The organism is Paenibacillus sp. 01T47 (genome assembly GCF_056398245.1).
This window is the reverse complement of sequence record NZ_JBFTPA010000003.1, coordinates 115,344-173,014: the sequence shown is the minus strand read 5'-3', so window position 1 is coordinate 173,014 and position 57,671 is coordinate 115,344. Positions and strand designations below refer to the sequence as shown.

Here is a 57,671-nt window from a genome sequence, read left to right as displayed (position 1 = left end):
ATTGTACCATTAGTAATCAGCTCTCTAGCCTTCGTATGATGCGGCGCATACCGATAGTTGAACGTCACACGCACATTGCGACCCGTCCGTTCAACCGCATCCAAAATTTGCTGGCATTTCTTCTCGTCCACCGTCATGGGCTTCTCGGTTACAACATCACAGCCAAGCTCCAGCGCACGAATAATGTACGTATGATGCGTCCGATCCATGCTCGTAACGATGACCGCATCCGGCTTCTCCTGCTCAATCATTTGTTCAAATTCATTTGATTTGTACGTTTTTACAGCCTCATGGTTATATTTATCAACTAATATGCGATTCGCATAGTCCATCCGAGTTTGGTTAATATCACAAAAAGCGAGCAGCTGCGACGTTTCTCTGAAATCGGTTGCAAGCGCACCGTAGAAAAATTCTGCCCTGCCGCCGCTGCCTACCAATACATACCGTTTTTTTGCCATACTCATTATTCCTCCTCGATTCCAATTACCTTCATATTACTGCATGATAGTGATATAATTCTCTGCATATCCTGCTCTATTTCAATCAAACACCGCTTATTTTGCGATAAAATCAAAAGGAGTACATCCCTAATGAGCATCCAGCCCGACATCTATAGCTTTGGCTCTATATCCGACCTATACATTGAGTATACGAAGCGAACAGCACCCTACACGATGGAATACAATCACTACCACGACTATTATGAAATTTACTATATGCTGTCAGGGCAGCGGATTTATTTTATACGTGACCGTTCCTATTCAGTTGAGCAAGGCGACCTCGTCTTTATTTCGAAGCATGAGCTGCACAAAACGATGCAATCCGGCGATGCCGCTCATGAACGAATTATCATACACTTTGATGATGCCATGTTGAGTAAATTGGTAGGAGCACATGCCAGCTTCTTATTGACGCCATTTGAACAGCAATCCCATATTATTCGTATGCCTATGCAAGAGCAGCTGGCGACAGCACAATTAATGAGTAGAACGCTCTCAGAGATCAGACAGCAGCCTGCTGGCTTCGAGCTGTTTCCTGCGTTTGCCGTAACAGAGCTTCTGCTGACTGCAGCTAGACATATTCAGCAGCATGAGCCAGTGCCTCTGCACCACGCCACTCCCATGCATGCCAAAATTTCAGAGGTTATCCGCTACATTAACGCTCACTTTGGGGAGACGCTTCGGCTTGACGAGGTCGCAAAACATTTTTTCATCAGTCCTTATTATTTAAGCCGCATGTTCAAGGAGCTGACAGGTTTTACCTTCTCCGATTACATCATTCTGACGCGCATGAAAGAAGCGCAGCGTCTGCTTCGCGAGTCCGATAGGAGCATTACCGATATTGCCGCTGCGGTTGGCTTTGATAACTTCTCCCACTTCGGTAAAACCTTTAAAAAGATTACCCGCATATCCCCGCGTCAATATCGGAAGCAATATATGTAAGAGAATTTAAGCGAAACAAGTTTTTGTCGTAATTTCATACAAATTTGGTCATTAAATTACACTAAAAATAAGCATAAAACTATGTTAAATTATAGCTGTTGTCATAAATTTATATATGCAATGCAAATTCGCTAATAGATGCCCAGGGAGAGATGAACCTATGATTCGAATCGGTAAAATCAGTTATTGGCATGTACACGCATGGGATTATACGAAACAAGCTCAGGAGCACCCTGGTACGGAAATCGTTGCTGTATGGGACGAAATCGCGGAACGCGGTCAAGCAGCTGCCGAGAAGCTTGGCGTTACTTTTCATTCCGATCTTAATGAAATGTTGAGTCGCGATGATATTGACGCAGTTATTGTTGACGCTCCAACCTTCAGACACCAAGAGGTTATCGTAGCAGCGGCTAAAGCAGGCAAGCATATTTTCACAGAGAAAGTTATTGCCCCAACTCTTAAAGAAGTAAATGTTATACTAGATGAAGTAGCTAAAAATAATGTAAAATTAACTGTATCGTTGCCTCGTCTAAATGACGGCTATACACTGGCGATTCGCGATATTTTGTCACAAGGCGTACTTGGAAAAATCACACTCGTTCGTGCTCGTCTCTCACATAACGGAGCAACAGCGAACTGGCTGCCTGAACACTTCTACAACCTAGAGCAATGCGGCGGCGGTGCGTTAATCGATTTGGGCTGTCACCCTATGTATTTGACTAGACTTTTCTTGAATGAAATGCCAAAAGAGGTTTCTGCTCACTTTGGTTATGTGACTGGCAAAGAAGTAGAAGATAACGCAGTTGCGATATTGAACGCGCCATCTGGAGCAATCGGAATCGTAGAAGCCGGCTTCGTTAACAATCATTCACCATTTACGCTTGAGGTGCATGGAACTGAAGGAACGCTATTGTATGGCAATCCTGAGAGCCAGCTGCTGCTTCGCACTTCTACACCAGGAGCACAATCATCTGAGCAATGGACGGCACAAGTGATTCCGCCGAACAGAGAAAGTGCGTTTGACCAATGGGTACAGCACATCGAGAACAACACGTCCGCTGACGAAAATGTAAGCCTTGCCATTGACTTAACAAAGCTGATGGAAGCTTCAAACCGTTCTGCTAATGAGCACCGTGCAATCCGCATCGATGAGCTGAGCGAGTAATACGACACACATAATTTGAACGACTCCAAGGAGTGATCGGCATGCCTAACTTCCCGTATGAGGTCATGCATGAACGCCAGGATGCGCTTGAACGCCTGGAGCTGTGCATCAGATGGGGACCCTACGACATCCATGTACTGCGCTTCCATCTGACGCAATTTCCTCCCGGCAGAATGATTGGATTTCATAAGCACGCGGAATATGAATTTCACTTCATACCGCAGGGCAAAGGAAAGGTCATTATTAGCGACCAGGAGTATGCATTAAAACCTGGCATGCTTTATTTAACCGGACCTGAGATCATGCATTATCAAGAAGCAGACCCGCTTGAAGCGATGGATGAGCTTTGTCTGCATGTCGATATCATTGATCGCACCGAGCAGAATAACGGCGAGGATGTTCATTCCTATGACGACTGGGAAGCTGCTGAAGCGCGAAATTGTATCGAGAAGCTCAAGGCGCTTCCATTGTATCCAACAATGGATCTTCATCAAGCGATGCCTCGCTTTCTTGAAGCGTATCAAGCTTGCAACGATAATTTTGTCGGCAGCTATACTACCATTAAGCAGACAGTTATCCAGATTTTAATGCGAGCGGTTCGCGCTTATGAAACAGCAAGTGAACAGAAGCATTTTCCAACGCGGGATATGAAGGCTTATCGTTATCGACTCGCCTTGGAGTATATTTACGCTAACTATGACGGCTTCATCACGCTTGAGGACGTTGCGGACAAGCTTAATTTAAGCTCACGGCAAATTCAGCGATTATTCAAGGAGCTTCATCATGGACATACATTCAGCCGTATTCTTGAAGACATCAGGCTAGCTGTCGTATGCCGTGAGCTGCTCGAGAGTTCGCATTCGGTGGAGAAAATAGCTAAGTTATCCGGTTTTGCCGGCGGCAACTATTTACACGCTGTATTTCGCAAGAAGTTCGGCGTAACTCCTTCCGAATATCGCAGGAATGCTCGTCAAACCGTTTCTCAATAAAAAAATTCATTATACTACTAGGAGGCTTTATAACATGTCTAAAGTATACAAACTTGCTATTATTGGCTGTGGCGGAATTGCAAACGGTAAACATCTACCAAGCTTGAAGAAACTTAAAAACGTTGAAATCGTTGCATTTTGCGATATCGTTGAACAACGTGCAATTGACGCAGCCGCTCAATACGGTGCAGAAGACGCGAAAGTATACACGGATTACACGGAGCTGTTGAACGATTCTTCCATTGAAGTTGTTCATGTATGTACGCCAAACGATTCACATGCGAACATTGCCATTGCTGCGCTTGAAGCTGGCAAACATGTTATGACTGAAAAACCTATGGCCAAAACAGCTCACGATGCACAACGTATGGTTGACGCTGCTCGCCGTACTGGCAAGAAACTTACTGTTGGCTACAACAACCGTTTCCGTCCAGACAGCCAACACTTGAAAAAATTGTGTGAAGCTGGCGAGCTTGGTGATATCTACTACGCGAAAGCGCATGCTGTACGTCGCCGCGCAGTTCCAACTTGGGGCGTATTCCTTGACGAAGAAAAACAAGGCGGCGGACCGCTTATCGATATCGGTACTCACGCACTTGATTTGACGCTTTGGATGCTTGACAACTACAAGCCAAAAGTAGTGCTTGGTACTTCTTACCACAAGCTTTCGCAACGTGAGAACGCTGCTAATGCATGGGGCCCTTGGGATCCTGCGAAGTTCACGGTTGAGGATTCCGCATTTGGTATGATCGTTATGGAAAACGGCGCTACAATCGTGCTTGAATCCAGCTGGGCACTTAATACACTTGAAGTTGACGAAGCAAAATGTACGTTGTCTGGTACTGAAGGCGGCGCGGACATGAAGGATGGCCTTCGCATTAATGGCGAGAAGCATAGCCGTCTATTTGCAACTAAGGTTGATCTGAATGCAGGCGGAGTTGCTTTCTACGATGGCAAAACAGAAAGCGATGCTGATCTCGAAATGAGAATGTGGCTGAAAGCTATTGAAGAGGGCACTGAGCCTGTTGTTACACCAGAGCAAGCTTTTGTCGTTTCTCAAATTCTTGAAGCAATTTATGAATCATCCAAAACCGGCAAAGCCGTATATCTATAAGCTATACAAAAGGAACTGCCTCGCTTGGTCTATAAAGACCTTGCAGGCAGTTCCTTTTTTTATACCCCTATTGAATTACTCATTAGCGAAAAAAGAGGCCAATAAAATGACAGGAGCATTATAATCAATCGCGTATTCATTGCTCGAATAAGAACCTCTTACATCCAAATAAGCCATGGCAGGTGCGAGACTATCCTTGACCGCATCCAAATCAGGATCTCCGCCGTAACGATTCGGACCTCCAACGACCAAGCCTGGAATCAATACTCCAGTAGCTGCATTAATGCGGTGATGAGGCTCCAGCGGGTATTGACTGCCTATTCCCGTCACATAACTAAACCCCGTTGCACTGCGGCCAAATACATGATGCAGCTGCTCAAGCGCAGTAGCTCTGAAGCTAGCTTCTTCAGGCTTCATTAGGTTTGCAATCAGAAGGATACAGCCATAAGCAGCTCCGGATTTCACCGATGCCCACGTGTATTCCTCTGCGTTCAATAGGTTGAAATAGCCGTCTGCTTCGGATCTTGCAACAAGCTCCTTCGCTCGATCAATTACTGCTGTACGAATAAGCTCCTTCCACTGCTCATCCGCTTTCTCCGCACCATAGTACGCCCATTGACCAAGCAGCTGGGCATTCGCCCAGTTGACCGCCTGTGGAGAGCTCTTCAACAAATAATCAAACCGACTAGTAAGCACGTCGCTATAGCTGCTATTTCCCGTAGTGCGAAACAGCTCAGCAAGTGCCCACATCCTCTCTTCTGCATCGGTTTGCTTGCCATATCCGCCAGAGCCGTTATCCTGCATCGGATCCTGCCGGAAAGCAGCGGCTTCGTTTGCGCTCAAGTAGCTCTGTGCTTTCTCAGCCGCAGCTAACAAACGATTAGAAAATTTCTCGTCGAAGGGTTTATATATTCGAGCCGCCAGCGCTGTTGCACCCGCAAATTGAGCGGTGCCATACGTCGACAAACCATATACATAACGAGTTTGTGTATCCGTATCTGGCGTAACAAATCCAGTCCAAGCGGAGCCGCTCACTTTATGATAAACCGCACCGTCTGCACGCTGCATGCGCAGCATCCATTCCAGCTCATAACGCACCTCTTCCAAAATATCAGGAAGCGAGGAATTCGCAGTCTTTAACCCTTCAGGAAGCTTAAGCTGTCCCGCAGGAAATGCTTCTGGATTGAGGTCATAGGCGAGCAGCAGCTGAGCAACTGTAACAGCTGCAGGAGGTATGTACTTTCCATAGTCGCCAGCATCGTACCAACCACCGGATACATCAATGAGATCACCTTTATGCGATACTCCATCATCAAAGAAGATCTCCGCTTGCGCATCTTGTAAATGTCCCGCTGTCTGCTTCAGCTTCGTAATCGGATCGTCGATCGTTACGCCCGAACGCTGCAATGTATAAGATCTGAGCAGCGTAGCGAGCGCATCATGATATGGAGCATCTCCAATGACAAAAGGATAAGAACTGCCCGCCCCAGCGACCAGCAGCTTATATTCTCCAGCCGTTTGGAAGCTGGAGAAATCCGCTCTTCTTATTGTCTTTTGTGATGCTGCATCCGCAAGCGGCTCAGATAAGCTGCCCGTAAACATCGTGTTGCCATTGCTGTCGACTAACGAGAATTCCGCTCCGCTTGGCAACTCACCCTCTACGATGGCAAACTTCGCATGCGCTGTTTCATAGCCAACCTGATCCACCTTGACTTGCGTTCCTTGCTTAATTTCTGGCTGCGAGTCAGGTTCCGTTGCAATTGGCAATTCAGCATTGTTTATTGGAGCATTTCCTTGTTCCTGCTGCTTATTCAATGTATTCCCGCCTTCTGACCCTGATAACAGTCGAAATGATATCGTCACGACTAACAAAAGAGTAATGATTCCGCCTATGACATACAAAGTACGTCTGCGTATACGCATCAGCCACCGCCAATTTTAATTTTGCTGCCTTATAGTTTCATAGGAGCACCATTATGATCAATAAATAGTGCATCTGCTTCCATTTTCCGTTCGACGATGTTCAAGATGCCAGCTGCAGATACTGTCGCATCTCCAGGCGCTTGCTCGCCTCCCATATCTGTTCTGATCCAGCCGGGATGAAGCGCATGAACAACAAATCCTTGCGGTGCAAGCTCGTTCCGCAGCTGAGCTGAGAACATGTTCAGAGCAGACTTAGACAACGCATACGAATAGTCGCCGCCATAAGCGCCTGTAAAGCTTCCTGCTTCCGAGCTAATATTAATGATGCTTTGCCGCTCTCCTTGACGAAGCATAGGCAAAAAATGCTTGAGCACGACGATCGGCCCAAAAAGATTAGTCTGGAACGATTGCTCTACTTGCTCCAAGTCGAGCTGCTCCAGCTTCTGATCCCGTCCCAGCAATATCGCTGCACTGTTTATAACCGCATCCAAACTGCGAACTCGGTTTTCCGCTTGCTCGGAAGCGTAGCGAACCGAATTCTCATCCGTAACATCAAGCGGCAGGATCGTTACTTGATCCGGAAATTTTGTGAGCAACTCTTGCAAGCCCTCTGCGGAGGATCCCGGGCTGCGAACACCAGCTAACACATAATGCCCTCGTTCGCACGCTTCACTAGCAATCGCTAAGCCAAGACCTCGATTGGCGCCTGTAATTAATATGTTCATACTGCTCATTCCTCCTGTTCATTCATCACCTATATTGGGAAGCTCGTTATCGCATTATTTACTTTTTATCGTTTTCCAGCAGCTCCAGCATGATCTTCAAATTTTTAAAAGTATCCATATAAGCGTATCGTCCGCCGGTATACTCTCCCTTTTGAACCAATGCCATTCCGTTTTTCTCCATGGATGCTACAATTTCTTTCATGCCGTCAACGACGAACGCGATGTGATGCGGGCCTTCACCATGCTTGTCGAGATGCTCTCTCCACGTACTAGGATGTTCATCCGGCTCGATAAGCTCAAGCTGCAAGGAACCCATATCAAAAAAAGCAAGCTTGGCGCGAGCCACTGACGATTCACCATTGTATTCCGTTTGTGCTTTATCTACCGTGTCAGTCCAAAACCAATTCGGCTTTTCAATTCCAAAAAAATCGGCATACGCCTGCGACGTTGTATCAATATCATGAACTAATAATCCAATTTGAGTTACTGTACGTGTTCCAATCAAGTTTTTATCCATGCCCTTTTCCCCCTGTAGGTTGATTTTATCGTTATAAGTGCTGTAAAAGCCGTGTAATCACTATTCAATATCCGGATACTCCAATTCATTGAAATTCCTTCACCTACATCCGCATTCCCCCTCTCACAAAGCTACAACATGTGAACGCGCGTTCATTTGAAAGTAAAAAATAATGAGCAGTTCAAACCTAACTTTAGAAGCCATTATGCAAATCATAACGACCTCTAACTGTATAGTGCTTGCGCTTAATTACGAATCTTCTCTTGCCCTTTGGCAGGAATCACGGACAACAAGCTCCGTGCTTGCCGCAACCGGCTGATATTCGCCAGAACCATTCTCAATGCTGGAGATCAAGGTTTTCGTTAATTTGTCCATCATGTCTGCAAAATCAACCCGAATCGTCGTTAATGCCGGACTGGAATGTGCACTCAATATATGGTCATCAAAACCTACGATCGATACATCCTGCGGCACACGAATACCGGATTCCTTCAATGCTCGAATAGCTCCGAATGCAACGCTGTCGTTTGCCGCAAATATCGCTGTCGGCAGCTCCATCTTGGATTTCATAAATTCCTTAATGGCCATGTAGCCGCTTGATTCGTTAAAATCTCCCGGCAGCATCCACTGCTGCACGAGCGGTAATTGATGCCTTGCCATTGCTGCTTGAAAGCCGCGCCACTTGGATGGTCCGGAGTATCTATTCATATCTCCGTTAATCATGCCAATTCGCTCATGGCCCAAGCTGACTAAATAATCAATCGCTTGCCCTACACCCGTTTCGTTGTCAAAGTTGAACACAATACGATTGGATTCGGTCCGTCCTGGCAAGTGCTGATCTACGATTGCCACCATAAATCCTTCGGCTATAAGCTCTTCAATAAGCGGTTCATGATTAGCTGCTCCAATGAACACGCCTCCATCGATTCTGCGCTGATAGAAGCTCTCCTTAATCGTACGAGCCTCATTCTGATCTTTCATATCGTGAACGATATGAGTCAGCACATAATAGCCATGCGAAGAAGCGTTTTCAATAACCCGGGCAAGCAGCAAGCTTGAAATGCTGTCGCCGGATACTCGCCCGGAATCGGCCATAAACAAACCAATCGTTCGCGTGCGTTTGCCTGCCAGCACCTGCGCGGATAGATTAGGGTAATAATTGTATTGCTGAATGACCTTCAATACCTTTTGCTTCGTCTTCTCAGGAACATTCGCATAATTGTTAATAACACGGCTGACCGTGCTTCTGGAAACACCTGCTAGCTTAGCAATTTCCGTACTATTAATTTCCTTGCTCAATCCTAGTCCCTCTTTCCGTAAACACGCGTTTATGAAAATATGGTACCAATGTTCCGAAGCGCTGTCAATTCATAATTGCAAGCTGCTTTAAAGATATTAAAATAGAAGCAGCCTCAAAGGTTTCCCTGAGGCTGCTTCTTATATAAAAACAACACTGACAGCCGAAATATCAGTACATCTGATCATTCATCGCATTCGGAAATTCATCAAGAAACACATTCCAGTCAAGCGGCAGCTCCTCGTCTCTCAGCAAGCAGTGGTCGAGCGAATCGGTCAGCTGCTTACGGTTCATCGCAATGCCGATAAGTACAAACTTATTAACACGATCACCATATTCCTCGTGCCATACGTTTGCGAGCTCTGGGTCTTCGAGCAGTAATTCTTCTCGTTCCGCATCCGGCAATGCAGCAGCCCATAAACCAGCCGGTCCAAACTGTATGGAAGGCCCTGCTTGGCTCAAGCTTTGTGCATACGCGCTACGAGTCGCAAGCCATACAATACCTTTGGCTCGAACGACTTCCTCTGGCCAGCGCTCCATCCAAGCTTTAAGACGCTGCGGATGAAATGGCTTCGCACGTTCGTATACGAAGGAGGATATGCCGTACTCTTCCGTTTCCGGTGTATGTGATGGAGCTTCCAATTCCTTAATCCACCCTGCTGAACGACTAGCTTCGTCAAAATTAAACAACGACGTATTTAAAATTTCTTTCGGATTAACTTCGCCTTTGGAAGTACGAATAAACTTGGCGCGTGGCTGCATGGTCCGGAGAACCCCTTCTAGTTCCGCCAATTCCTCATCATCAACAAGATCACATTTGTTCAAAATAAGCACATCGCAAAACTCGATCTGATCAATCAACAAATCAACTACCTCGCGTGTATCGTCTTCGCCAACGGCTTGACTGCGATCAAGCAATGTTTCACCTGATGCGTAATCATGCCAGAAGCGATAAGCATCAACGACCGTTACCATACAATCCAGCCTGCAATATTGTGTTAAATCAATCCCTTGCTCTTCATCGATATAGGAGAAGGTCTGAGCTACGGGAACAGGCTCACCAACACCCGTTGATTCAATCAGAATATAATCAAAGCGATTTTCTTTCGCTAAGCTCTCTACTTCCTTAAGCAAATCTTCCCTAAGCGTGCAGCAAATACAGCCATTGGACATTTCGACAAGCTTTTCTTCTGTCCGTGACAAGCCGCCCCCATCTTTAATAAGACTAGCGTCTATATTCAATTCACTCAAATCATTTACGATAACAGCGACTTTCAAGCCATCGCGATTATGTAGGATATGATTCATAATCGTCGTCTTGCCAGCGCCCAAATATCCGCTCAATACAGTTACAGGCAGTTTTTTAACAGTCATCATTGGCACCTCCAATTAATTTAAGCTTTCGATTAAACGTAATAATTACGATTATATAACAAATAAAAAAAGAAAATTCAATTAATAGTAATCATTACGCTTAATGAGTATAACGATATCTTGCTAACTCGTCAAGATCGTATTTATTACAATTAAACAACCATGCTTTTTGTCCCATTTATCGTTTTTCCATAAAAACCAAACTTAATTGAGCATTGATTAATTTTGTTCGGAATATCTCATATCCTGCTATTTTAAAAAGTTGAATGTATTATTTCCCCCATCCGAATACCATCTATATCCGTATTATCATTTAACACGACTAGTTTATTTCTGTTCGGCTCCAATAGCTTGAAAATTTGCATCTTTTCCTTCTTTTTATGATTATGGTTCCACACGTACATTCTCATAAAGATTTGTTTGTAATTCTCTTTTTCAAATCCAAGCTTCTGTACAATAAATCTTTTTGCACGAATGCACACAAGAGAGTCTCCCTACTTTATTCAAGTTCATTCTCTCTAATCTTCAGTCATATCCGCCTTCTGCTTCTGGCAGTTTCTGATAGGCTTCCTTCCCTGCAACGATTTGATGAATGAACTGTCGCAGTTCCAGCAACTGTTTCGCATCCTTTGTTAACTCGCAATATTTCTCGGTCCAAGTAAATGTCTTGGATTCCCCGTTTATACTAACTTCCCAGCTGTCTTCCCCGTAAGGAGTCCGTTCACACCCTATAGCAGCAGGCTTTAAGTTTTTTGTTCCCATTATATTTATTTCTCTCATTTTCTCATAAATGCTGCGCATCTCTTCTGTCGTAAACGCAATTTTTGCAGATGCAGTCCCGTTCATCACTAAATCCTTTGTAGCCGTATCTAGGAAAGTATTAATTTCGTTTTTGTTCACTTCGCTGTATCCGTAACGCACCATGAAATCAAAATCACTCGGCATTTCTTTAGGCATATTGTTTGATTCTATAACGATATCATTTGTTGGTTGATGCTGATCAACCGTGTTTATCTCTGCACTCGTCCCCTTGCTGCAACCACTTGCGATAACTGCAAATAGGAGTAAAACTGAGCATAAACGTTTCATTTTAATGCCCCCCAATTGAATTTATGCAATGTTAAAGACGTAATTGGGAGATATTAGTTGCATCTATCCCTCTCGTTTCTTTGTGAAATTATTCATATCCTCGCACCTCGCTAAGTGTATGATCATTATACAAAAAAAGCCGATGACCCCTTTGCTTTGGATTCATCGACCTATTATCATTTGTCTATTCAAACAGTCGTTTGCCGATCTCCCAATGATAGCCAAACGGATCCGCTACACGACCAATACGCCAGCCATGTTCTTCATTTATAGGTGCAATTTCTGTTGCTCCCGCAGCGATAGCCAATTCGAATAAGGCATCGGGGTCGTTGACCGTGATAACCATCCGGAAGAAGCCACGACCTACCATTGCGGGTATAGAGGCAGCCTCTTCTTGAATCCAAAAATTCGCTCCTCTAACGGAAAGCTCAGCAATAGCTATATTCCCGTCTCCGTCCTCTAACCGATAAAGCTCGACTGCACTAAATGCCGCTTTATAAAACTTTATTGCCTCGGCCGCATTGTTGACCGACAGCCACGGTGCAATACTAGCCTCAGAAGAATCTAATCTGCGCGCGCTACACATTAACATTATAGGAGAGCTGCAGTTCATCCCCTGGCAGGCCGCGAATGCCCCAGTTATATTTTGGAGTTTCAAAAATTGTTATTTCGATATCTTCAGGAGAAATATGCAATTGTGCTTGAATGTGATCAAAGAGCGAACGAATAAGCTGTTTTTTGGAATCGATGGAACGACCTTCAAATACGCTTATTTCGATAATCGTATACGCCTCGGTTCGTCCAGGAGCGTAATAAAAATCTTCTTTCTCCATTGCGAAAAAACGATGAAACTTCTTATCAAGCGGCATTTTAAATACATCCACTACACAGGAATGAATAACTTCTGATAATTGCTGTTTTATCGGATTTAATTGATCCTTAAGTCCAAAAACTTTCACCTGAGCCATTCTACTAATCTCACCTTTCTAATTCTAATGGTTGTTAGTGTAATCTTGTATTTTTAGTAAAATTATAACACATGCAATTAGAATAAATCTCCTATGCTGAGCCAAACCAAGCATGGCTTAGCAGGCGAATGCCTTCTTCAATATCATCCTCACTCATTCCGCCAAATCCGAGCCATACAAATGATGCCGGACAGCGCTCACTATCCATCCAATGTACATTCGGAGAATACACTTTTACCCCATTTTCTGCTGCCCGTTCGATCAGCTGGCCGCTTTCTCTATCCTTAACATCAAGCAGCAAATGCAGTCCTGATTTGCTCCCAATGATACTTACACGATCACCCATATACAGTGATATCGCAGTAACTAAAGCTTTATGCTTCGCTTGATACAGTCTTCTCATTTTGCGTATATGCCCAGCAAAATGTCCGCGATTCATAAACAAAAACACGGCCTGCTGAATGATAGGTGATGCAGGCTGACTGTAAACGGAAAACATCTCATCCCGCTTTTCTAGCATGTTTGTTGGCAAGACGATATAGCTTAATCGGGCCGCAGGCAAAAACGATTTCGAAAATGTCCCCAAATAAACGACACGTTCTCCTGAGTCTAATGCTTTAAGAGAGGGAATCGGCTGGCCAACATAACGAAACTCACTATCGTAATCATCCTCAATAATGACAGCGTCTTTTTGGTTTGCCCACTGGAGCAGCTTCATTCGTTTCTGTACTGACATCACCATGCCTAATGGAAATTGATGTGATGGTGTCACATACACTGCGTTGACATTGCTTGATTGCAGCTCTTCTATGTTCAAGCCATCAGAATCGACCGAAATGGGCGTAATTTCGCAGCCATGATTTTTAAAAATCGTTCGAACGCCATTATAGCCGGGTTCTTCCATAGCTATGTTTTGCCCCCCTAGAGACAAAAACTGCAATAACATGCTTACGGCATGTTGTGTTCCTGAACAAATGATAATTTGATTGGAGCTGCACGATACTCCGCGAGATTGAAAGACGTATTTTGCAATTTCTTCCCTAAGCTCCTCTTCTCCTTGTGGATGTCCATAACCCAATATTCGATAAGGGTCACCATTTAAACCATCCGACAAACATTTTTTCCATATCTTCATCGGGAAACGATGCCATTCAATATCACCATAGTTAAAATCATACCGATACCTTTTCCAATTAATATCCTTAGTGGAGCCCACTTGAACTGAATCTCGATTGGTATTCACATCCTCTAGCGGCAGCACTCTTATCCCATTACGACTTTTACTATCCACATACCCTTCTGCAAGCAGCTGCTGATAAGCAGCTTCTACAGTGTTTTTGCTAATCTTCAAATAGTGCGCCAACTCACGAATCGATGGAAGCTTAGTATCTTCAGCCATTGATCCAGATTCAATTTGATCCTTAATATACGTATACAGCTGCGAGTATAAAGGATGTTTTCCCTTCTTATCGAGTAAAGGAGTAATCTCAATCATATGCAGCACCTGACCCCATGAAATATTCGGAATCTGCCCCTTTTCACAGGGACAATTGTTCATTACTATTACATTATCATAAAGACAAAGGGTGTGCCTAAATATGTTTCCTGTAAGATTACAGAAAAGAGAGTGTACTGATCAGGGCAAGATTCAAACCTTTTTGTTAAACGCAAAAACAGGATTCCTTGGCCAATCTGCCGCTGGAATCCCTTACGTTGTTCCGTTAAATTTCACTTGGCTGAACGACACGGTTTATTTTCATGGTGCTGCTGAAGGGCGGAAAATCTCCTATATCGAGCAAAATCCAGAAGCTTGTTTTACCGTAAGTGAAGAATATGGAACATTAACTGACCCCGTACCTGCTCATACCGATACTTCTTATATGAGCGTTATGATTTCTGGGAAAATACAGTTTGTTAATGAAATAGACGAGGCTGCAAAAGCTATGCAAAGCATGCTGGACAAATATGTGCCTGGCTACTATAAACAACCGTTGTCCAAATCGCATTTGGAAAAATATGAATCATCCTTGGGGAGTAAAACTATAGTATTTAAATTAATAGCTGCTTCCATCTCTGCGAAAGAAAACGAGAAAGTAGAGAGCGCTATGTTTTATCCAGGTAAAACGGTACACAACGATTTGTAATAACGATTAGACAACTAAACTTGTAATCATCATTACCGATGAGCAATCGTCAATTGGAACTTTTGCCTTGAACCGCCTTCGGGACCGTTTGGAATCGATTTCTCCAAGGGAATGAAACCAAATTTCTCATAAAGGCGCCTTGCAGGCATCCCGTCTGGAATATCATCGCCAAATGTTGTGACTGCTATTTCTGAAGGAACATCTACAAGCGTTAGAACATGATTCAGCAATGCCGATGCCACGCCTTTATTTCTTGCTTTAGCGGAGACAGACAACCAGCCGATTTTGTAGCTTGGGGCGTTTGATGTAGAAAGCAATAGTCCCCCTAACAGGCTGCACCCTGGCGAACCATCATATTCCCGCACGCAGAACGCGCGATTTTGATGTATATTTCTCTCTAGTGCCAGAACAAAGTTTGGATCATCTACCATTGGGCCAAAGAGGTACTCCACCTCAGCAGCCAGCTCTAACCATCCATTTAGATCTTCTAATGTTGCGTTTACGACATTCATTTATTATGTCTCCCTTTAACTGCTTCCTGAACAAAAAACCGAAAGATAGACACTTTATAAAAAAGCGTCTTGTCTCTCGGATTTTTGCTTATCTATCTATTTCATTTTAAAGCATTCTGCTTAATAACGATATAAGTGACGATCTTCTTTTTCACGAATCCATACCTGCATGAAGCCCGCATCTCGGTTATCCCATGCATAATAAGGAATAAATAAACAAGCGCTGCCTTCAGCCACTTTTCCTTTCAGAACAGTCACGCCGCCAAGCCATTCTGCTCGGTGCTCAATGAATAGCGGGTCATGTGCTGCAAGAGAAAATTCATCGTAGGATAGCTCCATATTATCAGTCTGCTCCATGCAGTACACCACAGGTCCGCGCTGCAGAGCTATTCTTCCAATGTTAGCCTCCACCTCCGGCCGTGACCGAATAACTTCAACCGGCATATCCAGCTCTAATACAATGGAGTCTCCCGGTGTCCAGCAGCGATTCAATACGAGATAACCATTTTCGATCTTTCCTTCCGATGGCTGCGGCTGCTCCCCTAGAAGCGATAGCTTATATCCTCTGCACCAGCCAGGAACACGAAGCCGGATCTCGAACGTTTCCGCTTGATCCAAGCTTACCGCTACTTCGATTTTTCCATCCCAAGGGTACGCGGTTGTCTGCTTAAGTTTGACGGTTGTCCCACTTTTTATTTCCAAAGCAGTTTCCCCGTTCATGTATTGATTGACGACTACTCCAGCATCCGTAGCAGCATAAGCATATTGTCCAATGGATGGTAAAAATCTAACTAGGTTAGTCGGGCAGCAAGAAGTGCCAAACCAATCCACGCGGTGATGCTCGCCCTTTGATGCAAGCGGATTGACGTAGAAAAATTTGTCGCCAGACAACGAGATTCCGGCTAAAGCGCCATTGTACATTTCCCGCTCTACAACATCGGCATATTTGGCATCGCCAAACAACAAGTTCATCCGGTGATTCCAAAAAACCATAGCGATCGCCGCACAGGTCTCGCAATAAGCCGAATCATTCGGCAAATCGTAATCATGTGTAAAGCCTTCATTATGCTGAGACGGCCCGATGCCGCCTGTCACATACATATTCCTTTCAACCGTATGCGACCAAACGCGGTGCAGCGCATCAATATACGTCGGATCACCGGAAGCATGCACGACATCAGCCATCGCGGTGTACAAATACATCGCTCGTACAGCATGTCCTGTTACCTTCTCGATATCTCGAACAGGTACATCATCCTGGCAGTACGCAGGGCCCCATTCCACTTTGTCCCAAATGGCACCTTTACCATGACCATGGCCACGTTCTTCAAGCAGCCAAAGCGCCAGCTTCCAATAACGATCCTCGCTGGTCGTGCGGTAAAGCTTCACAAGCGCAAGCTCAATCTCCTCATGCCCCTCCACCCAGTGCCGCTTGCCAGGGCCAAATACGCGATCATAATGATCAGCCATTTTGCATGCTACATCCAGCAGCTTCCGCTTGCCTGTCGCTTCGAAATAAGCAACCGCTGCTTCAATCAGATGGCCGCCATTATACATCTCGTGTTTTTCCATATCCGACCATTTGAGATCAGGCGCTTCAAGCGTGTAATAAGTACTTAAATATCCATCCGCTTCCTGCGCCGCAGCTATGAGATCAATAATGCGATCGATCTCTGCTTCCAGTACTGGATCACGATCCGTCATAAGTGCATAAGCGGCACCTTCAAGCACCTTATACACATCGGAGTCGTTATAATACATCCCTTCAAATTTGCCTTCCAGCAGTCCGCCTGCTATTGCAAAATTGTCAATTCGGCCTGTCTCCTCGCATTTGACTAAACATGCCTTCATCGTAATATTTTTGATAACTTCCAGCCGCGGCCTCCAGAAAGCATCATCGATCTCAACTTTCGTAAAGGGCACGTTTTGCCAGCCTTTTATCGCCTTCGTTTCCGTTAATGTCATGTCTAACCATCCTTTCATCGCTAATTGTTATCCTTTCAATCCCGTTAACGTAATGCCTTCCAGAAAATAACGCTGGCCGATTAAAAATACGAGCACGCAGGGCATAACGACAGTTGCTGAAGCCGCCATGAGCAAATCCCATTGCGCTGTATAGCTACCTTGAAACATTTGCAAGCCAAGTGCTAGCGTAAAGCGGCTGTCACTCTTCAAATAGATAAGCGGCCCCATAAAGTCATTCCATGAACCTAAGAAGGTAAATAGCGCAACGACGATAACAGCCGAACGGCTAAGCGGCATAAGAATACGCCAGTAAATTTGAAAATAATTAGCCCCGTCCACAAAAGCAGCCTCGTCAAAGTCACGCGGAATCGTCATGTAGAATTGGCGCAGCAGGAAGATATTAAAGATACCTCCGCCAAAGAACGCCGGTACGATAAGGGGATAGAACGTATCATAGAAGCCCAGCGTTTTCCATCCGAGAAAGCTCGGAATTAACGTAACCGCAGCAGGCAGCATCATGCTGGTCATGAGGATTGCAAAAATGGTGTCTCTGCCTTTCCACTGAATACGAGAGAAACCAAAGGCTGCGATCGTACTCGTCAGCACAGTTCCGATAATAACGCTGAACACAATAATAAGCGTATTTTTGAAAAATTGTCCGAAAGGCAGCACAGTAAGTGCTCTCTCGTAGTTATCCCATTTAAAAGGATTTGGAATCCATTCCGGCGGCATAACGAAAATTTGCGACAAATCCATCACTGAGCTTCGAATCAGCCAAACGAACGGAATGATAAACATAACTGAAATAATAATAAGGGCCGCATAACCTGCTGTCAGCTTGAGTTTGGACTCTCTCATGATTTTTCCCCCTCGTAGTAAACCCAAGATTTCGAGGTTTTGAATACGATAAACGTAAAGAACAAAATAATGATAAAAAGAATCCATGCCAGGGCAGATGCATAACCCATCTCTGTATCACGGAATGCTGTACTCCACAAATAAAACACGAAAAATAAACTTTTATTATTGGGCCCGCCCTGTGTCAAAATGTAGGCTTCGCTAAACACCTGGAAAGAACCGATAATCGTCATGATTGTATTAAAGAAGATTGTTGGCGTTACCATCGGGATCGTAATATGGCGCAGCTTATGCATCCAACCTCCGCCATCGACATCAATGGCTTCATAATACTGCTTTGGAATACCCGAAAGCCCCGCTAGAAAAATAATGACCGTGCCGCCTATTCCCCAAAGCGTCGTTAAGACAACAGATGGAATAACACTGCTCTCGCCAAACAACCAGTTGCTTGTCGGCAAATGAAGCCATGCGAGCACGGTATTGACTAACCCAAGGTCTGGATTAAGCAGCCACAGCCATATCATGGACGATGCAACCGCTGGAACGATACTTGGCAAATAAATAATGGTGCGGAACAACGATCTACCCTTTACATTCATATTAAGGAGCAGCGCCAGCAGAAAAGAGATGATGATGACGGCAGGTACCCGCAGAATAACAAAATAGAAGGTAACGCCTAGTGATTTATAAAATAAATCATCTTCACCTGAGAACAGCTTGGCGTAATTATCGAAACCAATAAATGAGGTTGTATCTTTGAACACGCTATAATCGGTTAAACTGAGCACCAAACTAGCAATCATAGGTCCGAGCGTAAATATGATGAAGCCTAGTATGGCAGGAGCTGTAAACAATAACCCGTAGAATAACGCCTTACGCTCTCTTATGCGACTTTTTTTACTGACTGCTGGAATGGTTTGCGCAGGAATATCCATGCCCATACTTGCCTCCTATCCTAAGAAGACGGCGGTCTTCAGGAAGAACGCCGTCAATCTGACTAAAGTTCTTTCTTTAATTGGTTATTGTACGTCACGACGTCCTTGAACCTGTGCTTGTGCTTTCGCAGCGATAGAATCCATTGCCTCTTGAGCGGTTTGCTGGCCTAACCAAACTTTATCGAGTGCTGGATTAACGATATCCATAATTTTATTAAAGTTTTTCACATAAGCGGTTGGTGTTGCATGGCTGTTGCTCAATACCATCTCAACGACCGCATCCTTGTAGCCCGATGGGCGAGAAGGCAGGTTTTCAGTCCATCTGGTTAGGTAAGATTCATCCGTGTACCACTCTTTATGAGATGGCATCCAAGTGCCGGCAGTTAGCAGCTCGATTGAAGCTTCTGGATCAATCAGCGCCTTCAAGAGCTCCCATGCTTCCTCCGGATGTTTCGTTGATTTAAACATCGAAAACATGCCAGAAACGACAGTCGTCATCGGCTGTTTCATCACGGGAAGCACGCCAACGTTAAAATTGAATTTGGATTGTGCCAAGCTTGTGCTTGCCCATTGACCATCAAATGCCATCGCTACTTTTTTGGTTTGCAGCGCAACGTTGGTGCCTGGTATATTTTTCGCTTGAACAGGTGACGGCGCTACATGATGAACATTAATAAGATCGGAAATCTTCTGAATAGCTTCTACAGCTTCTGGCTGGTTCAGAGCAAAGGTTTTGCCGTCCTCAGACAAGAAGTCTCCGCCATTTGAATAGATGAAGTTGCTGTATGCGCCCCACCAAGTTGGTACGTTGACTCCGAATTGTTTAATGTTTTTAGGATCAAAGCCTTCTTCTGTCGCATTCTTGCCTTTGTTGTCCATCGTAAGTTTCTTAGAAACCTCTACGAACTGATCCCATGTCCACGCTTCAGAAGCTTTGGCTGGCGGAGGTGTTAAGCCTGCATCCTTAAATACATCTTCGTTATAAAATAAAGCAAAAGATTCTGGGCCAGGCGCAATACCGACTACATTGCCAGGCTCCGAGGAATACATAATGTTAGGAACGAGCCTATCCACAGTCAACTCCGTATCCTTATCAAGGAAATCCTGAAGGTTGACGAACTTGCCTTCTTCCGCTAAAGGAAAAGCGATCGTGCTGGACTCCATCATGGCAATGTCCGGCTCATCGTTGCCAGCTACCATGGTCGTTAATTTCGTATCGTAATCCGCTGAAATGGCTTGGAAATCAACCTTAATATTGGTATGCTTAGCCTCAAAACTAGCGACTGCTTTCTTAAATGCTGCGATCTCATCAGGTGCGCCCCAAGCGGTAAGACGCAGTTTGATCGGATCTTTGGATACATTTTCACCGCTGCCCGTATTTTCGGTGTTGCTTGAGCCATTCGTTGCCCCAGCCTGAGAATTTTTGTTACCCGAATCAGACTTCGTGCAAGCCGATAATACGCTGATTGCCATAAGCAGCACAACTAAGAGAACGGAAACCGATTTCCATTGTCTTCTCATATTCGTAACGAGCCCCTTTCATTTATCCATCTCATTGGCTCATAGCTGCAGTCTATGATGGTTTTATTGTAATCGATAGATAACGCTTTCAAAACCCGAGTATTATTGGAATGGTGGACTATTATTAGGTATCAAGCGGCAGTCTTATCAGAATGCTGGTACCTGATCCTGGCACGGACCGAATCTCGATGCCGTATTCATCACCGTATGCCATCTGTAAACGGGAGATCGTATTTTTAATGCCGACCGACGAAGATTGTTTGTACAAAATCACCTTGATCATCTCTTCGCTTATTCCTCGTCCATTATCCTTAATCTCAAAAAAACGTTTTCCCTCCTCTGCCCAGCCGCGAATGAGGATAACGCCTCCCTCTTCCATCTGATTAAACCCGTGCAAAATAGCATTCTCAACAAACGGCTGAAACAGCAGCCTAGGCAGCTTATGATCATAAAGGATCGGATCAATTTCATAGTTAACGGTAAACTTGCCTTCGAACCGTGCAGACATAATATAAAAGTAGTTTTTCATCCATTCGATTTCCTCTGACAGATGAACGGCGCCCCATTCCTTCCGAGAAGTATAATGCAGCATATTGGACAAACAGACGAGCATCTTGCTTAGCTCCTTCTGATTATTTTCAATCGCTGTCCAATTCATAATATTGAGCGTGTTATACAGAAAATGAGGATTCATCTGCATATTGAGCGCGTGAATTTCTGCTTCCTTTTCCTTTAGCTTAATCTCATAGTTTTCTTTGACGAGCAGGTGAATCCGATCATTCATCCGGTTAAATCGCTGCATCAAGATGCCGAATTCGTCATTCGTGCTGACTTCCACGCGGGTTTGAAAATCGCCTTCGCCAACGGATCTCATCGCTCCGAGCAGCTTCTTAATCGGACCTGTGATGCGGCTTAATATAAAATAGGCAAATAAAAATGCGATTCCGCTCAATATAGCAGCTAACACAATCGTTGAGGTTCGAATAACAGGCACAAGGTTGCTTACCAATGCAGACTCCGGCGTTATTACGATCGACAACCATCCGGTTACGGTTGAGCGGTCAAAGCATATGATCATATTCTCGCCGTTCAGCTTCATTCGCTGAGTACCGCTTCCCGTCATGCGGAATGAATCCACCCAATTCTCGTTGAAGCTTTTTGTCACTTGTGACACATCACTGCCGGCAACTACCATGTCGTTCGAATCTAATACCATATAGCGGGAACCGACTGGTATGCTCTTCTCAAACAGGGCATCCAGTACAGTCGATTTGAAGCTTATCGTAAGCACTGGACGCTCCACATTCGGATTCAGCTTAATTAATGTACTGTCTTCCATATGTGAGAAATTGAGCAAACGCGTGGCTGAATATAAATAGCGATAATCGATCATGCTCTTGGAAAGATAAGACTGATCAAACATCTCCGTAAAATCATAGGTAGGATACCAAATCATTTTTCCACCCTCATGCACAGCTTGCTTGTAAATATTTGAAAGTGTAGGATCTCCTTGCGGCATGTTTTGCGAATTGCCGAAGGTGAAGTAAGAAGTCCAAAGCTGATAGGCGTAAACATCGTCGTTTTGTGAAAAATATTTGCTGAGAATAGTAGATACGCGTCGATCAGCTGCCAGCAGCTCCTCAGCCTTTGCTGGATTCAGCTGACTGAAAATTTGAAATAGATCCTTGTCTACGAACAAGGCCAAACTGTTCTGATCGACAACTTTGAGCTTCGTATCGATGACTTCATTATTTTTTTTGACGATCTCATAAACATTTTTTTGCGCTTGCTCCGTCACAACCTTAAGGCTTGTACGATAAAATAAAGCGCTTAACACAAGGAACGGCAAAGCAATTAGAATGATATAGCTGATGAACAACCGTGATCGAAATGTCATATTCATATCTCGTCTCTATTCGTTGTAAGGGATTTGTGCTTATAAGCTTCCGGCGATAGTCCATTCTGCTTCTTGAACACTCGGCAAAAATACTTCGTATCGCGATAGCCGCATTGCGCAGCTATATCATAAATTTTCAAATGGCCATCTCTGAGCAATTGTTTTGCCCGTCGCATCCGAGCCTCGGTGATATGGTCAGAAAAAGACTTTCCGGTACGGCTTTTAATCAATGTGCTGAAATAAGACGGATTAAAGGCAAACTGTTCAGCTGCCATCTCTAGTGTCAAATCCTCCATATAATTCTCTTGTATCCAGCTCAAGCACTGTTCCATAATAATCTCGTTTTTCCCTTGCTTCATGTTCCGTAACGCTTGGTGCAGATCACGAATTTGAGACTCCAAGAGCGCCAGCAGCTCACCATAACTATCGCATGCAGGTATTTCCGTTACGACCGTATTCGTGAGGACGCTTCCAAAGTTTCTTTCGACAACATCTCTTGTTCGGCTTTTAAGCTTCATAAGTGTGAGTGAGGCACACTCTTTAATAAGCTGCGGTTCCGTGTGGCCCTCGCCTGCCAGTTCTTGAAAGGCAGATCGGCACAGCAGGATGGCAGCCATTGGATCATTATCCTGCAACGCTTCAAAAAGCCGCTCCCCATCTAAGTGAAAGGACTTGCTGGAGTGGTTCAGCTCATCATGAAATAGGACCCCTTGCCAGCAATCATGAAAATTATACTCACAGGCAGTTTGAGCTGTTCGGTAAGAATGCGGCAGCTGCTCTACTAAAGATAAACAGCTCGTCCCCATGCCATGAACAAGCCGGCCATACGGCAGCCACTCCTTGTATAGTTCGCTAAATGCCAATCGAATCTCATCGCGTCTAAGGAATGGGCTCGGCGTACGCACAATGGTAATCGCTTGGAATACATCTTCTCGAAGTGAATTAATAGAGAAGGTACTGGCGTGACCGAAGCAGCACCCTAAATGCTCCAGCTGCTGCAGCAATGCAGGTGTGTAGAGGCTCTTATCCTCCTCAAGACGAATGGTGAGTTCAGAAAAGATAACTGTACCGCTTCCTTGCACAATATCGAGTGCTTCAAGCTCCACTTGCTCCGCTGCTGATAGATTGCCGCTTAACCATGACAAAAGCAGATTGTTCCGGTAGGCAGAGGAGGTGAGCTTAAGCCGATGCTGCAGTTTTTCGGAAGCCTCACTTTGCATAGACTCCGCCGCTAATTGTGCATCAAGCCGCCCCAAGATATCCTCCACTTTGTCTATATCAATCGGCTTCAATAAGTAGTCATAAGCGCCATGGCGCAGAGCGGTTTGCGCATATTCAAATAAATTATAAGCCGATACCATAACTACCTTCGGTCGATGTTCCTTATCCTCAAGCCATTTCAATAATGTCAATCCATCCATATTAGGCATCTGGATATCCGTCAGTACAATTTGCGGTTGATCCTGTTGAATGATAGCGATAGCAGCTGCCCCATCCTTCGCTACTAATATTTCAGCTTTTGGCCGCATCGCACTAACTAATTTAGCCATTCCTCTGAGATGCCTTGGCTCATCGTCTACAATTAGTATTTTCAATCCGCTCACGCTCCATCTTCATGCGGTCGCTTTCACTCATTTACTGATGAATTTCCGCATAAGTTGTTAATTTAATAGCGAGTATAACACTAAATATCTGGTCTGTTGCAAAAAAATAATACATGATCCTATATATGTAATGAACGATCTCGTTGGAATGATAGCATACAAAAAGGCCATCCTTTACAGGATGACCACTGGTTTCAATGGATTCTCGTCGCCTTACTTAAGTCCATATCCTTTCCACATGCTCAAGCTTATTCAAATTAAATGTTAATTTATAAATATCCGGCTTCGAGGTCGTATTCCAAAAATCAAATCCAAACTTATTATCATAATGGTTCATAATGATCGTCATAATATTGCCATGGGTACCCAAAACAATGTTTTTACCTCGGTGCTCCTCCAGTATTCTCTCTATGACGGGTATCGCTCTTTGTTGTGCGCTTCGAGTCGTTTCGCCGCCCTCCAAAGCAAAATCGATATCGATAAAAGAATTCCTTATCGCTTCATATAGAACGTCCCAAGTAGCCTTATAATCCAAACCCTTTATCGCTCTTTCCACCAGTTCTTCATACACTACAATCGTCATCGCTTTCCGCTTTGCTAAATGCTCAATCGTCTGCACCGCTCTCGTGTAAGAGCTGGATGCCATAAAATGAATATCGACATCGCCCAGCACCTCTGCAACACGTTTTGCTTCTGAGAAACCCTCCTCCGAAAGCCCGCGTGTTCGTTCTTGTCCAAATTCAAAAGGCGATTCTGCGTGTCTAACCATATAAATGACCGTATTCATAGGTTTATCCTCCGTTAACGTTCAGATTATAAGCAGCTTTTATTTAATCGCTTGGCTAAGAAACAAGTCATGAATATCCGGATACGATTTACTCGATGGTGTGGGGGTCGCTTGTATGACGGATACAAATTGATGCTCAGGAATGACATTCACCTCTTGTCCGCCAAATCCGCGACATCCATATCCAGCTTGAGACAGCCACCACAAAAAACCATAGGACGGATAGGATGGGGTTATCGCTTGCTTCACAAACGCTGGAGAAACAATCTGTTTGCCATTAATACTGCCATCTCCTAAAAATAGCAAACCTACCTTAGCCATATCTCTAGCAGACAAATCCGATTGTTCTTCACCCTTCATTACCGTATAGGAGAAGCCGCATGGACTGCTCGGCCAAATTCCACTGGCGATATCGAGCGGTTTATACATTTCATGATAAATGAGGTCGTAGGATGTGCTTCCATATGCTTTGCCTATGACCGCTGATAACAACATGACATCCCATTCCTTATACTGAAAATTCATGCCAGGAACACTGTGCATGTCAATATCAGCGATATGCGATAGCCAGTCATTCGTACGCATCATTTGCTGCATCATCGGACAATGGTAATGAACTCCGCCATTCCAGTAAATGCCTGATGACATCGTTAGCAAATGCCGAATCGTAATCAGCTTATGATAATGATGGTTATGACCAGCAAAGGCGGGCAAATAATTGCCTATCGGTTCATCCAGATTATTAATCAAGCCTTTGTCCAAACAGATGCCTACAGCGATGGCTAAAATACTCTTCCATACTGATTTAATGGAATGCCTCGTATTTTCATTACACTTATTGAAGTAACGTTCATAAACCAGTTTCCCATTTTTCACAATGATCACGCTGTTTATGAGTCTATATCGCTTTTGCTTCACATAATCATCTATCTGCTCTAGAAGTTTAGCATCCATTCCCTCCGCCTCGGGAGTGGACAACTGCCATTCAAAGCTCATTTCAACACCTGCTTTATATATTTCCCGATGATGGAATGACTGTTCGACATTAGTTCAAGCGGCATGCCCTCCGCGATAATAGCTCCTCCGTCATTTCCGCCACCAGGTCCCATTTCGATAATATAATCACAATTGGCAAGCACAGCTGGATCATGCTCGGTAATGATAATCGTATTGCCAGCATCTGTGAGCTGCTGCAGCAATGTCATCAGCCGCTCCGTATCTGAGAAAGAAAGGCCTGTCGTCGGTTCATCCAAAATATATACATTATTTTTCCCGCTTTGCCTGCACAGCTCCTTGGCAAGCTTAATCCGCTGCGCTTCACCGCCTGAAATAGATGGCGTCTTTTGGCCGAGCGTAATATAACTCATCCCTACACTTTCTAGCGTACTGAGCGTGGCCGATATCATTTTGTCATAAGCCATAGATTGTTCATTTCCAAAAAAAATGCTGGCCTCCGCGACACTCATCATCATAATTTCCTTTATGTTCTTTCCCTCAAGCCTTACACTTAGAGCCTCTTCAACAAATCCTGTTGCCCCGCACATATCGCACTCTACCTCTATGAAGTTGCCGAAGCCAACATAATGGTTTTTAAAACCTTCGCCCTTGCAGCCTCTACAGCCTCCTTCAGAATTAACGGTAAACAGACCAGCTGTATATCCTTTTTCCACCGCATCAGGTGTTTTGCTGAACAAAGTTCTGATTCGATCAAATATACCTGTATAGGTTGCTGGACAAGAGGTTTTGCTCCTTCCAATGGGCTTCTGGTCCACCACTATACATTTTTTAATCTGCTCGAATCCAAGTAACGTCACCTCGTCTTGCAGCACAAGCTCTGTATCATCGTTGTCATATATGAACTTGCTTTGGAGTGATTGCTTAAGCTTTGGTACTAGTGTGTGCTGGATTAGGCTGGATTTGCCGCTGCCTGATACTCCCGCTATTCCTACCATCAGTCCAAGAGGTATCGTCACGGAGACATCCCGAAGATTATGTAGGCTCGCATGCTCCAGCCTAAGTACTTTGCTTGGATCGGCTAACTTATATTGTGTTTTGACATGCAAGGTTTTGGTGCCATTCAGATAGGGGGCTGTTCGCGATCGTTCACAAGCCATAAAATCAAGGTAGCTGCCTTGGAAAATGAGCTCTCCGCCTTGAACTCCCGCTTCGGGTCCAAGATCGACAATGTAATCGGCTGCTTGCATAAATTTATGATCATGCTCTACGGCAACGACTGTGTTACCTCGCTCCACTAAGCCTTGAATGATGCTTATCAGCATCTCCTTCTCTACTTCATGCAATCCGATTGTAGGCTCGTCGAATATAAAAATAATAGAATCCATATCCGCAATAATAAAAGACGCCAGAAACAGACGCTGGATTTCACCGCCTGAGAGCGTAGGAACTGGACGCGATAAAGAAAGATGATGCAGCCCTACATCGACCATACACTGAAGTTTCATGACCATTTCATCCAGCAAATTTTTGCTTGATACATTGGCGTGCTGCTTTTGCAAAAACGCAAGCAATTCGTTGATATACATATCCTCGAGCTCTTTAATCGTTTTCTCACCAATTGTGGTATGAATCGCCTGAAGGCCAAGACCTGTGCCTTTACATTTGGGGCATGGGATGGAATCCGCATTAATCCCCCATAAATTCACTTCTTTGTCTTTGCTCCCATGTCTCTTCACTTTGCTGGCCATATGTTTCATCATATCTGTAAAAACAACAACGGCGCCTACAAATCCACTCTTGCGGCAGCCATACTTGAAGGAATGAAAAACATCATCCGGCAAAACACCGATTTTGTCATTTATATCAATCTTGTATATTTCACAAAACTTTTTGAAGTTTCCTCTATGAAAACGATGCTTGACCAAAAAACCATCAAACACGTTTTTGATTTGTGTTTCCGGATTAAGAATCGCTTCTTCTTGAATCATCTGATGGCTTCCCGTACCAAGACACTTCACACACATTCCCTTAGGTGAGTTCCTCTGAAACAACTCCATGGAGAGCGGCAGCCCGTCATTGTAGGCAGGATCACGTTTGCCATACGTTGCAAACAAAATGGCAAGTAAATTTCCGATTTTTGTCCGCGTGCCTACTGTACTTCTAGGATTGGATTGCCGGACGATACGCTGCTCAATTGCTACCGCAGGGGACAAACCCGTTATTTTATCAAAAGAAGACACTGCATCAACCATATACTGCGTACCTGAGAACAATAGATAGCGCCGCTTTCCTTCTTCATATAGCGTATCGAAAGCAAGACTCGATTTGCCGCTTCCCGATACGCCTGTTATGACTGTAAGCTTATTTTTCGGTATACGAACATTGATATCCTTGAGGTTATGCAGCCTTGCTCCTTCTATCTCTATGAACGCTTTCATGCATGCACTCCATTCTGGCATAGATCTCATACCCATAATTTACCGCACATACGTTCTTATGTAAATAGTTTACTAAAAAGGCTGCCTAATGGAAGCCTTCTCCTTTTAAAATAATGAATATCAGCTCGCCGATTCCACCTGAATAGTAATACTGCTAAATAACTTATCTTGAATGTATACGTTTAGCCGCCACATGCCGGCTTCGGGCAGTACCATCGATGATGGAATAACCGCGTCTGCCCCATTCAGCGGAGAGCCCACACTGCGCGCAGAGAAAACTTCAATCTCCTGCGTAGTGCCTTCTTTTACGCCCATAACGTTAAAGCTGCCCGTGAGTTCCTTCTTGCTCCCCCAGAAATACCACATGTACTTATTTCCTTTCCCCGCAACAATCGGCTGCTCGTCTAGGATCAATCCTTGCTCATTTTGATAAGGGCCTACAAGAAATCCAACCTTGTCTTTCTCGCCAGCAAGCACATAGTTGTGAGGCATTCCATCGTTGCCTGTATACGGCAATTTGAACGTAGATGTGCTTATCCATGGCGAAGGCTCCTGCACTGCCAAAATAAAGTCACCGTAAAATTGTTCATTCAGCTTGACCTCGAATGTCCATGTTCCGCCCAGCGGCAGGCTAAAGCTGGTTGTAAAACGTTCCAACGTCTCATACCCTGAGCTCGGCTCTGTAATGGTCACAGGGGACATAACGGTCAACCGTTTTCCCGATTGCGCATGATAACCTTCAATAGAAATGTTTTTGCCAAGAAAAACATCAATGGACTGCGTGAAATGGAGAACATAGCCTTGCATGACACTCGCTACCACATTCTCTTCAGGAAATACTTGAAATATCATTTCGCCGTTCTTCCTGTATTCCGTTCGAATTTCCTCTACCCTGCCGCTTCCATTTGTTCCGACGATTTGTGAAGGGCTTGTAAACAGCTTGCTCAAATCTGTGGCAAACAGTATATAGACAAGAACGGCTGCGATTGCACTAAGTGCTCCCAGACGAGCAATATAAGACTTTTTCTTCGGTTTATCATTGGCCCTATAAACAATTTTCTCCCTCAATTGCTCAGTGAAGCGAGGATTCACAAACGGGGAACGGCTAAGCGCTTCTTCCCACTGTTTTGGCTCCTTCATATGATGTTTCCTCCTTTTGAATCACTTTGCAGTAAACTTGTCATTTTTTTGCGTGCGCGGTGCAGCCTCGATTTAACCGTCCCTTCCGCTATTTGAAGCAAACTTGCCATTTCTTGCATCGATAATTGATAATGAATTTCCAGTATGAGGACTTCTCGGTAGCGCAGCGGAAGCTTCATAACGGTGTTCCAAATATATTTAGTTTCCATAAGGTCAAAAACTTCTGCTTCCGCTGATCTGGATGTCTCCCTTCTTGTTACGAAATCCATCACAATGACCTTAGAAAAATAAGCACTTCTTTTGTATTTATACGTTTTGTTTCGTGTAATGGCAAGCAGCCAGCTCTTCATACTGGCTTCGCCTCGAAATGTATGCAGCTTCTCATATACTGTCAAAAAAACATCCTGACAAATGTCATCTGCCGCATCGGCATTCCGAATTAAAAAGAATGCAAAATTCCAAACGTCGTTGCCATGTGCATTCATCAAATCAATCAATACGGCATCCGTTTCAAATCCTTTTGCCAAATACTTCACATATTCGAGCTCCACCTCATCACCTCTCTAATTAAGAAGACCCTTCTGCGTTCCTAAAGTTCCCGAATAGGTGAGGAAAGGACATCCATTTGTGATAGTCAAAAGCCGGTCCCTTAATTTCGAGTAAGCAGAAGAAATATCGGTACAAATCACGCACCTGTAATAAATCAGGGAAAGGCAGCACTTCAGCATAACCTTTGCGGAAATGATGAGCTCCCGCTTCATCCAACGAACATTCAATCGCTATTAAATCCATTTCACGAGGACCAAGCACATACGCTTCTGTATCAACGATTGCGCTAACACGTTCTCCATTTGATAGAAACTGCCTCGGATCCATATCGAGCATGATGCATGAGGCATACTCCGGTACCGGCATATTTTCAGCTAATGAACAGTGGTGATCAAGAGATTCGTGGATTGCCGCATTTTCCTTGTAATAACGAGCTGCCAACACCCTTAAAGCGTCTGCTAGCATGTGAGGGAAATCCGCTAATGCATGCCGAACTGAGCCATTTAGAGAACCCCATTCCTTAACTTTATGGGAATGGATCTCCGCAATCGACCTGCCGAAATCCTCCATCAGCATCGCGGATTTATTTTGAAATGACAATGGAATTCCGTTTATTTTTTCAACCGAAATCACTTGTCTTCCATCGATCACGGCCTTGCCAAGTACACTGGGAATAGCGATATTGCTTGTCAATCGTGAAAGATATTGATTAATAATCTCCATATCAAACGTCTCGCTTAATTGTTTTCCGAACAAATTGCTGCATGCCCATACAAAAGGAGCATCAACGGTCTCATCTACGCCGGATGACCGAACAACGTATTCCCCTGCTTCCGTGATGACTAGAAACACGTCACTAGCAAAGCCACCCAGAGTGGACTGTGACATAATAGGTTCAGAAAATAATGATTGTAGGTTCATGCTGTACCTCCCATCCAAGATAATCAAATTTTTACATATTATCATTTAAAAATATAGACTTATAATTACCGCTCTGTTATGATGTTGAATAAGGTCTTTATAAAATTCCCGACTCCTAAAAACATCAAAGGACTGCTTAAAAAGTACATTTCCCGGCTTTCATTAAACGGGAGTACCTTTATAAGCAGTCCTTTTTATTTCAACAGTTATTAGTAGGCAAGAACAGATTCACCGCTAATGATGGTTCCATTGTTTCCGCCTTCACAAATTTCTTTCATGGATCCGGGCTTGTCGAAGTTGAACACATGCATAGGCAAATGATAGTCTCTAGCCAATATAAAGGCTGACTGATCCATTACCTTCAAATTATATTGCAAAACATCATTGTAATGAAGAGATTTGAACCGCTTCGCATCGGCATCATATTTAGGGTCGGCATTAAAGATGCCATCTACGCCTTGTTTTGCAACCAAAAGCGCCTCACAATTCACTTCAATAGCCCTTTGTACCGAAGGATAATCCGTTGTCACGTAGGGTTGACCGTTGCCTCCAGCAAAGATGACGATATAACCTTGCTCCAAATGGTGGATTGCACGCAGTCTGATGTATGGCTCGGCGACCGAAGTAATCGGTATTGCTGTCATTACGCGAACTTCTTTGTCTGTTTTAGCTTTCAGAACCCCGCGAAGCATCAAACTATTAATGACGGTTGCAAGTGTTCCGATGTTGTCTGCTTCCGCTCTTTCGATTCCCCAGCTTTCCGCCATATTGCCGCGAAATATATTCCCCCCGCCAATAACGAGCGACACCTCTACTCCTAAACGGACCACGGATATAATTTCATTCGCAATGTAATTTAACCGTTCAGGCTCAAAACCGAATTCAGCATTTCCTGCAACTGCCCCGCCGCTAAGCTTAATAAGAACTCTCTTGTACCTCATTCGCCGTTACACCTCCATAGGATAAAAAAAAACACTAAAGCAATAGATGCTTTAGTGTAAAAGTGAAATGGGAATATGAAAAACACGATTGGTTAACGCAACCTTGCACTTGATCCTCATATCCCCACTCCTTCCATTTATTAATTCTCACATATTTTATACTGAGTACGAGCAAAAAAGCAACTACCCATTAGCAGCAAACATTTCTACTCCACTTTTGTCGCATGCTTCTGAGCAAGAAGCGACAGCTCAGCTGCTTTGAAAGCATGCTCCTGCGTCATGGCATGCTCAGTGCCGTTCAAGCAATCGAGAATGAGCTGGCCAAAATAAGGGAAGCCCACTTTGCCGCGAAGCTGAATATGCTGCTCGCCATCTGCGTTTACCAAATAAAGCTGGTCGCCATCCTTATCTTTAGCGATATCAATATACTTCCTCATCTCGATGTAGCCTTCTGTTCCGAGAATCATAGTACGGCCGTCGCCCCATGTTCCAAGACCGCTTGGTGTCAGCCAGTCGACACGGAAGTAGCCGGTTGCCCCATTCTCGCCAACAAGCGTCATATCTCCAAAATCCTCAAGCTCTGAATACTCCTTATTGGCATAGTTGGCCACCTTGCTGTTTACAACATTGGCATTCTGATTGCCTGTAAAATATAGAAATTGTTCAATTTGATGCGATCCGATATCACAAATAATGCCGCCATACTTTTCCTTCTCAAAAAACCATGACGGGCGGGAGGCAGCGTTCAAACGATGCGGCCCTAGTCCAATGACTTGAACAACACGTCCAATTGCACCTTGTTCGATCAATTGACCCGCATAAACCGCGCATTCCACATGTAATCTCTCGCTATAATATACTGCGTATTTTTTTCCTGTATCTGCGTATGCAGCGCGAGCGTCCGCGAGCTGTTCAAGCGTTGTAAATGGCGCTTTATCGGTAAAATAATGTTTGCCGCTCTGCATGACGCGAACACCTAGCGGTCCGCGCTCCGATGTTACCGCTGCAGCTGCAACCAGCTGCACCTCATCATCGGAGAGCACCTGCTCTTCCGACTCAGCTGCCTGTACTTGCGGATATTGACGGATAAATGCTTCAACCTTAGCGGGGTCAGCGTCGTATACCCATTTTAAAGTAGCGCCCGCTTCCACAAGTCCGTTGCACATACCATAAATATGACCGTGATCAAGACTAACAGCGGCAATTACGAATTGCCCATCCTCAACTACTCTATTCGGCTTTCCCTTTGGCGCATATTTCATGCCATCTGCATTACTCATCGTTCTAGTCCTCCTTTTGATAGGCTGAGCTTGCGATTTTCTCTTGCAGATGCTTATAAAACAACTCCTCATCGATGGGCAAATCTACCCAGCCATCCGTCCATGTCGATAGCAGCATCGCATTCGAGAGCATAAGCCCTTTGATGCCTTCCTCACCTGGAGCAATCAATGGCTCATTGAAAAGAATCGCATTCACCCAGTTTTGTGTAATGCCTTTATGATCAGGGTTGCTGCCATGAATAGGAACTTCACATTTCCAACATTCCGGCTGACCGAAGCCGCCTTTGAACTGCTTGTTGAATTCCGGCTCAGGAACCGTTAGACGCCAGAATGTTAATTGGTTATTTTCAATTACAATTTTACCGCGATCACCGCTCACTTCCAGTCTGTTCGTTCCTGGCGCTTCGCCAGTCGTCGTCACGAACACTCCAGTAGCTCCGTTCTCGTACTCAACGAATGCGGTTACATCATCCTCAACCTCGATGTCACGATGCTTGCCGAAGTAGCAGAAAGCACGGACGCGCTTTGGCATCATACTGATTGTCCATTGCCACAAATCGAGCTGATGCGGATCTTGGTTTAGCAGCACTCCGCCGCCTTCACCAGCCCAAGTTGCACGCCAAGTACCGGAGTCATAATAGCTTTGAGAGCGATACCAATTGGTTATAATCCAATTGGTTCTTCTTATTTCACCTAGCTCGCCGTTATCTATCAATTCTTTCAGCTTCACGTATATCGGATTTGTCCGTTGGTTATACATCATGCTGAATTTCACATTTGTTTGGCTGGCTGCGTCATTCATCTCGCGAACCTGCTTCGTATAAACACCTGCCGGCTTCTCGCAAAGCACATGCAGACCACGCTTAAAGCAAGCAATAGAAAGCTCTGGATGGGAGAAATGCGGCGTCGCAATGAGCACTCCGTCAACAAGTCCAGAGTCCATCATTTCATAAGGATCTTCATATAATCCGACTTGATCGCCAAGCTTTTCTTTTGCCCACGCAAGATTTGCTTGTACACAATCACTAACTGCGGTTATTTCAACTCCACCGACTTCACCTTTTAATAAGTAGCCAATATGACCCTTGCCCATATTTCCTAGTCCGATAATTCCCAAACGAACGATCTGCATCCGAATACCGCCCCTTTATTTACAATGTTATAATAGCAGCTGCTTTCACAATCGTTTTGCCTGCCTATATGGTAGCATTTTGGGATGCAGTGGGCTTCATTCGCATTAACTTGTTTACGCTTTTATTTGACTGTGGTTGGTGTATAATGATGGTATTTATGAGTGGAGGCGAAAGGATGAGCAAGCAGCAACAAATCAAATTACCGTTCACAATGGGAACCAGCTCTGATTTTAATGCTCATATTCCCTATCATAGTCACTTTCATTACGAAATCTATTATTTCCATGGCGGCAAAGTAAACTATCTTATTAATGACCGCATCTATGTTCTCGAGCCTGGCGACTTGCTGCTTATGCACGGGATGACACTGCACCGGGCACATGTCGATCCAAGCGCAGTTTACCACCGGTCGATCCTACATTTTGATCCGTATTACTTCAAGCAATTTATTCAGCCTTCATTTGCAGCGGACCTGCTCGAGCCCTTCGAGAAGCTTCAAAATATACGTTTGCAGCTGAGGGGCAATGAGAAAGCGGAAATAGAAGCTAGTCTTCATAAGCTTGAACAGCTTTACGTACTTCAGGACAGCTTCTCCATTCAGCGATTTCAAGCTTTAATGCTTGATTTTCTTATTCAGATCAATCAGCTTTGCCAGAAGCCGCTGAAGGATAAGCCAACCTTTCCAACCTCCAAAGAACGCCATGTTCAAGCAATCATCTCCTATTTGGAGTGCCATTATAATGATGATATTACGCTAGAGGCGATTCAAGCTGAGCTGCACTTAAGCAAATACTATTTGGCTAAAACATTCAAAGAGGTTACTGGATTTACAATCTTCCAGTTTCTCATGCAGCGTAGAATCTATCAGGCCAAAATCGAGCTTATCAACACCATTCACCCCATTACCGACATTGGTTATGATGTTGGTTTTAAGCATCCCTCTCATTTCAGCCGCGCTTTCAAGCTGCATACCGACCTTACACCCGAACAATATCGCAAGCAAAATCATGTCTCTTCCGATCAACTGTAAACCGCTTCATTCCAAATTTGTGGATTGAAGCTCTTGACCTATTTAGTTGTTAAGCGTATTATTGTCATAACAACTAAATGAAAATAGCAGGTGAAAGCAATGGAAATTATACAATCAGTAGGCTATATGCTCAGCAATACAGGCCGTAAACTAAACCTTCGGCTGCATCAGCTTTTTCAAGATTATGACGTTACGCCTGAACAATGGTCGCTGCTCATGTATCTTGATGAGCACGATGGCATGACTCATAAAGATTTGGCACAGCGCTCCGACAAGGACCCCGCTAACATTACACGGCTTGTTGACCAGCTTGAACGAAAAGCGCTTGTCCGACGTGTCGCCAATCCGAATGACCGCCGATCACAGCTGCTTTATTTAACCGCTAATGGCAGAACATGCTCTAATGAACTGGCACCTATCGAAGAAAAATTTGTTGCACAGCTGTTGACAGATATTTCGGAAGACGAAATTCAATCATTCAAAAAATTTATCGCCAAAATAACTAAAAACGCAGAACTGAACCACGAATCAAACACAAAGACGAGTGAATGATCGGCGAACATCTGAGAGGGGAACCTATAATGAATACGGATAAACTATGGAGCGCCGACTTCATTAAAATATGTTTAAGCAGCTTTTTTCTATTTTTTGCTTTTTATACATTAGCAACAGCGTTGTCCGTTTATGTGACCAATGGGCTTGGAGGATCTGACACGCAAGCCGGATTATCGATGACTGTTTTCGTTATCGCCTCAGTACTGCTTCGGCCCTTCGCTGGCCAATTGATGACCCGTTATGGGGAACGGAAGATCGTTATTATTTCATTGCTGCTGTTTCTATTGTTTTCGATCGCATACTTAGGTGTTTTTGGCTACGCGATGCTGCTGCTGGTTCGTTTTTTTCATGGCGGCACGTTCGCTATCGCAACTACCTCTACGAATACGACTGCAATCGGAATCATACCCGAGCATCGCAAAGGAGAGGGAATTAGTTACTTCAGCTTATTTATGAGCCTCGCGATGGTCATCGGCCCTTTCGTTGGCTTAACGATAACAACGCATGGCGGCTTTACAGCGATGTTCGCATTATGCGCGGTGTGCGCGCTCATCTCCTTCATCCTAGGCGCTTCAACAGCCAAGAAATCCGCCGCTGCCAAAGCTGAACAACCGATCATAAAAACGAAGAGCAAGCTGCATTGGCGCGATCTTGTAGAGAAGAAAGCTGTGCCCATTGCACTTAGCGGGTTTGTAGTCGCGTTCGCCTACAGCGGGCTCGTAACGTTTATGTCGGTTTATGCTCATGAACAGGCTATTGATCAATATGCCAGCTATTTCTTTGTGTGCTTCGGCATTATGATTGTATTGCCTCGCCCGCTTGTCGGTAAATTGCTTGATCGTGTAGGAGAACATGTCATTGTATATCCCAGCATCGTTATATTTGCCATCGGCATGCTGCTGCTTAGCCAAGCAAGCTCGCCCGTTATTCTGCTTGTTTCCGGTGCTGTCATTGGTCTCGGATACGGCGCCCTGCTGCCTTGCTTTCAGACCATAGCCGTGCTTGCTGCTCCGGCTCATCGCAGAGGGCTCGCTACAGCAACGTTTTATTTGCTGTTCGACCTTGGATATGGAATTGGATCCTACACACTTGGCTCCTTGGCTTCAAGCTACGGGTACAGCGTTATGTATATACTTTGTGCCATTATAATTGCCTTATCTTCCGTCATTTATTTCACACTTCACCATAAACGTAAAAGATTGTTGGCTATATCAGATGATAACGCCTATAGCTCATCCTAGGCCTATCGTTAGCTGATCCTCAACAGGCAGCATAATTTCCACGACTGTTCCTTCGTTCATCACACTGCTAATTTGAAGCGTACCCTTGTGCGCTTCAATAATGCGGTTGCTGATCATTATGCCAAGCCCAGTCCCTTTTTCTTTCGTTGTAAGAAAAGGTTCGCCAATTTTCGAAATAAGCTCCTCCGGTATACCTGGACCGCCATCTATAATTCGGATATGAACGAAGCCATCCTCCAAGCTTGCAACCGTCACAACAACTTCGCCGCCCTGCGGCATTGCCTCTAACGCATTTTTAATAATATTTAAAAAAACCTGCTTAAGCTGGTCCACATTGCAAAATATACTCGGCCGTGTATGGTCAAAACAAACCTTCAACTCCACATTTATAAGAATAGCTTGTGTTTCCAGCAAAGATAATACACTTCGCAGTATCGGCTCTAGAGGCTCGCTGCGATAGTTCGCGAAATGCGGCTTCGCTAACGTCATAAACTCATTTACGATTAAAGTAATACGGTCAATTTCATTGGCCATTATTGAAAAATAATGCGGGTTCTCCGGGTATTTACTGCTTAATAGCTGCGTGAAGCCCTTTAGCGCTGTTAACGGATTTCGAATTTCATGCGCTACGCCTGCGGCAAGCTGACCAATTGCCGACAGCTTCTCCGAACGAATAAGAACCTCCTCCGAGCGTTTGCGGTCGGTCAAATCACGAATCACACTGAGCATGACATCCTTGCCCAAATAATTGTTAATTCGGATACTTGAAACTTCCACATCCAGTAATTTTCCGTCCGTACGAATAAGAACACGTTCCTCAAAAGGTGTTGCCTCGTCCGTCGACATAATGAGATGCATTTTCTCAAGCGTTAATGCATGGTGGCTCTGATGAATAAATTCGAACACACTTGTACCGATTATCTTTGCTTCCGATTCAATTCCTAGCGCTTCCAAAGCTAGCTTGTTCGCGTAAAGCACGATCCCTTGATCACTCATAACGATCGGCTCAGGAACAAACTTTATAATTTTTTGATACAACTTGGCATTTTCCATTAACAATTTTTCTTTTTCACGTTTAGGTGTAACGTCTTGAACGGTTCCAAGCAAGGACAGTTCTCCATTGAACATAATAACTGTACTGTTTCCCTCCAAATAGATGCGGCTGCCGTCTTTTTTTATTCCTTTACTTTTGATAGGGAATTGACTTAATCCAATACCCATTCCACGTAAAATCTTGCTTTTGTGAATATTGATTTCATCCTGATCCATTAAATCGTTTATCGAGATGGCGTACATCTCCTCTACCGTATAACCATACATCTCCGCTAGATACGGGTTGGCATAAACAATCTTATCCCTTAGCCCTACGAATACACCTGCTACAACGTTTTCCATCAAGCTTTTATATAAATATTCCTTTTCGTGCAAGGAAGCTTCCATTCGCTTCTGCTTGGTTATATCATGAATAATAAGCTGGACAGCATTTTTACCATCAAATTTCACAGCTACTGCTCTCATTTCAACCTCTATCACTTGCTGGTCCAGACGAAGCAGCTCGTAATAGGTAAACGTAGAAGGATTAGCCTCTAGAATCAAATAGTTGATCATAGCTGGAAACCGCTCCATAAATTCGGGATGTATGAATTTGTTTATGGGGTCTCCAATGATATCATCGAAATTGCTAATGCCCAGCATGGTTAGCATTGCGTGATTAGCAAAAACAATATTATCTTCTAACACAACAATAAGCCCGTCAGGAAGCATATGAACTAAATGCTGATATCTCTCTTCGCTTTCCCTCAATTGTTCATTAACCTCGACGATTTTAATCCCCTCATCTCATCTCATTTCAACAAGCAGCTTCATCCTGTTGATTACTTTCAACATCTTCTGCCTTCTTCCTGCTCAACTTCAATTTTAAAATACAAAAAAACATTGCCGCCAGCAAGTGTATCGATTAGCGGCAATGTCTATAAGAGAATCATTAATTCGATTTACTACTCATTCATAAAGCCCCGTGCCGCTAAAACTCTAGCTGATGAAATGCTAACCTTTCACCCCAGCTACATTAAGTCCACCCATAATGTAACGCTGGAAAATAAGAAAAAAGATAAGCGGCGGAACCATCGTAATCGAAAGCACCGCAAACTTCACATTCCACTGAATCGTGGAGCCGGAATACACCACATATCTGAAAATACCTGTTGCAAGAGGATACATATCCTTCTCCAGCATAACAAGTGACGGCCAATAAAAATCATTCCATGTGCTGGAGAAATAGAAGATGATAAGCGTCATTAGGATAGGTACCGACAAAGGAATCGCGATCCGAATGAAGCATAGAAACTCACTAGCTCCGTCGATTCTGCCTGCTTCAAACAGTTCCTTATGCAATCCATCGAAAAAGTTTTTCATGAGCAGCAAATAAAAAGCATTCGCGCCTGCTGGAAGCCAAAAGGCCCAGTAGCTGTTTAGCAAACCTAAGCTTTGCAAGTTAAGGAAGTTTGGAATTAAATAAGTAGCAGATGGAATCATCAGGGTAGATAAGAAAAACAGCATGACCACTTTCTTGAAAGGTACCCGCATATGTGACAACGCGAATGACGTCATGCCAATAAAGACAAGGGCGAAAATAACTGTTCCAACAAAAATCATCAGCGTATTTTTCAAAAACTTAAGCATCGGAATAACATGCCATGCATCAATATAGTTATGCCACAGCCAATCCTTTGGGAAAAACGGCGCAGGGAAAGCAAAAAATTCCCCAGTCGTCTTCAGAGAGCTAAGCAGCGTATTCAGAAAGGGATACAGCATGGATACAATGATTATGCCGATAAAAAGCACCATCACAGCGTAACCAAGCTTTACTTGCCAACGTTTGAAATCAAATGACGAGATTATGGAACGCTCGGTATTTTTCATCCTTTTTCACTCCTATTCTGCACTTTCAGGTAGAAGAATGAGAGCACCATCATAACGGCGAACATCATCGTACCCATTGCTGTTGCTTTGCCAAAATCCAAATAAGTAAATGCATTTCTGTTCATAAGCAGCATATAAGTTAAAGTCGCGTTGTCCGGACCTCCGGCAGTCATAGCCAGTTGTGCTTGGAAGCTTTGCGAGGTGTTAATGATTTGAAGTAAAAACATCAGGAACAGCAATGAGCGCAAATTAGGCAGTGTAATAAACTTAATTCGTTGCCATACACTTGCACCGTCGATTTCCGCAGCTTCATACAGATCCCGCGGTATGCCAACGATTGAAGCCAAATAGATGAGCACCGCTCCTCCAAAGTTTTGCCACGTTTCCATAATAACGATCGAGATCATAGACATGCCTTTTGTGAAGAAATCAATTGCCGGCAATCCGATGCCCATCAGAAATGCATTAATTGGTCCGATCGGATCATAAAACCAAACCCACATCCCATACAACACGATAGCTGGTATTACACTTGGCAAATAACCCGCAACGCGAGCTAGCCCTTGAAATCTTCTGAGCTCCGATACAGCAATAGCAACTGCAGCGGGTACCCAAAAGCCAATGACTACGCAAAGCCCCATATAATACAGCGTATTTTTTATTGCGATATAAAAGTCACTTGAACTCGTAATATCGATGTAGTTTTGCAGTCCAACAAAAACATTCCCTTTAACGAAATCCACCTCTTGAAAGCTGAACAGAACTCCCTTAATAATAGGAATCCAGAGAAAGAGCAAGAAAACGATAATTTCGGGAAGTACAAACAAGGCCCCCCAAATATAGAGGTTCCACTTGCGCTTTTTCTTCGTGCTTATCGTTGATGTAATCGTTTGTGTTGCCATGGTTCTCCCCCTCCCAAGGTGCAGCGATACTTATGATCACTTCTAATTTGAAAAAAAGGGCCAATACCGAGGTTATTGGTATTGGCCCTTGGTGTCGCGGCTTATTATTGGATCGTAATTTTATCGTAGAATTCCGATTGGACTTTAGCTGCTGCTTCATCCAACACCTTTTTCAAATCTACATCTTTTGTCGTGAACACTTTTTGAATAACGTTAGCCATTTCAGCATAGAAAGCTTGTGTTTCATACTGCGGCTCTGGCTTACCATCAAGCAAAGCCATCAAAGCAGGGTCATATGTGAACACATTGTCGTGTTTAGCCAACATCGTATCCCATTTTTTACCGAACTCGGATTCTGGTGTCCAGTAGAAAATCGTTTGTGGAATATATACTTTGTTTTCTGCTTTACGTGTAGTGACTTCACCATCGATTGCATTAATGAATTCGTCAGTGAAATACTCCGAAGTCAACCAGTCAAATGCAGTTTTTTGCTGTGCAGCATCTGCTTTAGGGTTGATGACTTTGAAGCTGCCGCCTAGTACGCCAGTATGCTTGCCGCCTTTAGTTACGGATGGGATTGGATAAATAACGACGTCGTCTTTGCTGATACCGCCTGTGTTGATGGCTGCATCCGCTGCGTTGCCGCTTCCACACATAACCATTGCACCGCGGCCTTGGTTAAACAGGTTAAGTGCATCGCCGTAGCCTAGAGCCCAGTTTTTCGGAAGCACGTCAGCATCTTTCAGCTGCTTGTAAAACTCCAACGCTTTCAAACCTTGTTCACTATTGAATGTTGCTTTTACTTTGCCGTTCTCAACCGTTTGAATGTCGCCGCCCGCTGCAAACAAGAAGTTCGTCCAGTTCCAGCCTGCTTCTGTGCCTTTGCCCATTGGGATAAAACCAGCAATACCTTTAGCCGGATCGTTTACTTTTTTCGCCGTTTCAATCAGCTCTTCCCAAGTCCAGTCAAGCGATGGAAGCGGAACGCCTTTTTCTTCGAAAATTTTCTTGTTAAGCGTAATTGTCATAACATAAGCATCTACCGGAATACCATAAATTTTACCGTCAACGGAGAACGGACCAGTCATAATTGGATTTAAATCATCTTTGTTTTTCCAATTTTCAATAAGGCTCGTAACATCAGCCGCCCAGCCTTTTTCTGCTAGAACACGTCCTTCTGTCAAATAAGCATTAAACTCTGTTGGCGCATTGTTAGCAGCCATTTTAATTCCGATTTCAGATGGATTGTACTGCCAATCATCCGTTTTGATCGTAACGTTAGGGTTTGCTTTTTTGAAACGCTCAATTTTCAGGTTCAACTGCTCGATTGCTTCTGTTCTATCCGGCGGTTGGCCTTGAACTGTAATTTCAACAGGCTCTGCTGGTTTCTCTGTTGCTGGCTGCTCCTCTGTTTTGTTTACAGCTGCATTCGTTGCTTTTCCAGCATTTTCTTCTTTTCCTTTATTCCCGCCATTGTTACTGCCGCCGCTGCAGCCTGCCAATACAATCATTAGTACCAGCATGCTGATTACGATTCCCCTGATCTTCATCGTGTTAGTTCCCCTCTCAATTAGGTCTTTTGTTGCTTGCATCCTCATTATAAGTCAGCTACTTCTCTCTACACGATGGTCGCTGTTACGGTTAAGGTGTGCGCTGTTATGATTTCGACATAGGGTTCGACATATAAAAACTGCTCGCGCAGCAGCACGAGCAGAAATGTTATTTTTTTAAATCTGATAGATTATAGCCAAAGTACTTTTTAAACATTTTGCTAAAATGCTCCGGCGACTCATAACCAATCTCATCCGCAATCTCGTATCTCCGCATATCAGTCGTAAGCAGCAGCCTTCTTCCCGCTTCCATTCTCTGCTTCGTCAAGTAGTCCCATATCGTAATATTTAGCACCTTTTTAAATAAATAGCTCAAATAATTGGGACTTAGATGAACGGCGTCCGCAATATCCTGCAGCTTCATTCCTTTTTTACTAAAATGTTTGTCTATGTAGCCTCTCGCTTCCTGAATATCTCCATTATGATCCTCAGTAGATTTTTTGTCTGACATATCCTCGGCCAAAAACACATGATGGTCATGATGAACCTCTGTCATTTTTAACGCGGATATCGCTTCCTTATAAAGCTCTGCCCAACTGAACAGCCCTTCCTTAATCGTACTAATCCCAATCGTGCATTGGACATTTAAGTATTCCAGCAGATGCGCATGAAGCTGTTGTCCGATCGTCGTCAGCAAGCTGCTTCTCATCGAATGGTCCAGCTCCTTCGCAGAAAGCTGCAGCACGACAGTCAGAGCTCCATTCGGTGAATAGAACAATAACTTATCCCAGCTGCTGATCGTTTCCTCTACCACGTTGTAGCAGGCATACTTAATCAAATTCCGATCCCGCAAGGACTGAATATCTTTATCCGTTTTACCAGCGTTTTTCAAATGCAGCTGGATCGTAAACAAACAGAAGTAGGGGCCCTCCATCTTTAATCCTAATGATTGAAATAAAGCTTCAACCTCCGACTCGCCAAGGCCTTCCGTAATTAACTCATTAAGCAGCATATGCTGCTTTGGATTCGTTTCCTCCAAATAAAACTTGCGGTTGAACGCAGCATCGGAAGCCGTACGGAGCTCACTTTCCTTATGTCTTAGCAAGCCTCCAACAATCTGTATAAGCTGCTTCGGCATGACTGGTTTCACGATATATTCTTTGGCTCCGAACTTCATTGCTTTTTGTGCATAAGCAAATTCTCCATGCGCTGACAGCACGATAATCGGCACAGCGCTATTTTCTACAAATATCGTTTCCATGAGCTCAATGCCGTTCATATGCTCCATCTGAATATCTGTAATGATCAAATCTATTTTTTCCAGTCGAAAATAATCCAAAGCTTCAAAGCCATTGCCAGCCGTAAACAGCTCGCCGATTTGAATATCCGACTGCCTTAATATTGAGCTGATCCCTTTACAAATCATCGGTTCATCATCAACAATCAGTATATTATACATGCTCTTCCTCCCTCATGAGGTCATCTATGGTATGTGAGATTGGTATCGTAAGCTGAGCCCGAAGCCCGCCTTCCGCACGCAAAGCATATTCCAAACCGAATAACTCGCCAAAATGCAATTGGATTCGTTTATTGACGTTTAGAATGCCGTATCCCGCATCAGGATTTCGGCCTTCCAAAATATCATAAATGTGCGCAACATCCCTCAAGCGATATCCGTTGTCTTCTATTGCAATGACGATGTAATCCAGCTCCAGCTTGATCGTTATCCATAGCTCGCCATCACTATCCATTCGTTTGATGCCATGTACGATTGCATTTTCGATAAGCGGCTGCAGTACAACCTTCGGAATTAGACAGCTCTTCGCTTCCTCTTGAATGATCCAATTGACATTAAAATTATAATCATAACGTTTTAGCTGCAGCCTTACATAAGCCTCTGCATGCTGCAGCTCTTCTTCAATCGTAATTAATGATTTGCCGCGGCTAAGGCCAATTCGCATAACAAGGGACAGATCACGCACCATTTCCGCTGACTCGTCCGTTCCCTCAAGCGTCATCCGCCAATAAATAGACTCCAGCGTATTGTACAGCAGATGCGGATTGATTTGTGAATGAAGGATCGACAGCTCCGCCTCCTTTTGCTTCAGCTCAAGCTCATATTTATCATGGATCGTTTCATTTAACCGCTCTGTCATATCCATGAAATTGTTGTTTAAAATTTCGATTTCATCCTTAGTACGCTGCGGATACTGTGTTAATCCAAGTGGTTTGCCTGGCTCATAAGAGCGTGTATGTCTAGCGAGTCTAGAAATTGGACGAACAATGGAACGAATAAAGTAAACACCTAATAAGAGCAACAGCAGGAAATAACCCATCATTGAATAATAAACGAGCTGCTCAATAACCTTATGATCACCGATAATGGATTGCAGCGGTGTTTTGTAGAGCAGCTTTGTTTTGCTTTGCTCGCTTTGATGAATGGCATACAGCCACTTCTTGCCATCAACCTCCAGCGTATAATATCCACTCGGCGAACTCGATACGTAGTCCGGCAACGGGAGGATCTTTCCGATGGAGTAGTTGCTTGTTGTTGAGATGATCGTATTATCTTCATTTAAAATCAATAATTCGCCATCCTTCGCCACATTATCAGGATCAAGATCACTTGCCAGCACACGTTCAAGTCCCGACGCGATCAAGTACCCAGCTTCTGGTGATCGCCCATTCGTTATGCTGTTCATTTGTTTAACCATAACAAGCGTCTCCAGATCGGACGGATTATCTCCGAATTGATGCAGTACCTTCAGCACTCCCCGTCCCTGAGCACGATAAGCCTCCTTATACCATGGAAGCGCATCCACATTTGTAGAGAAGTAGATGCCTCGCGTCTGCATATCCAAAGAAGGCACAAAAGAGTAAAGGCTTTCAGAATCCGGCATGAAAAAAGAATACGCTATTTTAGGAGATGTTTGTTTGAGCAGCATCTCATCCAGAGACGTGAATCGTCTAAAACGCTCGTAGGATGAAGACAACGGGATATTAAGCATTTCCTGAATTTCCTTGGTCATCATGATCGAATTCATGGTCTCTTCCATATGCATGATAGTTCGATCAATCGTTACATGACTCGATTCCACCCACTTCACCAGCGTCGAACCCACTTGCCGTTCCGTAATTTCTGCGACATTCCGCGAGACAACCCAATCCATAAAAATAACAGGTATAACGACTAGTACGATAAACAACGCGATGAACCGCTGGAGCATTGTGAGATTAGTAAAGGATTCTCGCATCTATTATGCAGCCTCTTTCCATTGAATACTTCTTAAATCTAAATTGTAGCCGATAATACGCCCGCTTCCATGTTCAATATTATGTTTATTGTAATCGATATTCAGATCTTTTTTCGACATCTTTTTTCATAACATAATAAAACGGCCATCTTAATCGCAAAAAAAAAAGACTGTCCTTTAAGTAGATCACTCTACTTAAAGGACAGTCTCTAATGTGATGCTTTATATTTAGCCTTCGAGAAGAAGTGCTTCTGGATCCTCTAGAAGCGCTTTGACGGTTACGAGGAAGCGAACAGCTTCGCTGCCATCTACGATACGGTGATCGTAAGACAATGCAAGATACATCATCGGACGGTTTTCCATACGAACGTCATCGATTGCTACTGGACGAATTTGAATTTTGTGCATGCCGAGAATACCAACTTGCGGTGCATTAAGAATTGGCGTGGACAGCAAGGAGCCAAATACGCCGCCATTCGTAATAGTGAAGCTTCCGCCTTGCAAATCAGAAATAGCAAGCGTGTTTGATCTTGCTTTGCCAGCAAGCTCAACGATATTTTTCTCGATTTCAGCGAAGCTTAGACGGTCCGCGTCACGAACGACCGGAACGACAAGACCTTCTTTTGCAGATACTGCAATGCCGATATCATAGAATTTTTTCGTAACAATATCTTCGCCGTCAATTTCAGCATTAAGCAGCGGGAATGCTTTAAGCGCACCAACTACAGCTTTCGTAAAGAATGACATAAAACCTAGGTTTACATCATTTTTCTCGAAGAAAGCTTGCTTGCGGCGTTTGCGCAAATCAAGAATCGCAGTCATATCCACTTCATTGAAAGTCGTCAGCATCGCTGCTGTGCGTTGTGCTTCAACTAAGCGGTTAGCAATCGTAACCCGGCGACGAGACATCCGTTTGCGTTCAGTCGGCTTCACATCTTTGCCTGCGTTAGCAGGTTCTGATTGTGTTAGCGGAGCAGATTTAACCGGAGTGGCAACCGCTGGTGCAGGTGCAGCAGCAGGAGCTTGTCCTTGCGCTGAAAGATCAATGCCTTGCTCACGAGCACGTTTACGAGCAGCTGGCGATGCATTAATCGTTGCTGCACTTTCATTTGCAGAAGAGGCAACAGGCGCTGCTGGAGCAGCAGCTGGTGCAGCTACTGCGGCAGGAGCAGCAACAGGAGCTGGCTCAGCTGCCGGAGCAGCAGGTGCGGCTGCGCCGCCCGCTGCTTCTCCAATCGAACCGATCGCTTCGCCTACAAGTACAACTTCTCCGTCTTGTTTAGCGATGCGAGATACAACACCGCTATTGTCAGCGCTAATTTCTATGTTAACCTTATCGGTTTCAAGCTCTAGTAGGACATCTCCCTGATTGACGGAGTCGCCTTCCTTCACGAACCATTTGGTAATTGTGCCCTCAGAAATGGACTCGCCTAGTTCCGGTACAATAATTTCAGCCATTAGTCACTACCCCCTAATCAAACTTGTTTCAACTGGTTTGCCGTTCAATGCTGTCGAAATAATCCATTTTTGTTCTGCGGCATGTACTTCTTGGTGTCCGCTTGCAGTACTTGAACGATCAGGTCTGCCAACGTAGCGAACAGCTGCCTTCTTAGGAGCTAACGCGCGAAGACGCGGTTCCATGAAGCTCCATGACCCCATGTTTTGCGGTTCTTCTTGTACCCATACGATTTCTTCAAGCTTGTCGAATTGCTTCACAATGCGTTCGATTTCTGCATGAGGGAACGGATACAGCTGCTCTACTCTTGCAACACGCAGCCATTCATAATCTTCAGCATTTGTCGATGCAAGCGCCTCTTCAATATCGATAGCTACTTTACCTGTGCAAAGAAGCAAACGTTTCACTTTATCCTTCTGTTCCTTCGGCTCTGTCAGCTTGAATTGCGGAAGCACCGGCTTGAATGAGCCTTCGCTGAACGCAACACCATGCGACGCAACACGAGGGTTACGGATCAAGCTCTTAGGCGCCATTAGAACGAGCGGACGAACATGCTCCGTGCCAAGCGACGCTGCTTGCTTACGCAGCAAGTGGAAATATTGAGCGGACGTTGAAAGGTTCGCAACGGTCCAGTTGTTATCAGCTGAAAGCTGAAGGAAACGTTCAAGTCTAGCGCTTGAATGCTCCGGTCCTTGGCCTTCATAGCCATGCGGCAGCAAAATCGTAATGCCTGATTTTTGCGACCATTTCGCACGGCCAGCTGAAATGAATTGGTCAAAAATAACTTGGGCAACGTTGGCAAAGTCACCATATTGCGCTTCCCAGATAACAAAGGTTTCAGGCGCAAATACGTTGTAGCCATATTCAAAGCCGAGTACTGCCGTTTCCGACAATGGGCTGTTATGAACGGCAAAGGATGCTTTCGCTTGCGGTAAAATGTGCAGCGGCGAGAACTTTGCTGCCGTCGCATTATCATTAAGCATGATGTGACGATGTGCAAACGTTCCGCGCTCCGAATCCTGACCGCTTAGACGAATAGGTGTACCGTCTGCAAGAATCGTTGCGAATGCAAGCGTCTCGGCATGTGCCCAGTCAACCTTTTCCCCATCGTTCAAAGCTGAAGCTCTGCGCTGCAAAATACGTTGAAGCTTCGTATATTCGGTGAAACCCTCTGGACGGTTAAGCAGCTCCAGGTTGATTTCACGAAGCGTCTCAAGAGGAACTGCAGTGCGTACTTCCTCGCCTGTAGGCAGCGTTGTTTTGTTTTGCTCACCACGAAGCTTCGGCTCGCCTTCCTTCGCTTTCATCGCATCATAGGCTGCTTGCAGCTTGCCGTTCGTACGTTGACGCAATTCTTCAACCTGCGCTTCCGTAATCGCCTTCTCACCCTTCAACTGCTCGCTGTAAAGCACGCTTACGGTCGGATGATTGCGAACCTTTGCATACATCAGCGGTTGTGTTACTTCTGGATCGTCCATTTCATTATGACCGAAACGACGGTAACCAATCAAATCAATAACAAAACCTTTATTGTAGCGGAGACGGTATTCACAAGCGAGGCGTACTGCTGCCAAGCAAGCTTCCGGCTCATCCGCATTTACGTGTACGATAGGAATGTCGAAGCCTTTCGCAAGATCACTTGCGTAATGCGTCGAGCGTGAATCAATGCTGTTCGTCGTAAAGCCAAGGCGGTTATTTGCGATAATATGAATCGTACCGCCATTGTGATAACCTTGCAGCTTGTTGAAATTGAGCGTTTCCGCAACAATTCCTTCTCCAATGAAAGCCGCGTCGCCGTGAACGGCAATCGTCACTGCTTTCGCTGGATCTTGTGTAGGCATTCCACGCTTGCTTCGATCTTCTTGAGCAGCGCGTGTGAAGCCTTCAACTACTGGATTAACAAATTCCAAGTGGCTCGGGTTGTTCGCAAGGGTAAGATTCGCACGAATCGTTTCGCCTTCCTTCACAGCTCTGTCAGCACCTAGATGATATTTTACGTCGCCGGTCCAGCCATAATTAAGGCCCATTGATCCTTCAGACGGAATAAGCTCTTTATTCGGAGCATGGTGAAATTCAGAAAATATTTTCTCATAAGGCTTGCCAAGTACATGCGTCAGTACGTTGAGACGACCGCGATGCGCCATGCCCATAAGGATATGGTTTGCTCCATCATGCGCTACGGAGCGGACGATTTCATCAAGCACTGGCACGAGCATGTCTACGCCCTCGATAGAGAAACGTTTTTGTCCAACGAATGTCCGGTGCAGGAAGTTCTCGAAATACTCAACTTCCATTAGACGCTCAAGCAGCGCTGAACGTTCTCTTGCAGACAGCGGTGCTGGGAAGCTTCCCGACTCCGCCTGTTTGTTAAGCCAATTGCGTTCACTCTCATCATGAATATGTGTAAATTCATACGCCGCTGAACGGGTATAAATCTCTCTCAAGCGGTTGATTGCTTCCCAGCCATTCGAGATTGATGCTGGCGCATTATCCCAAATAAGCGATGCTGGAATAGAAGTTAAATCCGCTTGCGTAAGTCCGAAAGTTTCTGGCTCAAGCAGCTTTGTATCAGCAGCAGGGCTGAAGCCGAGCGGATCAATATCTGCAGCTAAATGGCCGTATCTGCGAATGTTCAGCATTAGCTGATGCGCAGCGACAACCTTTTTCAACATATTTGAATCAATCGGACCAGGTGCTGCTGCATGTGATGCAGCCTTTTGCTCGCTTGGCTTAGCCGTAATGCTCGGAGCTTCTCCTTGTAGTGTAGCCGGAGGTTCCCCGAAACGTACAAAAAGCTCACGAACTGTAGACTCTACGGAGTCTGGATCAGTTAAGAAACGCTCGTATTGCTCCTGCACATACCCAAGGTTGGGGCCATAGTAGCTTTGCCAAGGCGAATAATTTCGCTCATCATGGTTGCTCATTGCAGAAAATTCCACCCTCTCTATTCATTGCCATCCTATTATTTTCTAAGGCGATGCTCGCCATACATGCTCGCCAACTTGCACTTGCCTAAATCGTTTTCAATAATAATCAAGCAAACACTAATCCCTTAACATATAAAGGGAAAAGTAAGAAAAATGAACATGTGTCAGGGACACCGTTTTATAGCTCATATATATTCTAGTACATAGTACGCTCTCCATCCATAACCATATTGGCATCGATATCATCCATTTGAAGCATTGATTGTCTCTTTTGGACAACTAATTGAGCATTAATTCTGATCTTGCTGCTCGATTGCATCAATTGAAGGCTTTAGGCCGTTTTTCAGCGCTTCCTGTAAAAACAAAATCGATTCTCGGTTCTGGTATTCGCTTACCTCATGACCTGAAAATGGATAATCATTTAGCTGCTTAAGCGATCGTATCCGATTGTATACGGCGTAGATGGTCTCTGGCATACACACGGTATCTTTCCATCCAACCGACATCAACACAGGCGCCTTAATGCGTTCAGCCAAATTCAACAAGTCAAAATGAGCAAGCGTAGACAGCACTGCGTTGAGCCGATCAGGATACCTTTTAATGTACTGAGCAATTTCCGTAAGCGAGCTCGTCGAATTCATTAGGCCAAAATCCATATGGCACATGTTCGGAATATCGGCAACGACCGCGCTTACCTTGGAGTTCAGCGCTGCAGCAAGCAATGATAATCCGCCTCCTTGACTAGCGCCAACAACCGCAATCCGCGACTCATCCACCTCATCCTGTAGGGCAGCTGTATCCACCGCTCTAACCGCATCCATTGTAATCGCCTGGTAGTAGCTGCGCTCGGTATTCGTTATTCCCTGTGAAACCCAGCCTTTGACGAAACCTTCATCAGTGGTTAGCAAGCTGCCTGTTTCGCCACCTTGCCCTCTAGCATCAACTGCAAATACGGCATAACCCAGCAGCAGCCACGCAGCATAACGCTCTGGTAGTCCCTTATCGCCTGTATAACCCTGATAAATAACGACACAAGGCAGCTTCGAACCGTTCACTCCTTGCTGAGGCACGATGTATAACCCGTGAATAGGCGTATCATCTCCGCCTTTAAAAGTTAAACGCTCCGTTCTCACCGTTGTGATTGGAGTTTCAACCGTTTGTCTCCTCACATCAAGCGGCCTCTCTGCATAGCTGTTTAATACATTTTCCCAGTATTGATTTAACTCTTCAACATCCATCGTTACGGATGGCCGATAAGCTAATAAATCATTTTTCCTTCTATTTATTGCATGCATATAAGTATACCCCTATTCCACTATGTATTTTCGTTCCGACACACAAAGAAATTGTTCTTTGAGGCATAAATAAAATAAGCTATCTCAAGTTTAACTCATTGAGCCAAACCAAAAATAGCCTTTTTTGAAAATGAATTGTTCATTATATACCGTAGGGCATTAACAGTTAGCAGATACATGTTTTTTTCTTAACGCCTGCTTTGCCCAAAGAAACTGTTTTTTGGATGTAATCACTAGCTAACGGGACCTTGCACGCTGTATTTCCGACATCTACATGCACCTTGCCGATGAATGCTGCAACGGCCTCTGCTTCTTCACGCAGCTCCGTGACATAAATACCGACAATCATCACGAAGGTGTTCATCGTATAACGAACACGATTTTGCTCCGTATGAATAGTTTCCTTTATTCTATTTAACAAAAAGCGTATTTCATCAAAATCCAGCTGCTCGTCCGGTGTAATAGAGAGGTAATTCGCATAAGTGCTCCAGCCGCACGTTGACACCATTTCTTCCGAGGAGTCTATCCATTCTACTGCCAGCTCATGGGCAAAAGGGCTTTCCGCTGCGACACCTGCTACCGTATATTCTGCTGCCATGTACCAATAAGCTTGTTTGACCCATTGCTGCAGCGTCTCTTTAGCAATGGTTTTTGGATTAACTGAAAGTCCCGCCAAATACATCGCATCGCTATTACTGGACGCAAACAGCTTTAGCGCTAGCTCTTCGTCTTTTTTCACATATTTAACAAGCTTCTTCAAATCACCGATTTTCACACCAAAGAGCGGCTCCATCGCTCCATGACGAATAAAGGTCATTTTTGTTTGCTCATTGCCTAGCCGCTCTAATTCCTTCATTATCTCTTCATAGGTCATATGTCAGCCCTCCATTTTAGTCCACGTATTACTTCGCAAATAAAGGAGGTACGCCATGCGCGGCGAACCTCCAAATCATCACATCTCAAAGCTTATTCTTGCTGTACAATCAATTCAACTAAAGTTCTAACCATAACGCCAGTAGCTCCCTTAGGCTCCCAGCCTCTGCTCGAATCCAGCCATGCAGTTCCGGCAATATCGAGATGCACCCACGGTAATCCTTCGGCAAAATGTCCAATGAACAATCCGCCGGTTATCGTACCGGCATATCTTCCGCCGCTATTTTTCAAATCTGCTGCATCGCTTCTAATCTGCCGCTTATATTCCGGATAAGAAGGAAGCTGCCAGATTCGTTCGCCAGCTCTCTCTGACGCAAGCTGCACCTGTTTGTAGAGCTCGTCATTGTTTGTAATCGCGCCTGTTGCGTGCGTACCCAAGGCTACGGATACGGCACCAGTTAAAGTTGCCACATCAATCAGCTTCGTTGCTCCTCTTGTAATGGCGGTCGTAAGTCCGTCTGCCAGCACTAATCTGCCTTCAGCATCGGTATTCACAATCTCAACGGTATGGCCGCTCATCATGCGCAGCACATCTCCAGGTTTAATCGCTCGGTCTGAAGGCATATTCTCAGCTGTCGGAATGACTGCGATGACGTTGATTGCTGGTTTCAGCTCTCCAATGACGCGAATAGCACCCAGCACAGCAGCAGCGCCGCCCATATCGGAAATCATATCCTGCATGCCTTCCGCTCTCTTCAAGGAAATACCGCCCGTATCAAACGTAATTCCTTTTCCGATTAGTCCCCATGCCTCTTCTGAATTTGGATTGCCTTTATAGTGAATAACGATCATACGCGGTGGATTTATGCTGCCTTGTCCAACGCCTAATAGACCGCCCATCCGCTGCTCAGCCGCGCTCCACTCGTCAATGACTTCTATTTCCAAATCAAGCTCACGCGCTAATTCCTCTGCATGATACGCCAACCGTTCTGGCGTAAGATCATTACCAGGCAGATTCGTAAGATCTCTTGCTAAAATGACCCCTTCAGCATACAACCGGCCTTTTGTTATTCCTTGTGTCCATAAAGCGGCTTCCTCTGCTGATGCAGCTGCTCCCTGTGGTACGAGTGCAACCTCTTTCAGCGAAAATCGCTCCGCTTTCTCCCGTTTCAACGGCTGTCGATCATGAAGCGCGAGCAGCAAGCCCTCAGTCAGCGCTTGTGCAGTAGACTCTGCTCCAAGGTTTTCAGCTTGCCCTTCAACAAGTGCATCAGACAGCAGTACTTGCACATTTACCGCCTGTAATTTTTTCAATGCTTTGGCTGCAGCCGCTGCTGCAAGCCGCAGGCTCGTAGCTCCGCCATCCTGATCAAGCCCAACAAACACGATGTGAGACGCAGGATACAATCCAAGTGTCGGCATAATCTCCGTTTGCTCCGAATCCGCTTTAAACAATCCTTTAGCATAACGTCCTCTAAGCGCTTCATCGATTTGCGGCTGTACGATCGGGGTAACTGCATCTGATTGCGTCAACTCTTTTTTACTGACAAAACGAATAACCGCATCTACATTTGCTTGCTCTGTACCGCGAACCCCGTATGTAAATTGAATAGTCATTATTATTTCCTCGCTCTCCAAATGGATTTGCCTAACCGAATCCATTTCATTTGAATCGTTTCAATCGCTTTTTTCAAACTCATTATACCTAAGCGTTCTCCTCTTTGCCATGTTTATAATTGCAGACTTGTCACTTAGCTAACATGATATGAAAAAGCAAAATACTCCCCGCCCACGATTGGGGGAGAGCATCCGATTCAATTCAGCTAAGCCAATCCTTTTGTAGTGAACATTAAGCTAATGGCAGTGTCAGAATAAATTCAGTTCCTACCCCTAATTGACTATCCACTCTAATCGTACCATTATGATTGCGAACAATTCTGTAGCTTACCGATAAGCCTAACCCTGTACCCGACTGCTTCGTCGTAAAGAAGGGGTCAAACAATCTGCTCATCGTTGCTTTGTCCATGCCTTTTCCATTATCCTTAATAATAATTTCGGCAAATTGTCCATTTCCACGCGTAATAATATCAATAAGGCCCCTTCGCTCGCTCTGAACTTCTTCAATCGCATCGAGTGAATTTTTAATAATGTTCAAAATAACCTGCTTCACTTGTTTAACATCAATCGAGACGAGATGCTCTGAGCAATAACACTCCGCTTTAATTTCGCAATTCCGCATCAAAGCTTCACTTTCTGTCAGAAGCACAACCTCTTTTATTAAATGATCGATAGACACCAATTGTTTCATTGGTGCTGATGGCTTGGACGAATTTAGAAATTCATAAATGATATCATTTGCCCGGTCGATTTCCGTTAAAATAATACGAGCGTATTCTTCTTTGCCCACTTCCAGTAAATATGGCCGCAATAGCTGAATAAAGCCGCGAATGCTTGTCAACGGATTACGAATTTCATGTGCAATTGCAGCAGCAATTTTCCCGAGCATGGCAAGCTTGTCGTTTTGCAATGCCGTCTGCTCAATTTGCTTATATTCAGAAACATCCTTCACGCTAATTAAAAAATCACCGTCTAACTGATCACCGTATGTAACCGTTACCAATAGATGTTTACCATCTTTGTGTTGGAACTCATAATACTTGCTATGCATGAGAAACATTTCTTTGTAGAGTCTAAGAACTGTTCGCTTCGTGCTGCTAGTAAGCCGCCGATGTCTTAATATTTCCTTTATCGTACAACCAATTAATGTTTTCCGAGGGATGTCGAGCAGCTTGGCCATTTGTACATTAATAAACGATAAAATTCCATCACTATCAAACAAAGCAATTCCGCTGTCCATGTGCTGCAAAACATTTTCATACTTATTTTTGACTCGTTCAAAGGAGCGGTTGGACCTGAAAAGCATCTCTCGCATTTCAGTGAATTTTTGCTCCGTTGATCTCTCTGGCTGCAAACGAAATCGGCAAGCAACCATAATCTCCATTAAAAATACAAAGGAACGATTATATAATCGCACAGCCTCCTCCGAGTCAACATTTGCAGCCAAAGACTGTATGCATTCCTCATGTACGGCAATAATTTCTTCAGGATTTATTCCGTAAAGCTCCTTGCCAAGCTCGTTAGCATGGAATAATGATACTTCCTTACCACTCCGAATATACTCGGCAAGCGCCGGGAAATAGCGCTTTCGAATGGCCAACATCTTGTACTCCTCCCCGGCAGCATCTATAAATAACGGTTACAGTTACTACTAATCATAGGGCGAGTTTACAATCCCTGTCAATCGGAAATCCTGTCGAATTATGCACCGTAAATAGGCAAAAAGTCTGCCCAAAAGTCATCTAGGACTTTAGCCTACTGCATTCATTTCCTGCTATTTGTTCATTTTTATATCGGAAGTCTAATCATTATTGTTGCTCCCCCGACCTTTATACCATCTATCCCAATCGTACTTCCATTCCTTATTTTTTTTATCATCATCTCGATTTTTCCAATTATGATTTTCCTGATTGCCTTGATGACTGTTTACGTTATTATTGCGATTATTGTTGCGATCATTGCGATCTCGATTTCGATCATTGTCATCATCATTATTATTTCGATCATGATTATGATTGTTATTATTTTTGTCGTCATCGTTATGATCGTTTTTACCGCCGCTCGGCATTGTAGGCTGAACTGGCTTAGTTGGTTTCCCTGGCGTAATTACCGGCTTGTTGCCCCATGTCCCGTTTTTATTGGGCTTATTAGTTGCGTTGCCTTTATTTACTCCGCTAACGACAGGCTTATTTGGTTTTTCCACTTTTACAGGCTTGTTTGCAGTTGGAGTCGTAGTCGGTTTAATCGGTTTCGGTTTCGGCTTTGTTTCTTCCTTTTGCTGCTTAACCTTATCCTCTTTCTCCAGTGCTACCAGCTTCTTGAGCTTTTCTTTGCTCGTATCTCCCGCATTGCTAACAATCGTCTTCACTCCGCCGATAGACGCTGTTGCCTGATCGATGGATTGCTTTTTCAATTGCTCCAATTCGATACTGTAACCTTCATCCTTTGCCATTAAATATACGGCCATCTTGCCTGAAGAAATACCATTTATAGCTGCCTCCTCACGCACCTCATTAGGCAGCGACAACGTTGTAATTGTAGCAGTTGCTGCTTCTGCCTCAAGCTGAGCGAGCAGCATTCTCAGTTTCTCGTCGACTTTTCCCGTCAAAATATTCTCAAAATCGCCTTTACTCGCAAAATTGTCGTCTAATAAAACACTCGTAATAAAAATATCTTTGTTTGGCGTATCCAGATAATGTGAGCCTTTAGCCCTCTCCAAAATAGAAGCTGCAACCTCTTCCACATGAATACCTGCGTATTTGAGCCCTTTAATAATGACTTCTCCATCTTCATTAAGTGCGCGAAGCTCACGTACTTTCTCGTTTTCATCGACGCCCAGCTCTACGCTTGGATTAATATCCATGCTCACGTAAGCAACTACGGATTGTGAGTCTCTTTGCATGAAAAATAAAAGTGGAACAAACAGAATCAAAATAAGGGCGGCAGCACTCCCATACCAATAAATCGGCCTCTGGATGATGTGCTTCTTAAACTCTTCTTCGAATGTCACTTCTTCTCCGATTTGTGTAGTTCCCTGAATAGGGGCTTGCAAAAATTGACCGTCTGCCGTCATCACAACTGCATACTGCTTATGAATGCTCATAACGACTCCACGTTTCATTTGCTTGCCTCCTTATTCTCGACGATGCGCTCATCGGATATATGTAAATAATCATGCATGTAAGGGTATGTTCCAGAAATGATTAGTGCGATAGCAATAATATATTTTCGATTTCTTTCCACCGTTTTGCGGGAAACGCCGCACATTTCGGTCAGCTCTTTTACAGCCAGCTTATTCGTTTGCCTTAAAGAATCTAATAAGTCCGGTTCACTTACGAGCGTTTGCGCGATACCAATCAACAGCTTTCTTGAATCGGTATGCTTGGGAGAATTGTCTACCAATTCTGCAAAGGAAATGCCAAATCGCAAAAGCTCTTGATTAAGCTCAGTAATCTCAAGCCTTCTCTCGTCCTCTGTGCGCTTCATTTCAAATGCAGTCATCGCTTGTCTTGTCTCGACTGAATTATATTGAGGCTGCTCCTCATCCTCTGAGTCGAACATACTGTAAGGCACAACCTGAGAATGCCTCTGTTCTTTCCGGACATGGTCAATAAGCCGACGACGAATGACGGTTTCAGCAAATCCGAGAAATGATTTTCCAGCACTGCTGGAAAACTGATTGATGGCTTCATTAAAAGCGAGCAGCGCTATGCTGAATTCATCATCTCGACTCGGATCGATATACCGTTTACAAAATCGACTTGTAACTTTCATTATATATGGCTTATAGTCTGCTATGAACTGCTCACGCAGCAGTTCGTCACCTTCATGAATATGAGCAACCCATTGTTCTGGAGTGAGCTT

The 57,671-nt window shown here is 44.3% G+C and carries 48 protein-coding genes (2 of these 48 cut by a window edge); 8 read left to right on the top strand and 40 right to left on the bottom strand.

Annotated features, from left to right (window positions below; translation table 11 throughout):
- Nucleotides 1-458, bottom strand: partial view of a Gfo/Idh/MocA family protein gene (locus AC1DOV_RS08190; RefSeq protein ID WP_477549670.1) — the 5' end (the start) only. 835 nt of this gene lie to the left of the window's left edge; 458 of the gene's 1,293 nt are visible here — the first part of the coding sequence; its start codon is at nucleotides 456-458; its stop codon lies off the left edge, out of view.
- Between the two features lie 132 nt (nucleotides 459-590).
- Here AC1DOV_RS08190 and AC1DOV_RS08185 point away from each other — a divergent pair, with 132 nt between their 5' ends.
- From AC1DOV_RS08185 to AC1DOV_RS08170, 4 genes are all read left to right on the top strand, one after another.
- Nucleotides 591-1,442 (top strand): helix-turn-helix domain-containing protein, encoded by an 852-nt coding sequence (locus AC1DOV_RS08185; RefSeq protein WP_477527463.1) that lies wholly within the window; start codon nucleotides 591-593, stop codon nucleotides 1,440-1,442.
- A 160-nt stretch (nucleotides 1,443-1,602) separates the two neighbouring features.
- Entirely contained in the window at nucleotides 1,603-2,607 is a 1,005-nt protein-coding gene (locus AC1DOV_RS08180; RefSeq protein WP_430057532.1) for a Gfo/Idh/MocA family protein, read from the top strand.
- A 41-nt stretch (nucleotides 2,608-2,648) separates the two neighbouring features.
- Nucleotides 2,649-3,596, top strand: a complete 948-nt coding sequence (locus tag AC1DOV_RS08175) for an AraC family transcriptional regulator (RefSeq protein ID WP_076267964.1) — start codon at nucleotides 2,649-2,651, stop codon at nucleotides 3,594-3,596.
- Between the two features lie 34 nt (nucleotides 3,597-3,630).
- Nucleotides 3,631-4,710, top strand: coding sequence for a Gfo/Idh/MocA family protein (locus AC1DOV_RS08170; protein WP_477549669.1), 1,080 nt, complete (start codon nucleotides 3,631-3,633; stop codon nucleotides 4,708-4,710).
- A gap of 75 nt (nucleotides 4,711-4,785) precedes the next feature.
- Here the strand turns inward: AC1DOV_RS08170 and AC1DOV_RS08165 are convergent, their stop codons facing one another.
- The 9 genes from AC1DOV_RS08165 to pdxR form a co-directional block, all read right to left on the bottom strand.
- Nucleotides 4,786-6,633: a glycoside hydrolase family 9 protein gene (locus AC1DOV_RS08165; RefSeq protein WP_477549668.1), complete on the bottom strand. Its 1,848-nt coding sequence runs from the start codon at nucleotides 6,631-6,633 to the stop codon at nucleotides 4,786-4,788.
- 29 nt (nucleotides 6,634-6,662) lie between these two features.
- The gene (locus tag AC1DOV_RS08160; RefSeq protein ID WP_477549667.1) at nucleotides 6,663-7,358 is read right to left on the bottom strand and encodes an SDR family oxidoreductase; all 696 of its coding nucleotides are present in this window, start codon (nucleotides 7,356-7,358) and stop codon (nucleotides 6,663-6,665) included.
- A gap of 58 nt (nucleotides 7,359-7,416) precedes the next feature.
- Entirely contained in the window at nucleotides 7,417-7,875 is a 459-nt protein-coding gene (locus tag AC1DOV_RS08155; protein WP_339207600.1) for a VOC family protein, read from the bottom strand.
- Between the two features lie 249 nt (nucleotides 7,876-8,124).
- Nucleotides 8,125-9,174 (bottom strand): LacI family DNA-binding transcriptional regulator, encoded by a 1,050-nt coding sequence (locus AC1DOV_RS08150; protein WP_477549666.1) that lies wholly within the window; start codon nucleotides 9,172-9,174, stop codon nucleotides 8,125-8,127.
- 169 nt (nucleotides 9,175-9,343) lie between these two features.
- The gene (locus AC1DOV_RS08145) at nucleotides 9,344-10,546 is read right to left on the bottom strand and encodes a GTP-binding protein (RefSeq protein WP_477549807.1); all 1,203 of its coding nucleotides are present in this window, start codon (nucleotides 10,544-10,546) and stop codon (nucleotides 9,344-9,346) included.
- Between the two features lie 525 nt (nucleotides 10,547-11,071).
- A complete protein-coding gene (locus AC1DOV_RS08140) occupies nucleotides 11,072-11,635 on the bottom strand; it encodes a hypothetical protein (RefSeq protein WP_477549665.1) in 564 nt (187 codons plus the stop codon).
- Between the two features lie 184 nt (nucleotides 11,636-11,819).
- The gene (locus AC1DOV_RS08135) at nucleotides 11,820-12,227 is read right to left on the bottom strand and encodes a VOC family protein (RefSeq protein ID WP_477549664.1); all 408 of its coding nucleotides are present in this window, start codon (nucleotides 12,225-12,227) and stop codon (nucleotides 11,820-11,822) included.
- Nucleotides 12,214-12,603 carry a tautomerase family protein gene (locus AC1DOV_RS08130; RefSeq protein ID WP_339207598.1) on the bottom strand — a complete coding sequence of 130 codons (390 nt, stop codon included), beginning with the start codon at nucleotides 12,601-12,603 and terminating at the stop codon, nucleotides 12,214-12,216. Before AC1DOV_RS08130 ends, AC1DOV_RS08135 begins: the two co-directional genes overlap by 14 nt.
- A gap of 91 nt (nucleotides 12,604-12,694) precedes the next feature.
- On the bottom strand, nucleotides 12,695-14,098 hold the full coding sequence (gene pdxR, locus AC1DOV_RS08125) for a MocR-like pyridoxine biosynthesis transcription factor PdxR (protein ID WP_477549663.1): 1,404 nt from the start codon (nucleotides 14,096-14,098) through the stop codon (nucleotides 12,695-12,697).
- Between the two features lie 103 nt (nucleotides 14,099-14,201).
- On the opposite strand from pdxR, the gene AC1DOV_RS08120 reads away from it, so the two are divergent.
- On the top strand, nucleotides 14,202-14,747 hold the full coding sequence (locus AC1DOV_RS08120; RefSeq protein WP_477549662.1) for a pyridoxamine 5'-phosphate oxidase family protein: 546 nt from the start codon (nucleotides 14,202-14,204) through the stop codon (nucleotides 14,745-14,747).
- Nucleotides 14,748-14,779: 32 nt separating this feature from the next.
- Here AC1DOV_RS08120 and AC1DOV_RS08115 read toward each other — a convergent pair whose 3' ends face one another.
- The 16 genes from AC1DOV_RS08115 to AC1DOV_RS08040 form a co-directional block, all read right to left on the bottom strand.
- A complete protein-coding gene (locus AC1DOV_RS08115) occupies nucleotides 14,780-15,259 on the bottom strand; it encodes a GNAT family N-acetyltransferase (protein WP_477549661.1) in 480 nt (159 codons plus the stop codon).
- A gap of 120 nt (nucleotides 15,260-15,379) precedes the next feature.
- Nucleotides 15,380-17,224, bottom strand: coding sequence for a glycoside hydrolase family 127 protein (locus tag AC1DOV_RS08110; protein WP_477549660.1), 1,845 nt, complete (start codon nucleotides 17,222-17,224; stop codon nucleotides 15,380-15,382).
- Between the two features lie 27 nt (nucleotides 17,225-17,251).
- Nucleotides 17,252-18,082 (bottom strand): carbohydrate ABC transporter permease, encoded by an 831-nt coding sequence (locus tag AC1DOV_RS08105; protein WP_076267977.1) that lies wholly within the window; start codon nucleotides 18,080-18,082, stop codon nucleotides 17,252-17,254.
- On the bottom strand, nucleotides 18,079-19,017 hold the full coding sequence (locus tag AC1DOV_RS08100; protein ID WP_076268074.1) for a carbohydrate ABC transporter permease: 939 nt from the start codon (nucleotides 19,015-19,017) through the stop codon (nucleotides 18,079-18,081). Before AC1DOV_RS08100 ends, AC1DOV_RS08105 begins: the two co-directional genes overlap by 4 nt.
- Before the next feature lie 84 nt (nucleotides 19,018-19,101).
- The gene (locus AC1DOV_RS08095; protein ID WP_477509412.1) at nucleotides 19,102-20,538 is read right to left on the bottom strand and encodes an ABC transporter substrate-binding protein; all 1,437 of its coding nucleotides are present in this window, start codon (nucleotides 20,536-20,538) and stop codon (nucleotides 19,102-19,104) included.
- A 124-nt stretch (nucleotides 20,539-20,662) separates the two neighbouring features.
- A complete protein-coding gene (locus AC1DOV_RS08090) occupies nucleotides 20,663-22,435 on the bottom strand; it encodes a sensor histidine kinase (protein ID WP_477549659.1) in 1,773 nt (590 codons plus the stop codon).
- A gap of 2 nt (nucleotides 22,436-22,437) precedes the next feature.
- Nucleotides 22,438-24,030: a response regulator transcription factor gene (locus AC1DOV_RS08085; protein WP_477549658.1), complete on the bottom strand. Its 1,593-nt coding sequence runs from the start codon at nucleotides 24,028-24,030 to the stop codon at nucleotides 22,438-22,440.
- A 226-nt stretch (nucleotides 24,031-24,256) separates the two neighbouring features.
- Entirely contained in the window at nucleotides 24,257-24,826 is a 570-nt protein-coding gene (locus AC1DOV_RS08080) for a histidine phosphatase family protein (RefSeq protein ID WP_477549657.1), read from the bottom strand.
- 39 nt (nucleotides 24,827-24,865) lie between these two features.
- Entirely contained in the window at nucleotides 24,866-25,822 is a 957-nt protein-coding gene (locus tag AC1DOV_RS08075; protein ID WP_339207588.1) for a serine hydrolase domain-containing protein, read from the bottom strand.
- Nucleotides 25,819-28,221, bottom strand: a complete 2,403-nt coding sequence (locus AC1DOV_RS08070; protein WP_477549656.1) for an ATP-binding cassette domain-containing protein — start codon at nucleotides 28,219-28,221, stop codon at nucleotides 25,819-25,821. Before AC1DOV_RS08070 ends, AC1DOV_RS08075 begins: the two co-directional genes overlap by 4 nt.
- Nucleotides 28,222-28,341: 120 nt before the next feature.
- Nucleotides 28,342-29,361: a DUF4871 domain-containing protein gene (locus tag AC1DOV_RS08065; RefSeq protein WP_477509418.1), complete on the bottom strand. Its 1,020-nt coding sequence runs from the start codon at nucleotides 29,359-29,361 to the stop codon at nucleotides 28,342-28,344.
- Nucleotides 29,358-29,912 carry a sigma-70 family RNA polymerase sigma factor gene (locus AC1DOV_RS08060; protein WP_339207584.1) on the bottom strand — a complete coding sequence of 185 codons (555 nt, stop codon included), beginning with the start codon at nucleotides 29,910-29,912 and terminating at the stop codon, nucleotides 29,358-29,360. Before AC1DOV_RS08060 ends, AC1DOV_RS08065 begins: the two co-directional genes overlap by 4 nt.
- Nucleotides 29,913-29,928: 16 nt before the next feature.
- Nucleotides 29,929-30,831, bottom strand: coding sequence for a phosphotransferase (locus tag AC1DOV_RS08055; RefSeq protein ID WP_477549655.1), 903 nt, complete (start codon nucleotides 30,829-30,831; stop codon nucleotides 29,929-29,931).
- Nucleotides 30,832-31,040: 209 nt separating this feature from the next.
- Nucleotides 31,041-31,772: a UMP kinase gene (gene pyrH / locus AC1DOV_RS08050; protein WP_477549654.1), complete on the bottom strand. Its 732-nt coding sequence runs from the start codon at nucleotides 31,770-31,772 to the stop codon at nucleotides 31,041-31,043.
- A gap of 206 nt (nucleotides 31,773-31,978) precedes the next feature.
- Nucleotides 31,979-33,052: a Gfo/Idh/MocA family protein gene (locus AC1DOV_RS08045; protein ID WP_477549653.1), complete on the bottom strand. Its 1,074-nt coding sequence runs from the start codon at nucleotides 33,050-33,052 to the stop codon at nucleotides 31,979-31,981.
- Nucleotides 33,053-33,056: 4 nt separating this feature from the next.
- Nucleotides 33,057-34,184 (bottom strand): Gfo/Idh/MocA family protein, encoded by a 1,128-nt coding sequence (locus tag AC1DOV_RS08040; RefSeq protein ID WP_477549652.1) that lies wholly within the window; start codon nucleotides 34,182-34,184, stop codon nucleotides 33,057-33,059.
- Between the two features lie 176 nt (nucleotides 34,185-34,360).
- Between AC1DOV_RS08040 and AC1DOV_RS08035 the strand changes: the two genes are divergently transcribed.
- The 3 genes from AC1DOV_RS08035 (at nucleotide 34,361) to AC1DOV_RS08025 (ending at nucleotide 37,011) form a co-directional block, all read left to right on the top strand.
- Nucleotides 34,361-35,215, top strand: a complete 855-nt coding sequence (locus AC1DOV_RS08035) for a helix-turn-helix transcriptional regulator (protein WP_339207579.1) — start codon at nucleotides 34,361-34,363, stop codon at nucleotides 35,213-35,215.
- A 99-nt stretch (nucleotides 35,216-35,314) separates the two neighbouring features.
- Complete coding sequence (locus AC1DOV_RS08030) at nucleotides 35,315-35,767, top strand: MarR family winged helix-turn-helix transcriptional regulator (protein WP_441879177.1); 453 nt, start codon at nucleotides 35,315-35,317, stop codon at nucleotides 35,765-35,767.
- 29 nt (nucleotides 35,768-35,796) lie between these two features.
- Nucleotides 35,797-37,011 (top strand): MFS transporter, encoded by a 1,215-nt coding sequence (locus tag AC1DOV_RS08025; protein WP_477549651.1) that lies wholly within the window; start codon nucleotides 35,797-35,799, stop codon nucleotides 37,009-37,011.
- Here the strand turns inward: AC1DOV_RS08025 and AC1DOV_RS08020 are convergent.
- The 14 genes from AC1DOV_RS08020 to sigI form a co-directional block, all read right to left on the bottom strand.
- Entirely contained in the window at nucleotides 37,003-38,814 is a 1,812-nt protein-coding gene (locus AC1DOV_RS08020; protein ID WP_477549650.1) for a PAS domain S-box protein, read from the bottom strand. The two genes, AC1DOV_RS08025 and AC1DOV_RS08020, sit on opposite strands and share 9 nt — an antisense overlap.
- A gap of 243 nt (nucleotides 38,815-39,057) precedes the next feature.
- Nucleotides 39,058-39,933 carry a carbohydrate ABC transporter permease gene (locus AC1DOV_RS08015; protein ID WP_477549649.1) on the bottom strand — a complete coding sequence of 292 codons (876 nt, stop codon included), beginning with the start codon at nucleotides 39,931-39,933 and terminating at the stop codon, nucleotides 39,058-39,060.
- The gene (locus tag AC1DOV_RS08010; protein ID WP_477549648.1) at nucleotides 39,930-40,835 is read right to left on the bottom strand and encodes a carbohydrate ABC transporter permease; all 906 of its coding nucleotides are present in this window, start codon (nucleotides 40,833-40,835) and stop codon (nucleotides 39,930-39,932) included. The genes AC1DOV_RS08015 and AC1DOV_RS08010 overlap by 4 nt, the downstream gene beginning before the upstream one ends.
- Before the next feature lie 104 nt (nucleotides 40,836-40,939).
- The gene (locus AC1DOV_RS08005; protein WP_076267994.1) at nucleotides 40,940-42,385 is read right to left on the bottom strand and encodes an ABC transporter substrate-binding protein; all 1,446 of its coding nucleotides are present in this window, start codon (nucleotides 42,383-42,385) and stop codon (nucleotides 40,940-40,942) included.
- A gap of 169 nt (nucleotides 42,386-42,554) precedes the next feature.
- Nucleotides 42,555-43,844: a response regulator gene (locus tag AC1DOV_RS08000; RefSeq protein WP_477549647.1), complete on the bottom strand. Its 1,290-nt coding sequence runs from the start codon at nucleotides 43,842-43,844 to the stop codon at nucleotides 42,555-42,557.
- Nucleotides 43,837-45,639: a sensor histidine kinase gene (locus AC1DOV_RS07995; RefSeq protein WP_477549646.1), complete on the bottom strand. Its 1,803-nt coding sequence runs from the start codon at nucleotides 45,637-45,639 to the stop codon at nucleotides 43,837-43,839. Before AC1DOV_RS07995 ends, AC1DOV_RS08000 begins: the two co-directional genes overlap by 8 nt.
- Before the next feature lie 228 nt (nucleotides 45,640-45,867).
- Nucleotides 45,868-47,097, bottom strand: coding sequence for a 2-oxoglutarate dehydrogenase complex dihydrolipoyllysine-residue succinyltransferase (gene odhB / locus AC1DOV_RS07990; protein ID WP_430057499.1), 1,230 nt, complete (start codon nucleotides 47,095-47,097; stop codon nucleotides 45,868-45,870).
- A 6-nt stretch (nucleotides 47,098-47,103) separates the two neighbouring features.
- On the bottom strand, nucleotides 47,104-50,019 hold the full coding sequence (locus AC1DOV_RS07985; RefSeq protein WP_339207570.1) for a 2-oxoglutarate dehydrogenase E1 component: 2,916 nt from the start codon (nucleotides 50,017-50,019) through the stop codon (nucleotides 47,104-47,106).
- Nucleotides 50,020-50,312: 293 nt separating this feature from the next.
- Nucleotides 50,313-51,317, bottom strand: a complete 1,005-nt coding sequence (locus AC1DOV_RS07980; protein ID WP_477549645.1) for an acetylxylan esterase — start codon at nucleotides 51,315-51,317, stop codon at nucleotides 50,313-50,315.
- A gap of 166 nt (nucleotides 51,318-51,483) precedes the next feature.
- Nucleotides 51,484-52,191, bottom strand: coding sequence for a DNA alkylation repair protein (locus AC1DOV_RS07975; protein WP_477549644.1), 708 nt, complete (start codon nucleotides 52,189-52,191; stop codon nucleotides 51,484-51,486).
- Between the two features lie 92 nt (nucleotides 52,192-52,283).
- On the bottom strand, nucleotides 52,284-53,807 hold the full coding sequence (locus AC1DOV_RS07970) for a leucyl aminopeptidase (RefSeq protein ID WP_477509434.1): 1,524 nt from the start codon (nucleotides 53,805-53,807) through the stop codon (nucleotides 52,284-52,286).
- 232 nt (nucleotides 53,808-54,039) lie between these two features.
- Entirely contained in the window at nucleotides 54,040-55,410 is a 1,371-nt protein-coding gene (locus tag AC1DOV_RS07965) for an ATP-binding protein (RefSeq protein ID WP_076268001.1), read from the bottom strand.
- Nucleotides 55,411-55,608: 198 nt separating this feature from the next.
- Nucleotides 55,609-56,928, bottom strand: coding sequence for an anti-sigma factor domain-containing protein (locus AC1DOV_RS07960; protein ID WP_477549643.1), 1,320 nt, complete (start codon nucleotides 56,926-56,928; stop codon nucleotides 55,609-55,611).
- On the bottom strand, nucleotides 56,925-57,671 hold the 3' portion of the coding sequence (sigI, locus tag AC1DOV_RS07955) for an RNA polymerase sigma factor SigI (RefSeq protein WP_477549642.1). The gene runs 69 nt beyond the window's last position; 747 of the gene's 816 nt are visible here — the last part of the coding sequence; its start codon lies off the right edge, out of view; it ends in the stop codon at nucleotides 56,925-56,927. Before sigI ends, AC1DOV_RS07960 begins: the two co-directional genes overlap by 4 nt.

Bases quoted from the DNA above. Each gene is read 5' to 3' on its own strand.
- AC1DOV_RS08185 (WP_477527463.1), top strand. From the start codon at position 591: ATGAGCATCCAGCCCGACATCTATAGCTTTGGCTCTATATCCGACCTA.
- AC1DOV_RS08180 (WP_430057532.1), top strand. From the start codon at position 1,603: ATGATTCGAATCGGTAAAATCAGTTATTGGCATGTACACGCATGGGAT.
- AC1DOV_RS08175 (WP_076267964.1), top strand. From the start codon at position 2,649: ATGCCTAACTTCCCGTATGAGGTCATGCATGAACGCCAGGATGCGCTT.
- AC1DOV_RS08170 (WP_477549669.1), top strand. From the start codon at position 3,631: ATGTCTAAAGTATACAAACTTGCTATTATTGGCTGTGGCGGAATTGCA.
- AC1DOV_RS08165 (WP_477549668.1), bottom strand. From the start codon at position 6,633: ATGCGTATACGCAGACGTACTTTGTATGTCATAGGCGGAATCATTACT.
- AC1DOV_RS08160 (WP_477549667.1), bottom strand. From the start codon at position 7,358: ATGAACATATTAATTACAGGCGCCAATCGAGGTCTTGGCTTAGCGATT.
- AC1DOV_RS08155 (WP_339207600.1), bottom strand. From the start codon at position 7,875: ATGGATAAAAACTTGATTGGAACACGTACAGTAACTCAAATTGGATTA.
- AC1DOV_RS08145 (WP_477549807.1), bottom strand. From the start codon at position 10,546: ATGACTGTTAAAAAACTGCCTGTAACTGTATTGAGCGGATATTTGGGC.
- AC1DOV_RS08140 (WP_477549665.1), bottom strand. From the start codon at position 11,635: ATGAAACGTTTATGCTCAGTTTTACTCCTATTTGCAGTTATCGCAAGT.
- AC1DOV_RS08135 (WP_477549664.1), bottom strand. From the start codon at position 12,227: ATGTTAATGTGTAGCGCGCGCAGATTAGATTCTTCTGAGGCTAGTATT.
- AC1DOV_RS08130 (WP_339207598.1), bottom strand. From the start codon at position 12,603: ATGGCTCAGGTGAAAGTTTTTGGACTTAAGGATCAATTAAATCCGATA.
- pdxR (WP_477549663.1), bottom strand. From the start codon at position 14,098: ATGATTGAGATTACTCCTTTACTCGATAAGAAGGGAAAACATCCTTTA.
- AC1DOV_RS08120 (WP_477549662.1), top strand. From the start codon at position 14,202: ATGTTTCCTGTAAGATTACAGAAAAGAGAGTGTACTGATCAGGGCAAG.
- AC1DOV_RS08115 (WP_477549661.1), bottom strand. From the start codon at position 15,259: ATGAATGTCGTAAACGCAACATTAGAAGATCTAAATGGATGGTTAGAG.
- AC1DOV_RS08110 (WP_477549660.1), bottom strand. From the start codon at position 17,224: ATGACATTAACGGAAACGAAGGCGATAAAAGGCTGGCAAAACGTGCCC.
- AC1DOV_RS08105 (WP_076267977.1), bottom strand. From the start codon at position 18,082: ATGAGAGAGTCCAAACTCAAGCTGACAGCAGGTTATGCGGCCCTTATT.
- AC1DOV_RS08100 (WP_076268074.1), bottom strand. From the start codon at position 19,017: ATGGATATTCCTGCGCAAACCATTCCAGCAGTCAGTAAAAAAAGTCGC.
- AC1DOV_RS08095 (WP_477509412.1), bottom strand. From the start codon at position 20,538: ATGAGAAGACAATGGAAATCGGTTTCCGTTCTCTTAGTTGTGCTGCTT.
- AC1DOV_RS08090 (WP_477549659.1), bottom strand. From the start codon at position 22,435: ATGACATTTCGATCACGGTTGTTCATCAGCTATATCATTCTAATTGCT.
- AC1DOV_RS08080 (WP_477549657.1), bottom strand. From the start codon at position 24,826: ATGAATACGGTCATTTATATGGTTAGACACGCAGAATCGCCTTTTGAA.
- AC1DOV_RS08075 (WP_339207588.1), bottom strand. From the start codon at position 25,822: ATGAGCTTTGAATGGCAGTTGTCCACTCCCGAGGCGGAGGGAATGGAT.
- AC1DOV_RS08070 (WP_477549656.1), bottom strand. From the start codon at position 28,221: ATGAAAGCGTTCATAGAGATAGAAGGAGCAAGGCTGCATAACCTCAAG.
- AC1DOV_RS08065 (WP_477509418.1), bottom strand. From the start codon at position 29,361: ATGAAGGAGCCAAAACAGTGGGAAGAAGCGCTTAGCCGTTCCCCGTTT.
- AC1DOV_RS08055 (WP_477549655.1), bottom strand. From the start codon at position 30,831: ATGAACCTACAATCATTATTTTCTGAACCTATTATGTCACAGTCCACT.
- pyrH (WP_477549654.1), bottom strand. From the start codon at position 31,772: ATGAGGTACAAGAGAGTTCTTATTAAGCTTAGCGGCGGGGCAGTTGCA.
- AC1DOV_RS08045 (WP_477549653.1), bottom strand. From the start codon at position 33,052: ATGAGTAATGCAGATGGCATGAAATATGCGCCAAAGGGAAAGCCGAAT.
- AC1DOV_RS08040 (WP_477549652.1), bottom strand. From the start codon at position 34,184: ATGCAGATCGTTCGTTTGGGAATTATCGGACTAGGAAATATGGGCAAG.
- AC1DOV_RS08035 (WP_339207579.1), top strand. From the start codon at position 34,361: ATGAGCAAGCAGCAACAAATCAAATTACCGTTCACAATGGGAACCAGC.
- AC1DOV_RS08030 (WP_441879177.1), top strand. From the start codon at position 35,315: ATGGAAATTATACAATCAGTAGGCTATATGCTCAGCAATACAGGCCGT.
- AC1DOV_RS08025 (WP_477549651.1), top strand. From the start codon at position 35,797: ATGAATACGGATAAACTATGGAGCGCCGACTTCATTAAAATATGTTTA.
- AC1DOV_RS08015 (WP_477549649.1), bottom strand. From the start codon at position 39,933: ATGAAAAATACCGAGCGTTCCATAATCTCGTCATTTGATTTCAAACGT.
- AC1DOV_RS08010 (WP_477549648.1), bottom strand. From the start codon at position 40,835: ATGGCAACACAAACGATTACATCAACGATAAGCACGAAGAAAAAGCGC.
- AC1DOV_RS08005 (WP_076267994.1), bottom strand. From the start codon at position 42,385: ATGAAGATCAGGGGAATCGTAATCAGCATGCTGGTACTAATGATTGTA.
- AC1DOV_RS08000 (WP_477549647.1), bottom strand. From the start codon at position 43,844: ATGTATAATATACTGATTGTTGATGATGAACCGATGATTTGTAAAGGG.
- AC1DOV_RS07995 (WP_477549646.1), bottom strand. From the start codon at position 45,639: ATGCGAGAATCCTTTACTAATCTCACAATGCTCCAGCGGTTCATCGCG.
- odhB (WP_430057499.1), bottom strand. From the start codon at position 47,097: ATGGCTGAAATTATTGTACCGGAACTAGGCGAGTCCATTTCTGAGGGC.
- AC1DOV_RS07985 (WP_339207570.1), bottom strand. From the start codon at position 50,019: ATGAGCAACCATGATGAGCGAAATTATTCGCCTTGGCAAAGCTACTAT.
- AC1DOV_RS07980 (WP_477549645.1), bottom strand. From the start codon at position 51,317: ATGCATGCAATAAATAGAAGGAAAAATGATTTATTAGCTTATCGGCCA.
- AC1DOV_RS07975 (WP_477549644.1), bottom strand. From the start codon at position 52,191: ATGACCTATGAAGAGATAATGAAGGAATTAGAGCGGCTAGGCAATGAG.
- AC1DOV_RS07970 (WP_477509434.1), bottom strand. From the start codon at position 53,807: ATGACTATTCAATTTACATACGGGGTTCGCGGTACAGAGCAAGCAAAT.
- AC1DOV_RS07965 (WP_076268001.1), bottom strand. From the start codon at position 55,410: ATGTTGGCCATTCGAAAGCGCTATTTCCCGGCGCTTGCCGAGTATATT.
- AC1DOV_RS07960 (WP_477549643.1), bottom strand. From the start codon at position 56,928: ATGAAACGTGGAGTCGTTATGAGCATTCATAAGCAGTATGCAGTTGTG.